The sequence below is a fragment of the Lactiplantibacillus xiangfangensis genome, from assembly GCF_001438845.1.
GTDB classification, from domain to species: domain Bacteria; phylum Bacillota; class Bacilli; order Lactobacillales; family Lactobacillaceae; genus Lactiplantibacillus; species Lactiplantibacillus xiangfangensis.
Genome location: NZ_JQCL01000054.1, coordinates 1 through 57671 on the forward strand (window position 1 = coordinate 1; position 57671 = coordinate 57671).

Sequence of the window (57671 nt, forward strand, 5' to 3'; positions counted from 1 at the left end):
GATTTAGTCACGGAAACCTTTAATGCGGCCATTTTGGCGAATGGCGGTGTTAAGCCAAAAATCATCCACAGTGATCAAGGCTCAAGCTATACATCAGGAACATATAATAAGACTTTAGCTGGCGCCGGCGTGACACATAGCATGTCTCGGCCCGGCACACCGGGAGATAATAGTCCGATGGAAAGCTTGTGGAGCCACATGAAGACCGAATATTTCGATTTTAAGAACCCGTTATCGTTAGAAGAAATCATAACGATGATCGGTGATTTTATGGACTGGTATAACAATTCACGCCGCCAGCCAACCTTAAAGGGCATGACCCCGGTCGAATACCGGAATCATGCCCTCGAGAAAATTGCCTAAACAATTTTAATTATTTGATTGTCTACTTGACACGGAGCCGCGCCATTTTCTGATTGGCTTTTTGAATTTTGTCTCACAATCCCTGTTACAATCTAAATTAACTAGCCTTCTACAACTTTTTGCAACGCGTTCAGATCCGCTTGCTGATTCAACACCGTGACCAGCTCACGGGTCTTTGGATCATAAGTCATCGAATCAAAAACGCTGACCGTCTTTGCTTGATCGCCCGTCACTGCCATTTGTAAGTCGGCTAACTTTGCAAAGACGTTAACTTTAGGCGCCGCGTCAAACATGGCCGCCATATCTGGTAACATCTCCGCGAGTGGTAACCGGTTCGTATAATTGCCACTGTTAAAGTACGCCCGTAAACAGAACATCAAAATGGCCCGCTCGTACATCGACAATTTGCTCAATCGTTGCTTTAAATCTGATTTCATTATTAAACTACCATCCTAATTTTTGACTTCTAAATTATCATAGCACATTCTGGATTAATTTCTAAAAGGTCAAGTCATTAAAAAGGAACCGCAAGCACATTCAATGCTTGCGGTTCCTTTTGTGTTCACATTACTGAATTAGCTTATTTCCAATCGTAATCGGTGGGGTCTTGTAACCCGCGACCAGTTGCTTTGTCCAACATGATCCGTTGTTCAAAGTGCGCCACGTTACGCTTCGTTTCTTTAACCATATCGGGGTTAACTGAAACGTAGTCAATGCCGCTTTGAATCAAGAAATTCGTGAAGTCAGGGAATTCCGATGGTGCTTGGCCACAAATTGAAACGGTCTTGCCATCTTTATGCGCCGTCTTAATCAAGTGGCGGATGGCCCGCTTAACGGCCAAGTTACGTTCGTCAAATAGACTAGCAACCGTGTCGTTATTCCGATCACAACCGAGTAGTAACATCGTCAAATCATTTGAGCCAATCGAGTAACCATCAATGAACTGATTAAACTTATCGGCCAAAATGATATTGGATGGAATCTCGGCCATCATGTAAACCTTGAAGTCCGCATTACGAACTAAACCTTGGTCCCGCATGATATCGGTAACCTTTTGTGCTTCATCAACGGTCCGGACAAACGGAATCATCACGTTTAGATTCTTCAGCCCAAATTCGTTACGAACTTTCTTAACTGCTTCTAATTCAAGCTTGAAGGCATTGATGTACTTCGGATCGTAGTAACGAGAAGCACCCCGCCAACCTAATAAGTCCGCTGGTTCGTGCGGTTCAAACTTTTCGCCGCCCTTGAGCTTCCGGTATTCACTCGACTTAAAGTCGGATAACCGTAAGACAACGGGCCGTGGCGCCATAGCACGGGCAACTTTGGAAATCCCATCAGCTAACATATCAACCACTTTTTCAGGGTGGCCCTCTTCAATTAAGTAGAGTGGGTGTTCATGAATGTAGGTCGTCCAGAGGAATTCTTCACGCATCAAGCCAATCCCGTCAGCCGGCAAGGTCGCATACTTTTCAGCTAATTCCGGGTCGCCTAAGTTCATCATGACACCGGTAGCAGTTGGCGCAAACGTCTCAGCCGCAACCACTTGAGCACCAGCCTGAGCAGTTGGAGTAGTCTTCTTGAGGAGACTTTCAACTTTGCCTGAATAAACGACCCCGTTTTTAGCATCTACGGTGACCACATCACCGGTCTTTAAGACGTCAGTCGCCGCAACGTGCCGACTTTCCGTCCCAACGATACATGGAATCTGCATTTCCCGGGAAACAATGGCCGCGTGACAGGTCATCCCACCGTTATTAGTAACAATGGCCGCCGCCTTCTTCATTGCGGGAACCCAGTCAGGTGAAGTCATCAAGGTAACTAACACTTCGCCCTTCTTGAATTTATCGATATCCTTCGGGTTGTCAATGACGTGCACAACCCCACTCGCTAAGCCGGGACTAGCAGGTAATCCCCGGACAACAACTTTTGCATCAGATTCCGCAACCACGTTATCATCTCCATCAGTACTTGCCTGGTTCTTATTCCGTTGTGACCAAACTGTTTCCGGACGCGCTTGCACGATCCATAGCCGGTTCGTGTTGGTGTCCAAAGCATATTCCATATCCATGTAGCAGCCGTAATGCTTTTCGATTTCTTTGGCATAACCGGCCAATTCCAAGACCTGACTGTCCGTCAGAACTTGCTTATCTTGTAAGTCGGCGGGAACAGGTTGTTCCTTTGTCCCACCATTCGTGACCCGCATGAGTTCAACGGGTTGTTTTACAATACTTCTTTCAACGATTTTCATGGACGCTTTATCCACAACAAAGTGGTTTGGTGTCACTTTACCTAAAACGATGTATTCGCCAAGACCCCGAATACCATCAATCACAATTTTAGTATCGTCGCCATTCGCAACGTTGACTGAGAACATAATCCCCGAAGCCTTTGAGAAGACCATCATTTGAACGGCCGCTGACAACGCAACCTTTTCATAAGGGAAGTTCTGCTTGTGACGATAGTAAGTGGCCCGGTCAGTGAACAAGGATGAATAACATTCTTGTACCCGATTGACGACGTCGGCCGCCCCTTTAATATTCAAGTACGATTCCTGTTGACCCGCAAACGAAGCGTTCGGTAAATCTTCCGCCGTAGCTGACGAACGAATCGCAACGAACGGATCAGCTTGACCAACCTTGTCAGCCAGATCAACGTACGCTTTTTGAATATCGTTCGCTAAATCCGTTGGCATCGTGGCCCCCACGATTAAGTTCCGAATCTGCTCACAAGTGGCGTGCAGTTCATCTGAATCTTCATAGTCGTTAATTCCTTTTAACAAGGTATTAACTTTGTCATTTAATCCCGTTGCCTCCATAAAGTAACGATATGCACGGGCGGTGGTTGCAAAGCCATAAGGTACTGGCACATCCATCGAAGAAGTCATTTCCCCTAGCGAAGACGACTTCCCACCTACTAAATTAACATCTTGACGATGTAATTCATTAAACCATAAGACGTTTGCTGTTTCGCGTTTACTCATGATATTGCCCCCTTGTAACTGTTAACATCAAATTCAGTCAAATAAAGTCAAATACAACCAAATCAAGCCAAACTATGAAAGCGTTTCCATTTACAACTACATTGTAGTTCACTTTCTCACAAAGTTCAAAGCAGTTTTCGACATTTTAAGCTTAATTTTTTATTAAAATAGCTAAGCCTAATCATGTCAACATTTATCAATAAAATTTAGTTTTACGCCGGACTAATCCTTCACAGACTTAAGTTAACGGTTGGCCTGGATTGCCTAGTTCACGCCCACCTTTTAATAATTTATATGCCGAAAATAATGAGGCTTGATCGTTTAAATTATGAAAGCCAAGCCACTGTCCACACCTGGTTTTCACCACCTCAAACCAGTTGATTATCTTCAGCTGGCAGGTTAGAGTTAAATGTAACTCAAAATTGGTTTTCTATCGTAACTACATCATTAATCTGAAAAGGAAGTTAATTCATGCAATATTCTATTGGTCAAGTCGCCGAAAAGTTAGCTATTAGCACCTACACCCTCCGCTATTACGACCGGGAAGGCTTGTTACCTTTTGTTGACCGTAATCAATCTGGGCGGCGCGTTTTCAAAGACGCCGACTTCAATTACCTAGAAACCATCAGCTGTCTAAAAGAAGCGGGGCTCCCCGTCAAACAGATTGCGAGTTTCATTAAACTTTGCCTTGATGGCGACCGTACCTTGGCCGACCGCTACGACTTTTTAACCGAACAGGAAAGCGACTTAGAAGCTAAAATGGCAACTCTTCAACACAGCCTCGACTTTTTGCGCTGGAAAAAATGGTACTACAAACGTGCACTTCAAGCCGGGACCGAAACCGTCAACTACACCCCTGGGACTACCGAAACGGACCCCGAACTCAAAGCTAAGTTCGACCAATTGGTTGCTGATGGCGCCGATCCTCAGGAATTAGGAAAAATTGATCAGTAAGCCATATTCTGATTGATGAAATAATAATTTAGATTTTAACTACGGGTTGAAAAGTCTAAAATTGCTATTAACACCGTAACAATGGCGATGGTTATTCCTAAATTATCCACTTCGGCGGACAGAACCGATGTGCTATTGTTATTATTATCGGATAATCGGAGGCTGCCACTGATGGCATCGGTCGTGAAGGTGGTCTTAGGCCGGTGATTTTTCCGGACTTAGACCACGGACGGTCTGGAACAATTGCGTATTTTGCAACTGTCCCAGCGAGGGGTGAGACCGCTCTTTGGCTTACCCCGGTCCCACGGCCGCATGTCGTCAGTGGCAACCGGACTAACTCACAAGTAGTTAATTTGTATTAGTTTAAATACTGATACAACAGTAATCAATCCCTAAATTCAACTTTCAACCTTTAGATTTCAAAAAAGCTGACCAGAAATTCTCAACAACGAGAACTTCCGGTCAGCTTTTATATTATATTCAGAACCACAATGTGTTTAGACGGATTGAACCAACATATCCGTTAATTCTTCCTTAGTTGGGTAAGACTTTTGCGTCCCCTTCTTAGTGACAGTCATTGCAGCGTATTGATTAGCATGTTGTAAAGCAGTTGGGACATCTTCGCCCGCTGCGTAGTAGTGTGAGAAGCTTCCGATAAAGGAATCGCCGGCACCAGTTGTATCCACGGCCTTGACCTTCATCCCGGCGACAATTTCGGAATGGCCTTCCGTTACCCAGAGGGCACCCTTACTACCTAAGGTGATGATCAAGTTCCCAACACCCCGTTGGATAAGGTTATCAGCGGCTAACTTAATTTCATCTAAGTTGTTCGTTGGCATTCCCGTTAACGTAGCCAATTCAGTTTCATTAGGGGTGAAGAACGCCACCTTGGAAACATAGTCAATATTCAAGTCCTCGTTAGCCGGTGCGGGATTTAATAAGACGGGCACACCGTACTTCACGCCTAAATCAATGGCATGATAGTTCGTTTCTAAGGCAATTTCTTGTTGTAAAACGATTAACTTGGAGTTCTTAATCAAATCAACCTTTTCATCAAGCACGGCTGGAGTTAATTCTTTATTGGCCCCTTTGATGATCAAAATCCGGTTATCACTAGTTGGGTCAACAAAGATTGGCGCAACACCACTAGCTTGATGACCAATACCGATGCCATCCGTTCTGATACCACTTGATTCATAGTTTGCTAACTGTTGTTTTCCAAAGTCATCGTTACCGACCATGGTAATGAAGTTAACGTCAGAACCAAGCCGGGCTGCGGCGATGGCTTGGTTCGCCCCTTTACCACCAAAACCCATACTGAATTCTGGTGCTTCGATCGTTTCGCCTTCGATTGGCATCCGATCAACGTAGGCGGTTAAATCAATCATATTTGAACCGATTACTGTAATATCTGCCATAAGTGTTGCCTCCTTAATTTTCCAAACCAGTTGTGACGCTGAAATGACGTTGTTCCATTGGCTTCAGTTGAATTAATGTGCCAGCCTTTTCCGCTGCGTGCTTACCTTCAGGGGTACTCGTCCCTGGTAAGGCGAAAGCTGCGACTTGCTGGTCAGCGTTGTATAAGATCCAGCGCGTTGCGATTGGAAATTGGCTGGTCTTAAATTTAGTCAAGAAGTTATGTTGTTCATTCAAATGTAGTCTGAATTCAGCAACATCAGTGAACTTGGCCAGGTCCTTAGAGAAGAACACGATTTCTGGATCGTAGTGATCAGGATCATCAAGCTGATTGATCAATTCACCACTCGCCTTAAGTTTATCATTATACGCTAACCAATCTGGTGTTGGGTGCACATGACTTGGCACCGTTTGCCGTAATTGGAACGCTTCGTCTGGTAAGTTTTGTTCGATCCGACCATTTTCAGCGTAGGCATAATTCATATGGCACATGTATTGTAATGGCATTGGTTGATATTTAGACAAGTTCGTCACGCTCAAATTGATATCAAATAAGCCGGAATCTTTACGCATCATTACTGAAGGTTCGCTCAGGTAGTGGTCCCCAAAGCCCTTAACGTATTCAAAATCAGAATGAATGGTGAGCGTTCCGTCACCTAACGTTAAGTAGGCGTGGTCCATCTTGCTCGTTGGAAATTCGCCGTGTAATTGATAATCATCTTCTGGGGCCGGTGTCCCATTTCCTAACAAGCCGGAAGTAAATTGGAAACAGCCGTACGTATCAGCGATGCCCTCACCTGGAAGTGGTTGGGAGAACATGTCCTTCATCTTTAATGAAATACCATCAAAAATCGCGTCCCAAATAATCAGGCCCATGAATGGTAATACAACTAAGTGACCACGGCTATTATCGATCCGCAAGCCTTCAACACTTGAAGGGTACGTAAAGGTCGTCGCTTTAAAATCGTCATCTTGGTACAAAACTTTTTCTGCTTCCCCAAACATCGCATGGGTTAAATTGATTTTTTTCATTTTAATTACTCCTTAATTTGCAACGCGTTGATGTTTTCGATAGTAGTCATACGCATAGATGCCTACAACCGCAAAACTAATAACATTAACAATGAATGACAGTGAAATTGAGCCGGTCATATCAGCAACCGCACCTTGAATCAAAGGTGATACGGCCCCACCAATAATTGACATTACGACAATGGCACCGGCAGTTTCGGTATACCGTTTGTCTTTAACGGTATCCAAAGTTTGTGAATAAATGGTTGGCCAACCTGGGCCGAATAAACCGCTTGCAAGAATGGCGAAATAAATTGCCGTGATGTTTGGCACTAACATGACATAAACTAACGCCAGAACACCAACTACGGAGAAGCCCATTAAGACTTGCGATGACTTGAACCGTTTCATGAGACTAGTGGCAATGATTTTACCTAAGAAGAAGGCAATGTAGCTGTAAACCATGAAGGTGGACGCATCACGCTCAGTAATGGTTTTAGAGAAACTCATTGCTAAAGTGATCGTGAAAGACCAAACGGCAGTCTGCATGCCCATGTAGACAAACTCAGTCCCAATCCCTTTCATGAACTCCTTGTTATGAATCAGGTAGTTCAAGGTTTCGCCAATTTTAGCGTCGGCGACCTTCTTAGCGCCCTTGGCAGCGTGTGGTCGGCCACTTGGAAATTGCGTTAAAGCAAACAGTAACATCCCAATAATCAGTACGACAATGATGTACTTATATGGTAGTAACGTTTGTTGGAGCATCTTTTGTCCGTAAGCTAGCCGTTCTGCTCCGTGCATCTTGGCCATCGTAGATTCCAGGCTAGCGCCGTCATTAAAGACTAAGTACTTTCCTAATAGGATCCCGGCTACGGCACCAATTGGATAAAAGATTTGTGAAATGTTCAAGCGAACCGTTGATGCTGACTTAGGTCCCATCAACGTGGAAAACGTATTGGCGCTAGTCTCTAGGAAGCTCAATCCACACGCAATGGCGAATAAAGCGACCAAGAACACGCCGTAAGTGGCTAAGTGTGATGCTGGGAAGAATAGCCAACATCCGACCGTATAGAGCGTTAATCCCATTAAAATCGCAAACTTATAGGAAGTCTTTTTAATGATTCGACTAGCCGGAATGGCTAAAACGAAGTATCCCAGGTAGAACGCACTGTTAACGAAGGCACTCGCAGCATTACTCAGGGTAAAGATCGTTTTAAACTGAGTAATTAAGATGTTATTTAAACTAGCGGCGGCGGCCCATAGCGGAATTAAAAGTGACAGGAGCATAAATTGAAAGATCGGTGTGCGGTCTAAGTAACCATCCTCTAATTCCTTAGCACGTAACTTGATAAGCCCAAATCCGTGCTTGGGTTCAACCGACCCGTTGATTGGTTTTTCCATTTGTATCGATCCCCTCCACGTTTAAGTTGAATTCCAAGCACATGGCGCTTGTCATTCTTAAGCTTCAATCGACTGATCTTGTCGACCAGCGCATTTACAGCGCTTACATCTATGTGTTTAAATCAAGCCGTTTAATAACGGCCATAATAACTTTAAGCTTTACCGATAATCTTCATGCTGGCACTAACCCCTAATCGCGAGGCACCGGCGTCTAACATGGCTTGCGCTTCTTCAGCAGAGTGAATACCACCAGAAGCCTTCACTTTAATACGATCACCAACGGCTGCCTTCATTAATTCAACGTCGTGTACCGCTGCGCCCCGTTTTGAGAATCCGGTGGAAGTCTTAACGAAGTCTGCGCCGCCCTTAGCAACAATATCGCTAGCTTGACTAATTTCGTCATCCGTTAAAAGTGCCGTTTCGATAATGACCTTCACGAGCTTGCCTGCTTGATGGCCCGTTTCAACGACTGCTTCAATATCTTTTTGAACGATATCCATGTGGCCCGACTTGAATTCACCGATATTCATCACCATGTCAAGTTCATCGACACCGTCTTGAATAGCTTGCTTGCTTTCCGCAACTTTAATCGCAGTTGTATTGGCACCCAGTGGGAATCCAATCACGCACGCCGTTTTAACATCAGAACCTGCTAATTGCGTATGTACGTGGTTCACCCAGTATGGATTGACCATTACTGAGAAGAAATGATTGTCTAAAGCTTCCTTGGTCACCCGGTCAATCTGTGCTTCGGTTGCCTCCGGATTTAATAATGTATGGTCGAGATAATGATTTAATGTCATGCTTTTGAAACCCCTTTCTTTTTCAACAAAATCATCATACCAAGCTTTTGAACATTTGTAAAGAGTCTATTTGAAAATATGTTCATGTTTGCCAATGTGCTATAATAACGCTATTAATAACGATGGAGTATGATGATGGATAATCAGGATAAAATTAAAACAGCTTTAAAAGTCTGCCACTTATATTACGAAGACGGACTCAGCCAAGGCGAAATCGCTAGTAAATTGGCGATTTCCCGGCCAACCATTTCACGGCTATTGCAATTTGCACGTGACCAAGGATTACTTAGAATTGAGATTATGGATCCGTTAAAGGACCTGGACGTCTTAGCGCAACAATTGGAAGCTAAATATCAGCTTAAAAAAGTCATTTTAATTTTTGATGCTACCAATGACTTAGACGCTATCAACCCAAAAATTGGGGCGGCGGCGGCCGATTACTTAGAAACAATTGTTAAAGATAACGACAGCATTGGGATCAGTTGGGGGGAAACGCTCGAAAACGTCGCAAACCACTTACACCCGAGCAACGCTAATAACGTTTCGGTCGTTCAGCTCAAAGGGAGTGTCTCCGGGAGCGAAATGAACAACTTTGCAAACGACATTATCAACAAGTTTAGCAACGCGTTTCACACCGACGCGGTCAACTTGCCGCTACCCGTTATCTTTGAAAATGCCACGACTAAGCAAGTTGTCATGCAAGACCATTTCATCAAGGCGATTATTCAGGCCGGTATCGACGCCAACATCGCCCTATTTACCAGTGGAACCGTTCGCGACGACGCGATGCTCTTCAACCTTGGCTACTTGACCGATCCCGAAATCAAGCAACTACAAGCACAAGCGGTTGGTGACGTGGTGTCGCGGTTCATTACCGCCACCGGCGAACTCGCCGATTCGGATATCGATGAACGGACGGTGGGGATTCCCCTAGCCGCTTTACGCGATAAAGAATATTCAATTCTAGTTTCGGGTTCTAGTTGGAAAGTTGCTTCCATTCGCGCGGCGTTACTCGGCGGGTACGCCAACGTATTAATTACCGATTCACAGACGGCAGCGGCACTCTTAGATTAGTCATTGAAAGGCCTAAATTAGCCGCTCTGTCAGGCAGAACCGGTGTGCTGTGAGGGATGGCCTCAGCCAAAGTACGTTCTGACTGCGCTAATACGTCTGTTACGATTTAATATTATTTGGATACTAAAAAACTGTTCTCGGTGATTGCGAAAATCAATCACTGAGAACAGTTTTTTTATGACAATTTTATAGTTATAGCTGACCTCAATTGTCACTTTTCTTGGCTAAAAGAGTGGATGCAGCTCAGGATCTTCTTTTAAGTCTTTCTGATAGTCGTAATTCAACCAATCAAGGTTATCAAAAATATTCTGCTTATCACTTGGTTGGTAAATGACTGAACCGTCTGATTGCCTACTAACCATATACTGGCAACCAGCCTCTACCTTAAATTCATCAGGAACAGTAAAAACCAAGTCGTTTCCTGATCTTCTTAATGTCACAAGTCTGCACATTGATACTCACCCCATCTCTCACCTTAATTATTTTTATAACTACTTCGAGCCCTGCCTGAACTCCGTTGGGGTTTTGCCGGTCTCTTTTTTAAATAACCGAATAAAATGTTCAGACGATGAATAGCCGACTGCTGTCGCAATATCTTTCACTTTCATATCAGTCTGTGTTAAAAACTGTTTCGCATTTTGGACACGGTATCGCTGGATGAACTTCGTAAAAGAAAGCCCACTTTGATTCTTAACGTACTGCGATAATACCTGTTTAGAATAATGAAAGTGGTCGGCCAATAAATCTAGGCTGACATTACTAATGTGATTTTCAATGTAGCTCACAATTTTTAATTCTAAAGTTTCATTTTGCCGCTGTGGTGCCGGATTGAAGACCTGATCACTATAATCACGCAACAATTTAACCAGTATTACCACCAACTTTGACTTAACCACCTTAGTGTAATATTTTTGCTGGTTTAAGACCTCTAAATACATTTCCAAAAATATCTTCATCAAGCCCAAATCGCCATTTGTATGAAAAACAACAAAATTACTTAACGCTTTTGAACTGACCGTTTGCAAGTAAAAATTGGATAAGACGTTATCTCCATGCAAATCATTAAAGAAAATATTTTGAAACGTCTCTTTTTGGATAAGCACATTAATAACAATACTGTAATTATCCACATCCAATGAATGATAGATTCCCGGTGGAATAATGCAGACATCCCCCGTACGCATGACTAAATCCTGATGATTAATTTGCTGATGAAACTCTCCTTCATAGACAAAAAACAGTTCGTAAAAATCATGATTATGCATCACTGGCGGTGAATAACGCGTATGTTGATTAATCGTTATTTCATCGTAATTATTTGAATCAAAAAAATAGCTCACCGGAAAAGTTGTTTCCTGCGGATTGATATATGAATCGACCAATGGAAAAAGATACTTTTCCGCAACCGCTGCCGGCAACTTTGAAACGTATTTATGAAACGCCTTCGCGTTGGACCGTAGTTCTGGATGGTCCCGAAAGAAAATTTCGACCTCAGTATATTGGTGCAATTTGCGCTGTAACTCGTTTATATCCATGGGACACCTCTACATAAAATCAGTTCTTTTAATCATACATGTATATTATATCAATATTCTCGCTTTTTTCAGCTTATTACAGATAAAAAGTCTATTAACATAGTTCGATTAAACGATTGAGTGTCGTACAAAATCAGATATCATTGTCCTTGTAAGCGATAACAACAGCTGAAAGGATGAACTTTATGGACAATGAACAACATTGGATCTGGACCAGCGACTGGACAGATTCTGATAAACATCTTCCTAGATTAGTTAATTTTAGACGAGTTTTAGAGTTAGAAAACATCGTTAATAGTGTCATCAAGATTACCGCCGATTCACGTTACAAATTATTCGTTAACGGCAGCTTGGTCGAAGTGGGCCCGTGCAAAGGTGACCAGCAAGTGTGGTACTTCGATAAAATCGATATCACTAAATTTTTAAAGCCAGGCAAAAACGTTTTGGCCGTTTCCGTCTTACGTTACCCACAGGAACAATCTTTAGGTAACTACAGTGTCTTTCGTACGGAATATCCTGGGCTGTACGCCGAATGCCAAATAACAACTAAAGATTCACCGCAAACGGTTCACACACAAACGCTTGTCACTGATGAACAATGGAAGTGTGCCGTCAATCGGGAATTTAATATTGTTTCTGAATCAGATGACTTTGCACCACTTAAAATTTATGAACAGGACTCCGGTGACCCAGCATTAAAGGGTTGGAAGACCACTAACTTTGACGATCAGGCATGGCCCTCTGCATTACCCTACGCCCGTCACGCAATTAGTCGCCAAGTCAGTCCTGGTAACTTGCTGCCCCGCCCGATTCCGTTTCTTTACCGGACTGCTCATAATTTTGAAAAGGTCGTTCAAGTCAAATCTGGTCATAACACCAGTACCAGTTGGCAACAACTATTAACAGCCGAAAAGCCAGTCACGGTTGCCCCGCATTCTAAAGCGGTCGTGGAAATCTCTGCGGGTGAAGAAACTACGGGTTACTTATACTTGAACCTTTTACAAGGAAAATCAAGCCACGTTCGCCTGTTACAATCTGAAGCCTACGTGCAAGATGAAATGACTAGCACGAACGGAATGCCAATTCCGGTCAAAAAAGACCGCTGCGATAACGTTAAAGGACATCTTGACGGCTTCACTGATAACTACACCGTTGCGGGCTATGGTGACGCGGAAAGGCCAGAACAATTTTCACCATTTTGGTTCCGCACATTTCGGTTTATTCGGCTAGAAATCACAACTAAAGATGACCCCCTAACCATTACAAAATTCAATTACGAAAAAACGGGCTACCCAATCAACGTCACAACGGCTGTCCAAACCTCTGATAAGAGTTTAGCCGCAATCTGGGATATCAGTGAACGCACCTTAAAACGTTGTATGCACGAAACCTACGAAGACTGTCCCTTTTATGAACAGATCCAGTATGCGATGGACTCCCGCGCACAAATTTTGTACACTTACGCCACTTCAGGTGATGACCGTTTAGCTCGCAAATGCATGGACGACTTAAAACGCTCTCAACGTTACGACGGCTTATTGAATTGTTCAGCACCAAACTACACGTCCAACGTGATTCCAACATTTTCCATTTACTACATTCTCATGGTCCAAGATCACATGATGTATTTTGGCGACCAAGAACTTGTAAAGAAGCATTTGCCAACAATCGTGCGCATTCTGAACTTCTTTGACCAGCACTTAACGGCTGAAGGTTACGTTGATAAAATTGGCGGTCTAAACATCGTCGACCGCTTCTGGTCGTTCACGGATTGGACACCAGAATGGAACGCAACTTCAGGAGTTCCCGCAGCAACGTTGCACGGCCCAATTACGAGTGAAAGCTTGGTCTACTTAATGGGGTTGCAAGCGGCCTACAAGCTGGCCCAATATCTCGATTCAGCCGACCTTGCCAATGCACTTTTAAACCGTATCACCGCGTTGAAGCACGCAATTACCAGTCACTGCATCGGTAAAAACGGCATGGTTCAAGACGGTCCTGGCGTTGAAAATTACAGCCAGCAAAATCAAGTCTTCGGCATATTGACCGGCGTCTTAAACACATCTGCCGGCCACCGAATTCTCCGGCAGACAATTGAAGAAAAAGCTGACTATGCTCAATGTTCCGTAGCAATGTCATTTTATCTTTACCGTGCACTCCAAAAAGTTCACTTGTACGAATATACGAACTACTTTTGGAATATTTGGCGACGGATGGTCAAAACCAATTGTTCAACTTGTATTGAAGCCGAAGCTGGTGATCGTAGTGAATGCCACGGCTGGGGTGCCGTCATTCTATATGAATTACCCGCCGTCACACTAGGCGTCACGCCTACTAAGCCAGGCTATCAAGAATTTACCATTGATCCTGAAGTTGGCTACTTAGATTGGGCACGCGGGCACGTCACTACGCCATTAGGTCGAGTTGATGTTGCTTGGAAAAAGGAACAGAAACACATTGCAATTCAAGCTAAGGTGCCTAAAGCTATGACTTTAAAATTACCTAAAAATCAACATTTCACCTACAGTATTGCATACGTTTAAATTTAACTCTGGCTAGGTGGTAAACATTCTATGAATAAATTACGAGCGTCATTTACAAACACGTCAGCATTGCAACTGGTTCTGATTGCCGCGGTTGCTTCTTACTTAGACGCTGCTTTAATCGTTAGTATCGGGGTTGCCCTTCCCATCTGGACTAATGAGTTTTCACTTAGTTCATTAATGGCCGGTGGACTTTCAACCGTCTTGACCTTAATGATCGCAGTGGGATCGTTTACGGGCGGCTGGTTGTCAGATAAATTTGGTCGCATTCGCGTTTTTAATATTGATATCTTCTTTGTCTTTGTCGGTGTCATGATTATTGCTTTTGCTCAGAATCTACCAATGCTGTTCGTTGGCATCGTGCTTGCTGGGTTAAGCTCAGGTGCGGACTTACCGACATCGTTAGCGGTCATCTCTGAACGCATGTCGCGTGAAGACTACGGTAAGGCTATCGCCATTACCCAAGAGTTTTGGATCTTTGGCATTATTTTTTCACAATTAATTGGATTCATTACTGCGGGCTTAGGGAAACACGCAGCCACCATTATCTTTATCCTGTTGGGAATTATTGCCTTAAGTAATTGGAGTATCCGGGTCTTCTCAAAAAAGATGAAACGGATCGAAGCTAGCCTAGTGACATCTCCAAAATCGGTTGCACCCGCGCACCAACAGCAATCGGTTTTAAAACAACTCATTCAAAATCCTAAAACGGGCTACGCGGTACTGATTTTGACATTGTATTATCTATTCTGGAATTTACCAGCCAACACTTGGGGATCATTCATTAATTACTTTTTAGTGGTCGCGTCAAAGCAATCCCAGTCTACGGCAACCGCAGTGGCCTTCATTGCTAACTTAGTCGGTTTCTTTATCAATATGTGGTACATCAAAAAAGCGGATACGATTTATCGCTACCGCTTCATGAGTATTGGTATTTTCGCCGCTTTATCAGCATTCATTGTCGCGGGAATCTTCAGCGAAGTCTGGTACGTCTTCTCAGCAATGTACCTAGTTTACTCAGTCAGCACCGTCTTTTGTGGCGAGTCGCTTTATAAAATATGGAGCCAAATGCTATATCCAGAAAAAATGCGGGCCTCCTTTACGGGATTTTCGTACGGGATCGTCAGACTGCTCACCGCTGGTTTTGCTTTAATCACCCCCACTATCATGGCCATTTCACCTAAAGCATTAATGTGGACTTTATCGACTTGTGTCGTTGGATACGGGATTTGCGCATTCATCATTTTAAAAATCATCAAGAAATATCACGTTATTGATCCAACCATCAAATAAAAATAGAATAAGAGGATTCAGCATGGATAATAAGGACAGTATACAGACCAAGAAATATTTACCACTGGCTTTTGCAGCCGGTATGGGGTCAATGTTAGGCTCCGGGATTATTGTTAGTCTCTCAGCGACAATTCCAGTTTGGCAGAGCGGTTTAGGGCTCACGAACGGGCAAGTTGGGATGCTTTCCGGTGCATTGACCTTCGCCATTGCTTTCGGATCAATTATCGGCGGTCGGGTCGCAGAAATGATTGGCCTCGTTCGCTTCTTTAATTGGATCAACCTATTTTACGCTATCGGTGCAGCCGTATGTATTTTTAGTAACAGCTTTCTTACACTCCTAATAGGCGTTATTATTGCCGGTGCCGCTTCTGGAGCGGATTTGCCAACGTCACTAACCGTTGTTTCGCATGACAGTCCTGACGATGTCGTATCAGCAAGGCTAGTTTCTTCCACTCAGATTTTTTGGCAAGTTGGGATTTTCGTTTCATACATTTGTTCATTCGTTGTTTCTAGAATGTCGGGCGCTAACGGTGCCAGAATCGTGTTTGCTATTTTAACTGTGATTGCCTTAATGACGTGGCTATGGCGGACCTTCTCAAAAAAGTTCAAAGCATTCCACGAAGCCGGTGATCAAAAGTACACGGCTAAACAAGACAACGCATCAACTGACGACAAAGTCTCACTATCTAGCGTTCTCTTTGGTAAGGAAAAGGGCAAATACCTTGGCATCTTCATCGGAATTTTAATGTTTTATATTCTATGGAATCTATTAGCTAACACTTGGGGCCAATTCCAAACGTTCATGATGGTCAAAGCCGATGCTTCCCAAAGTCTAGCGACCGGTGCTGGACTGATTTTAAACCTCGTTTCATTTGGGGTTAGTATCTTGTTTGCCTCAATTGCTGGCGGTAAAAACCGCAACCGTTCATTTTATATCGGGTCCGTCATTATGTTACTGGCACTAGTCGGATTAGCCCTCGGCGGCACGAGTCTATGGGTCATTATCTTCTCAATTGGCTTTTATAACTTAGGTACACCACTCGCTGGCGAAGCCTTATACAAGGTCTGGACGCAAGAATCATTTCCAATTGAAGTTCGTTCTTCGGTTCAGGGCTTAATCAACGGCCTTTCTCGAATTTGCTGTGCATTATTTGCATTTATCACACCAGCATTAGTTATGCCTTCACGAATTAAGACAACGATGTGGGGATTCGTATTGGTCATAATTGTCAGCTTTATTGCTGGGTTAGTGGTCATTAATTTACAACGGAAATATCATATCCAAAGTAAAAACGTTTAAGTATTGTTAGTCACAAAAGAAGCAGAAAGTTCTCAAAATCCGAGGATTTTCTGCTTCTTTTTCTATTTTTTTAATAGCCAACTATTAATCCTTACTCAAGAAACGGGCAGCGTCTTCACCCGCAATTCGACCCGAATTCCAAGCAAAAGCACAGGTAATGCCCTCCACATCAGAATAAGAGTTATCGTACATCCCCGTTGCATCAGCGCCAGTAACGTAAACACCCGGAATGACCTTGTCTTGCGTGTTGATTGCGTGCATATTTTCATCCACAACAATGCCACCAATCGTTCCTAAAACGGCAGAATGGACTTTAATCGCATAGAATGGTCCCTCTGCGACATCGTACTTAAGGAGACGGGCATCCTTATTGAATTCTGGATCATAATGACCCTTAACGGCTCCGTTATATGCACTAATCGTCTGCGTTAACGTCGCTTGATCAACATCAATTTGTTCTGCCAAATCAGCAATACTGTCGCCTTTAACGACCTTACCATCGGAGATTGCTTGCTGAAAATCTTGATCCATCGTCGTTAATGGCCCCGTTGCCGCATCGACATGCAACTGTTGTAAGACCGTCATTTCTGATGAAACGTCCTCCGGTTTGAGACTATCAATAAATTTCTTTACCTGGAAGTAACGGGTATACGCGCCCAACATTGGCACCCGTTTTGTCTTAAAATCATCCAACGTTTTTTGATCAACCAAAGCAAAATATTGCCCATTTTGTTTGGCCGTCACGTTTCCCCACAAGACACTGTCATAAACGACGCTCTCATCCGCAAATCGTTCCCCACGCCGGTTGACCCAGAGTAATGGTAATGAATAGATTTGGTTAATCGAGTGGTTACCACCCTGGCTCCCCGTTGCTTCAAACGTCGGGTAAACACACGCGTTGTGATTCTGGAAATTCGTAAAGCCCCGCATCTGACCACCAATTTTGTGAACCATGTTAATACCATCACCGGTCGCCTTGAGTTCACCAGCCACGTATAAGTCAGTCGTATCTTGATCCATATACTGTTTGACCATCTTCGAATTACCTATAAAGCCACCGTCAGCGACAATGACTACCGTAGTTTTGACATCAGTCACTTGGTCACCGTGCTTCACCCGTAACCCCGTCACGCGACCATTTTCGGTTAAAATTTTCTGGCCTTCCGTTTCCGTAACCACTTGACCGCCCTTGGAAATGAAGTAGTCAACAAGTTTGTCAAACGAGTGAAACTTGTCGATAAACATGTGGTACGTTCCGGTCTTACCAAAGTGGTAATCCTGCAAATTACCGACTAACAAGGTTTTCATCCCGTGGGCCGCTAACCAGTCTAACGTCTCCGCTGACTTGTTGATCAGCTTCCGGACGATACGGCCGTTATTGCGCCAGTGTGAGTAATTCATCAAATGGTGGAACATTTGATCACGCGTCGTGTAGTCACCAGCATTGATCTGTTGTTGTGATTCCACTGCAAAAATTCCTTCGGCAGCCCACTTAGAAGCACCGCCCCAATCTTTACCCTTTTCAACAACTAAAACACGCTTTCCTTTTTCAACTAGCTCGACCCCTGCGGATAGACCAGCACCACCTAAACCAACAATAATCGCATCATAACTCGCATCCATGATTACAACTCCTTTTCTATGTTTTCGCCTTAATAGTAAAGCGTTTACATTCTTTGTGGAACTGAGTAGAATTGTCCTCAGTAGAAGAAAAACTTCGGGTGGTTATGATGATGTTTAAAAAAATCAATCTTTTCATCGATGTTATCGAACTAGGTAGTTTTCAAAAAGCGGCCCAGCGGAACTTTATTTCCCAACGGGCCGTCTCTCAGAGTATTAATCAGTTGGAAAACGAATTGGACTTTAAACTCTTTACACGGGGGAAAAACAAGATTTCCGTCACCCATGCTGGGCGTGAGTTTTATTTAAAAAGTCGCGATTTAGTTAATAATTTCAACACTTCGATTGATAACATTCAAAAACAACAGCAAAATCAGTACCAAGATTTAAAGATTGGCTACTTTTCCCCGTTTGAAAGTACCCTACTAGCTAATCAAATTCTGAAAATCAAACGAGATCATATCATGAAGGTCAACCTAATCGTTAGCGAAGAAAGCGTGGAACACTTAATTTCTGACACCATCGCCGGACTATTAGATATGGCGTATATCATTGACTATGGTCACATTGACGATTTATTGGGTGACACTTTAACCAAGCAAACGGTTTATCAAAATCAGATTAAAATTGGGATTAGCCAAATGAATCCGTACGCCAACTGTGATGCTTTACCCATTGACGTCTTGACGGAATACCCGATTCTCTATTACAGTCCTGAAGAATCCGACTATATTCGTAACGGTTTTGCTTCAACCTTACCCTTGTCCAATAATTCCTTTACAACCAAACGGATTGCTAGTATTGAACAAATGCAATTACTAGTTGCCACCGATACCGCTATTGCTCACTACCCAGGTGGGCTTACTGCGGTTCCACTAGCAGATAAAATCAATTTCAAATCCCTCAAAAATCAAACTAGTGACTATCGGATTCAAGCTATTTTTCAAAAGGATAGCCCGAAGATTGGGTTAATTCATCAATATTTATCCAGCTTCAAATAGGGCACATAAAAAACGGCCTAGTAAGATAACAAATAATCTTACTAGGCCGTTTTTTCGCATAATCCGCTTCAACCGTTTGCCGTTAATTTTTATGGTTCTTCATGCCGGTGCTTACCAAAGAAGCCAGCCAATCCCAGCATTCCCATCATAATGGTGCCGGTAATTGCTGCATAACTGGTCGTGTTTTCACTAGTCTTTGGTAGCTCAGCCGTTGTATTAACAGGGGCTTGTTTCGTCAGTGGCACGGGCTGTGGCTTACTCTGCATTCCATCCGCTACAACAACGGTCGTGATTGGATTCATCTGCTTCTGACGACTGTCATTTGACTGATCACCACTCGTTGAAGGATGGTCAGTACTGTCACCATCAGTGCCGGAATTACCCGGCTCAGTTGTTGACCCACCATTATCACTATCGCCGTCATGACTATTATCTGGTTCTGTTGGCGTCTCACCATTATTGCCATCGCCGTCATGATTGTCATCCGGTTCTGTTGGTGTCTCACCATTACCGCCATCACCGTTATGGTTGTCATCCGGTTCTGTTGGCGTCCCGCCATTATCGCCATCACCAGTACTGTTATCCGCCACTACGGTAATCGTGACCGTCTTCGCCACTTGATTGCCAAACGCATCGGTATACCGATAGCTCACAGCATAACTTCCCGGCTTCGACGTATCAACCAAGTCAGCACCCGTTACCGTGATGTAATCTAGCCCCACTGCTTGACCAGTCGCGTCCGCCGCACTGATAAAGCTGTCCGCTGGTGTCCAAGTTTCACCCTGTTTTACCACCGCATCCTTAACTGACAAGCTAGACTGACTAGTCTTGACAGTAATATTAATCGTTTGCGTGGCTACGTTACCATAAATATCGGTGTACCGGTAAGTGACCTGATAGGTTCCAAGAGTTTTAGTATCCACCTTGTCAGCGTCAATTACCGTCACTTGATTAAAATCAGTTACGTGCTGGCCGTCAAACGTTACCGCCCGGTCAAAACTATCCTCCGCGGCCCACTTTTGGCCTTGGACAATCGTCGTATCGTGGGCCACAACGCCAACTTGACTTTTAACCACCGTGACCGTAATTGTCTTAGTTGCTACGTTGCCATAAATATCCGCATAACGGTAAGTCACCTGATAAGCACCCGGCTTTTTAGTATCCACTTTGTCAGCGTCAACCACTGTCACCTGATTAAAATCGGTCATGGGTTGGCCATCAAACGTCTCGGATTGCACAAAACTGTCTTGCGCGGTCCAACTTTGTCCCTGCACTAAAGTTGTATCTTTCACCGAAATTCCGACCTGACTCTTGATAACCGTGACCGTAATCTTCTTAGTCGCCACATTGCCGTAAATATCCGTATAACGATAGGTCACCTGATAAGTTCCAGGAATTTTTGTATCCACTTTATCGGCACCAACCACCGTTACTTGGCTAAAATCAGTCATGGGTTGGCCATCAAACGTCTGGGCCTGTACAAAACTATCTTGCGCGGTCCAACTTTGTCCTTGCACGATAGTTGCGTCCTTAGCATCAATCCCAACTTGGCTCTTCATAACGGTTACCGTAATTGTCTTAGTTGCCACGTTACCGTAGATATCCGTATAGCTGTAAGTCACCTGATAAATTCCAGGAGTTTTTGTATCCACTTTATCGGCACCAACCACCGTTACTTGGCTAAAATCAGTCATGAGTTGGCCATCAAACGTCTGGGCTTGTACAAAACTGTCTTGTGCCGTCCAACTTTGACCTTGCACGATAGTGGCATCCTTAGCATCAATCCCAACTTTACTCTTCACAACGGTTACCGTGATCTGTTTTTGGGCCTGATTGCCGTTAACATCAGTGTATTGATACGTCACCGTATACGTCCCGGGAGTTGTCAGATCGACTTTGTCAGCGTCAATCACGACGACTCGTTCCGGATCCGCTGGTTGCCCGTCAAACTCTAAAGCACCATCGAGGCTATCGCGCGCGGTCCATTTTTGATTTTGCGTAAGGGTCGTGTCGTGCGCCGTCACGGCCACCTTACTGGCAATGACTTGAATCGTCGCAGTCGCCGTGACCGGCTGCCCCACCGCATCACTATACTGGTACGTCACTGTATAAGTCTTAGGCGTTGTCGTATCCACAGTCCCGATAGAAGTGACCTTACTAAGTAATAAGGTTTGCCCATTCAAATCAGTCCCAGCTACCAAGTTATCCGCTGGCTGCCATTGATTTGGCACGGTTTGATCAAGAACCGAATCTTTAACGGTTAACGATTTAAGGTTCTTCTGCCACACAAACGTATCCGCTAAAACGGCAGGGTCAGTCAAATTTAGTAAGTCCTTAGACGTAAACTGGTCATACTTAGAGTTGATCCAATAACCCGTATTGCCCTTGTATACATCGGGATCCGCAACAATGGCTGGTAAATTAACGCTAGTGCCATTCACCGTCAACCGGGTTTTAGCACCAAGCACTAATTTGCTCAATTGGTCCGTCCCAGCAAGCATGTCCGCTAACGTGGTGACCGATGACGTATCAAAACTAGATAGGTCAAGCGTCGATAGTGATCCATCGTTAGCGAACATGTTGCTCATATCCGTGACTTGACTAGTCTGCCAGTCTGACACGTTCACATCCGTTAAGTTAGGCAAGTTACTGAACATATCCTTATAGCTGGTGACGTGGTCAATTTGCCAACCACTGGCGTCCACGTTGGCTAACTTCTGATACCCCGAGAAAAGTCCCATCAAATCTGTTAGCTGTGGTAAATTCCAGTTTTGAGCTGAAACGGTGGTCAGATTATCCAAGCCACTAAATAACGGCTTGATTTCTTTAAAGTTACTTAAATCCCAATTATCGGCAATGATCGTTTCGAGAGCCGTATCGTTGGCAAGGAGGTCCGTAAGATCAGTAATATTGCTTAGATCCCAGCCGCTGATATTGATGGTTTTTAAACTTGTTAAGTGTGTAAATAGAGACGCTAAACTAGTTATATTTTTATTGAATTTCAGATTACTAGCGTTTAAATTGACAACACCACTATATGTTTCCGTATACGGATTATCGCCAAACAATTTAGGTAGGTCAGTTACAGCATCTAAGTTCCAGCCGCTGATATTTAATGTATCCATACTAGTATATCCAAACATTTTAATCACTTTTTGAACATTACGCACATCCCACTTATGCAAATCTAAATTTTTCACACCAGAACCAGAAAACATCATCTCCATAGTGGTTACATTGCTGGTATTCCAATTTGAGACATCAAGGTTAGTCAAATTTTCAGTTCCGTTGAACATGCTCATTACATTTGTGAAGCTACTAGTATCCCAACTCGAGACATCAAGATCAGTTATACTTGAACCACTAAACATTCCACCAAGATCTTGCAGTTTGCTAGTATCCCATTTTGAAACATCTAACGATTTCAATTTCCACAAATAGCGAAAAGTTCCCTGCGCACTGACCAAGCTACTAGTGTCCCAATTAGCTACATTTAGGCTAGTTAACTCCTGATTCCCATTGAACATATAGTCCATATTAGTAACATGTCTGACATCCCAACCACTAAGGTCAAGGGTTTTCAATGCAACATCTTGTTGAAATACATACGACATATCTGTAACTTTTTCAGTATCCAGGTAGTCAAGGTGTGTAAACGTCGTTGCGTTCGCTAGCCCATTAAATAACCCATACAGACTTTTTTCCGCAACAGATGGGCCATCAAAAATAACCGATTTTACCTGACTGGTGTAGCCCTCCCATGGTCGTAACGTTACATCTCCTGGACTGGTTCCGAATGTCCCCGCACCAATGTGCAACTCCCCATCGCTGTTTAACGTCCACTGACTAGTTCCGCCCCAGACATTCCCAGTTGCCACTTCGGTAACAACTGGTTCAGCCGCATCCATTAGCGATCGACTAGCCTTACTAGTTCTCAGCATACTTGCCATCATGCCACCCGCATCAGTCAAGTTATCAACTGGTACTAACAGTTCGTTAGTTGCTCCTGACACCGTCGAGCTCAGTTCTTCCGTAGTCATTGATTCCGCTGGCTGTTCTTGCATCGGCGCTTCTGATTGGCCGGTCGCCGCACCCTTTGTTTCTTCTTCGACCACTTCATTGGGCCGCTGTCCATCAGCTGTTGGCGTTGCGGGTTCTTCTGAATTTGATCGTGCCGGATTAGTTGGGCCCGCTGACTGTTCTTGAGCCGGTACTTCTGGTTGACCATTTTCCGCATCTTGTTGTTTCGGTTCAACCACCTTATCCGGGGATTGTTCACCTATCTCAGCTACCGGAGATTCGACCTTTAACTCCGATTTCACAGGTGTTGCTGAACTGGGATCCTGTGGCTTTGGCGCTTGTGACGTATCCTGGTCAGCCTGATGCTCTGACTGACTAACCGTTTTGTGAAGCTGATCTTGATCGCTGATGGCAGCGGTTACATTTTCATTCGATGCTTGACTGCCTGGCTCCTCTTTTAGTGTCACTGTTGGTTTTTCAGTTGAAACGGCTCCCGGTGTAACTTGGCTAACAGTGCCATTCTCAGCCGGATTCACTTCATCCGCTTGAACCAGCAAGCTTCCTTGCCACATTGTCGCCAGTACGATCCCCGCGAACAGCCAATAACGCCCTTTTTTATACATTTTATAATGTGTTACCTGGTCAGATTGAAACAACCCTTGATTATTTTTTCCCATTCCAAATACACGCCCCTCTTTATTGCACAACCGTCTCGGACACCGCTTCATTAGAAAAATAATATGCTAACATCATTAACTTCGTCCATCATCAACAGTATACCACCAAAACTAAATCATTTTGACTTTAGGCTACCCCATTTCAAAATTGCGACCAAGCCCGCATACTCCAAGTATTTACACGCTAAATCATTCAAAGCGATTAACGTCCAGCTTAATCAGTTGACTTGCCCCACCAAAAACCATACGCTCTTGGTATATCTTCCTACTTATTCAAAGGAGTGATCTATTTGAAGTACGTTATTATCGGTGGCGTTGCTGGTGGCATGTCCGCCGCGACCCGCTTACGACGCTTAGATGAAACGGCTGAAATTGTCGTTTACGACCAGGGGCCCTTCGTTTCATTTGCCAACTGCGGTCTTCCCTTCCACTTATCGGGAGAAATTGCGGAACGTAGCGAATTAATTGTAAAAACGCCCGCGCAACTTCACGAGCGTTTCAATATCGACGTTTATCCTAATCACAAGGTGACCGCAATTTCACCTGAACAACGACAAGTTCAAGTCGAACACGCCCATCAGACTGAAACCGTTGCTTACGACAAACTCGTGCTTGCGACCGGTGCGCAGCCCATCGTGCCGACCCTTCCCGGAATTGACGCTGCCCACAACGTCTTCACGCTTCGCAACATTCCCGACCTTGATCAGATCATGGCGGCTGTTCAGAATACTGATCATCACCGGGTCCTCATTGTCGGTGGTGGCTTTATTGGACTGGAAGTCGCTGAAAATTTGCGCTTGCGCGGCCTAGCCGTCACGCTCGTTGAACAGGCACCCCACGTCTTACCACCGCTAGATGAAGAAATGGCCGCGCCCCTCAAAACTGAGCTCCAAACAAACGGCGTCACAGTCATTACTGGAACCGCCATCGCTAGTTTTGAAAACGCCGGTCACACCGCCATTCTGAGTGATGAAACGACCATCGATACTGATCTGACCATCATGTCCATCGGTGTGCGTCCCGCCAGTCAGCTCGCAAAATCAGCCGGCTTAAAACTTGGCTGGCGTGACGGAATCGTTGTCAACGACCACTATCAAACTAGTGATCCTAACATTTACGCGATTGGGGACGCCATCCTAGTCAAACAACAGATCGACGGTCAGCCAGCCTTGATTGCCCTCGCTTCGCCAGCTAATCGCCAAGGACGGCAAGTCGCCGACAACCTTGCCGGTATCAACCGCTTAAACCGCGGTAGTATCGGGACGGCAATCGTCCGCGTCTTTAATTTGACCGCCGCTTCCACGGGCCTAAACGAACGGGCCGTCCAACAACTTGGCTTACCTTACCAAGTCGTTCACACCCGTACGATGGACCACGCCAGCTATTACCCGGGAAGTGAACCCATCACGCTCAAATTGATTTTCAGTCCGGATACCGGCAAAATTTACGGTGCACAGGGGATCGGCAAAGCCGGCGTCGACAAACGGATCGACATTATTGCGACCGCCATCAAGGGACATTTAACGGTTGCCGACCTACCGGAACTGGAATTAACGTACGCACCCCCGTACGGCGCTGCTAAGGACCCAGTCAATATGCTCGGCTACGCGGCGCTTAACTTGGTAGAGGGCCTCAGCAAGAATATCCAGTGGTACGATTTGCCCGCCGCACTAGCCGCTGGCAAACAACTTCTAGATGTTCGTGGCGCGGATGAGCTAGCAGCGGGACACTTTAAAAACGCCATCAACATTCCACTAGAACAGCTCCGCGCCCGCTTAGGTGAACTCGATCCTAAACAAACCTACATTGTGAGCTGTTTCAGTGGTCAACGGAGCTACATGGCGGAACGTATTTTGCGTCAACACGGCTTCACCGTCGAGAATCTGGACGGGGCGTTTTCGTTATACGCCGCCGTTCGTCCCGAAGAGCTCGTGGGCCTACCATCGTCCAACTAATCCGATGACCTAATAAAAACCGTGTTTGTGGACCATTCGTCTACAAACACGGTTTTTGCTTCCGTTTGGACAAATGCCCTAATTTAAACTGCCATTTATGATAAAGTTGATTTAGCGTCTTTTTAGACAACAACTCAAGGTTGAAAGCATTAAATCAGACACAAATCGTTGTCATATCAAAGGTTAACGATAAAAAAATAGGATGCTTCATCGCTTCGTCAGGCAGAATAATCTTACTATTGTTATTTCCATCAGATAATCGGAGGACACAACTGATGACATCGGTCGTGAAGGTGGCGTTGGCGCGGCGCTTTTTTTGCCGGGCTTATACCACGGACAGTCCGGGACAGCTGTCATTCAAAGATCGTTCCGGGCGAGGGACTAGACCGATCCCCAGGCTAGATCCGGTCCCACGACCGATGTCATCAGTTGCGACCGGAATAGCTTATAAACAGCTAATTTTGTTGGTCCAGACATTGATGCAACGGTAACTAATCCTTAAATTTAAGTTTCAACCTTTAGACAACAACCTATAAAAGATTGGGAGTTTTTTTCATGACAAAGTATCGGTGGCAGGCAAGTGCCTTAGTTTTAGTAACGTTTATGTTGGGCTGTAACGAGTTTATGGTCGTCGGGGTCCTTTCAGATATCGCACGCTCACTGCGCGTCACCGTAGCGACCGCGGGATACCTCGTCACGATTTTTGCCATCGTTTATGCCGTTAGCACGCCGCTGATTACGATTCTATCCAACCGCTTTAGCCGCTATAAAACGCTGATGACCTTACTGGTCATCTTTTTGCTCGGAAATACTTGGAGTGGCTTCACCACCAGCTATGGGTGGTTTTTAGTGTCCCGAATGCTGACCGCAGCGGTTGCTGGCGCCATCGAATCCCTCGTTATCCTGTTTGCAAACGACATTGCGCCCCGCCACAAACGGGCGATGCTAATCTCTTGGATTGCCGCCGGCTTCAGCATCGCCTCAGTCGTAGGCGTTCCAATCGGTACCGCCATCAGTACGGCCACTAGTTGGCACGTCGCCTTTCACTTGATTTCAGTACTCAGTTTGCTGACCGTCATCGTGATGGCTTGCCTGCTCCCACGACACTTGCCGCAAACCCCGGGTAGCATCAAGGATCAACTCGTCTTATTGACGGACAAACGAATCTACCTAGGTGCCTTACTGATCCTCTTTTCAGCCGCGGCCATGTACGCCTACTACACTTATATTCGCCCGCTACTAACGACGGGACTCGGCTTCAACACGACCGCACTCAACTGGTTGTTGTTCGTCATCGGTTTAGTTAGTATCATGGGGAACCGCTTGTCCGGCACGGTCGCTGAACACCGTGGCTTAAAAATTATGCCGCGCTTTTATTTAATTGATATCGTTTTGCTATTATTGTTTCCACTTGCAATGAACAACCAGCTAACGGGCTTTGGTATACTGGTCATTTTGACCTTACTGATTTCGGTCGTTAACTCACCGATTCAAATTCACTTTTTGGACGTTGCTGAGGCCGACTATCCCCAAGCACTCTTGCTGGCGTCGTCACTCAACGCCATCTTCTTTAACGTTGGGATCTCAGTGGGTTCCGCAGCCGCTTCCATGGTTTTAGCCCATTCAGGTCTCAAGCAACTTGGACTGGGTGGTGCCGTCTTCTCCGGACTGGCCCTGCTCACAACCATCACGCTAAACCGAGTCATTGCGCAACATCACGCACGTTAAAATTAAGACTAAAAACGCCCTTCAGAAAATTTTCTGAAAGGCGTTTTTAGTTTCCGTTAAACTTCAATAACATCCAATGCTAATTCACAGTAAGTCATGTTAGCCCATGAAAACCAATCGCGGGTGTATTGACTCGCATCATCAACACTAACGCTCTCGTGGCACTGCCCCGTCCCGTTATCGGTCGCTGCAATTTTTTCTAATTGCCCCACTTTGACGGCTTGGTCAGTTGCGGTAAGGCCCTCCATCGCCAAACTAATCGGCCACACGTAGGCTTCCGGCGTGTGGTTACTCCCAATGCCCGCCAAGACTTTTCCTTGATAATAGTACGGATTTTGCGCACTTAAAATGAACGCGCGGGTGTGTTGATATAATTCATCGTCGATATTGGTATACCCAATAAATGGCAATGACAATAAGCTCGGCACGTTGGCGTCATCCATCAACTTTTGGTGACCCAGGCCATCCACTTCGTAGGCGTAACCGCGTTTACCACCCGGTAGCGTCACCACGGCATACGTCGCAATTCCGGCTTTAACGGCCGCAACCAGTTGCTCAATTCGGGCCTTCAAAGACGAAAATTGTGTTGGCATCAACGGCAGAAGTGGTTCTAAAACGGCTACCACGAACATATTTGACGGGACGTGGTACCCGTACTCGCAAGCATTGTCGCTCGGTCGAAAACCGTTCCAAATCATTCCGGTGTACCCCACCGGCGTTCCCCGACCATCGTTGGTCAACGTATCATTGGCGGGGCAATCAACCCGTTTGAAGTAGTACGGTGATTGATCGTGATGCTGTTCCGTTTCAAAAACCGTCACGATGACATCAAGTGTTTGCCAGAATTCATCATCCAAATAATCCGTATGCGTTGTGTTCTCCCGTAATTTTAAGGCTAGGAATAGCGGGGCACACAACGAGTCGATTTCAAATTTACGCTCCCAAACTAAATCAGAAACGGCTACGTCAGAATCATCTTCACTCCAGTGCGCGCCCGACGCCGTTTGATTAAAGGCGTTGGCGTACGGATCGTGTTGCACGTACCGTAACTCCCGCCGCAGAACGCCCACTAAAAACGATTCTAACGCTGGAATCGTTTTGATCAATTTAACGTAAGGCAACACTTGAAAGGTCGCATCCCGTAACCACATCGCCGGAATGTCCCCGGTTTTGACGAAGAATGTGCCATCCGCCTCCGCCGTCGTTGCCTTGGCCAGCGCATCACTGAGTAAGGTCCGCAAGCGAGCCGTGGTTTGCTCAGTGGGCAAGGTCTGTTTGGCCGCGTACGCATCGACCCGCGCCACTAGTTCAGTCAAGTTAGTCTTCATGTTTTCTCCTTTTACGTCAACACGCCTGAGATTATTATCTAATGAGTTGCTCCGCCAGGTAACCTTGATGTCCTATGAAGGACGGTTTCATCCAAGGTACGGTCTGAAGCACACCAACACTTCCCGGATCCGTTATTACTATTGTTATAAGCTCAACATTCATTGAATAATCGGAGGTTGGCGCTGATAACATCGGTCGTGAAGGTGGTGTTAGGGTGGCGCTTTTTTGCCACCCTTACACCACGGACAGTCCGGGACAATTGCGTCCTTGGCAAGTGTTCCGGGCGAGGGGCTAGACCGCTCCTCAGGCTAGGCCCGGTCCCACGACCGCATGTCATCAGCGACAACCGGACATCGAAATTTCAACCTTTAATCATTATTTCGAAAATGACCCACGTTCACTCAGTTGTTTGAACCAGCCCGCTGACTTTTTCAGCGTCTTGGTCTGAGTATGAATGTCATCGCGAATCAAGCCATAGCGGTTGTGGTACGCGTGGTTCCAAGACCAGCAATCGATTGCGGTCCAGACAAAGTAACCTTGGCAATTCGAACCAGCGTCAATGCCCTTAGCTAACGCGCTGAGATGTTCCTTCATGAAATCAATCCGGTAATCATCTTGGATCACCCCGTCCGTCATAAAGCGTTCTTCACCGGCGACGCCCATCCCGTTTTCGGAGATGAACCAGGGAATATTATGGTAATTATCGCGGATGTTAATCGCAATGTCCGTCATCGCCTGTGGATAAATTTCCCAACCGCGGTCCACGTTCATGACCCGTCCAGGCATGGCGTATTCCTTAAAGTAAATGTCTGGTAACCATGGTTGCAAACTCTTCGGGCTGATATCTGGACGCGCCACCCGGAAAGGATGGTAATAATTCACGCCGAGGTAATCCACCGGGTTAGCCGCAATTATCGCCAGTTCTTCCGGTGTGGCATCCCACAAGATCCCGTCGTGTGCGAGCGTTTCAACTAGTTTTTCCGGGAAATGGCCCAGAACTGCTGGATCTAAGAAGAGGTTATTTGACCACTGTTCGGCAAATTCAGCGGCCGCAACGTCCGCCGGATCATCTGACGAAGCGTATGCCGGCGTTAAGTTTAAAATAATACCAATTTTTTTCGTTTCATCCGGACAGATTTTCCGAAAACTGGCGATGGCCTTGGCCGAGGCCAAGTTCATATTGTAAGCCACTTGCACCGCCTTGGGCCCATCCTTCAAACATGGGTAGTGCCAACCATACAAGTACTGGCCGTCCACCACGACTTTCGGTTCGTTAAACGTAAACCAGTCATCGACCCGGTCCCCGAATAATTTGAAACACTGTTCCGCGAACTTTACGAACAAGTCAACCACGTGCTTAGATTCCCAGCCACCGTACTGGTCGTAGAGGGCCACCGGCAAATCAAAGTGATGCAAGTTGATATACGGTTTAATATGGTGCGCCAACATGGCATCGATCACGTGGTTGTAAAACGCCACACCATCCGGGTTTAAGCTGCCCGTTTCAAAGTCATCGATCAGTCGCGTCCATTGGATCGATGTCCGCACCCCCTTGATTCCCGCCTGTGCCATTAAAGCTAGGTCATTTTCATAGTCATTGTAAAAGTTCGACGCCAAATCCGGGCCAACCCCACTGTCAAACGCATCCGGGTCAGTCGCAAACCAATAATCAAAGACATTTTGATGTTGCTTATGAAAGTTACCTTCCGTTTGGGGTCCAGAAGTTGCGGCACCCCAAACGAAGTCCTTTGGAAAAGTGATCATCTGAAAAATCCTCCTAGTTTACTGACTGTTCAAAATCGACCGCAGCGCCCCGTAAGTTGGCTTCACTCGTATACTGACACAGGACCAGTTGGGGTTTCAACGTCGCAATTGGCACTTGTCGATAAATTTCCTCTAAGGCTTGCTCAATCCCGGGAATCAGTTGCGGATTATTTGAAATTCCCCCGCCCAAGACGATCTTTTCGGGGTCAAAACTATACTGAATGTTGAAAATACCTTGCGCTAACGCCGCGTACATCGTCTTAAGTTCCCGCTGCGCATCCAAGTCCGCCTTAGCCGCTAGCGCGTATAACCCCTCACCCGTTAACGGCGTTGCCAACTGCTTATCAGTAGTGGCCAAGTAGCGTTTGATTGCATTGGGAATCGTCCCAAGTTCACTGAGCGTCCCCCGGTCATCCACTTTGGTATAGCCGAACTCACCGCCAAACAAGTGAGCACCGTGCCAAACCTGGTGATTAAAGATCAACGCACCACCGACACCGGTCCCAATGATGAGTAACGCTAGACTATCGGCACCTCGACCCGCGCCACTCTCTAATTCCGCTAAAGCGGCACAGTTAGCGTCATTTTCAATGGTCACCGGCAACTTAAACCGGGCTTCAAATTCCGCCTGAATCGGAAAGTTGTGAATATACGGAATGGCGCTCGCGCCTTCAATCTCACCGGTTCGCTTGTTCACCGACCCCGGCGAACTGATTCCGACACCGGTAATGGGCGCTTGCGTCTTCATTTGACTAACTTCCGTCGTTAGCAAAGTCATAAAGTCGTCCTTAGTCGCTGGCGTAGGGACCGCGTGATGCGCAACCAGGGCCTGATCTTGCCAAATCGCAAACTTAATACTCGTCCCACCAATATCAATTAATCCCAGTGTTGACACGTTATTTCACCTCAGCATCCTTAAATAACAACGTCTTGATTTCGGCGGGGGCTAAAATAGTCGCTGCCTTGTCTGGCAATGGTTCTTCGAAGAAGTTGACCACTTGGGCTGGCTCATTCTTAAAGTTAACGGCTAACGGTGCCGTATCCGTGCCTAAGTTATACCCGCGTAACGTGATGCCATTGGACTGGTTCGCGCGTTTCAAACTCGTCACCGCAAACGCTGGACTTTGAATCTGCAGATAACTCGCCGCAGCGTCAAGATCACCATCATGGTGGCCCGTCGTTTGCACGCTAAATGGCACTTGGAAGTTATGGGCATTGTGGTAGCTTTCTAATCGTTGGACGTCACTCCCATCGTGCAGTTCCAAGCTGTATTCAAAGGTGAACTCACCCTGAGTTTGGGCTTCGGGCGTTGCAAAGTAGCCCCAGTCACCCATTTCACCCACGGAACGAATCATGGTGAGCGCGACCGTGTTCGTTGCTGGTAAGATTTCATATTCGTTCAAGCCAAAGTTACCAACCGTCACCCCGTTGCCCGCTTCGTTTAGGTTCACAAAGGCCTGTTGATGTTGCGGATTCGTTGGGTTTTCCCACGTCTTAGCTGGTTGGTTAGGCCGCGTGACCGTTTCATAAATCGAGTCGGCTTCGTTCGTCGTCGTGTCTAAATCAGTCTGGAATAACACGCGCACCCGGTGATCCTTCATTTGATTATTCAAGTGGGTCGCAAAGGTCAACTGCTTGCTATGCCGACCCAACGTAATCGTCGTCGTAATGTCTAACGGTCGTAATTCAGTCGCACGCTTAGCCGTCCGTTGCGTAATATCAATCACGGCCTTTTCTTCCTCAATCAAATGGTCGTCCGCCGAAACTGGAATTTGCATGTGGTTAACGACTTCGATGGTCGTTCCCAATGCGTCGTCGTGAATTAACCGTGTCGAAACCGGAAAGTCCGTTGAAAGAATGGCTTGGTTATCTGCCGTTTGTCGGTAAATGTATTCATTCCCCATGTCCCCAGTATCTTCAAAGACCATCATTTGATGGTACGTCTTACCGGTTTCACGATTCATGACCGTCAAACTCCCGTCAGCAGCTAACGTGGCTTGTACCCATTCGTTGCTTAATTCGTGGTCGCTATTAGCCGGCGTCGCATCTGCCGCGACGGGACTAGCCGCCACCGTTGCTGGTTGGAGGGCCAACGCCTGCCAGGCAAAGGCTGGTAAGCCCGTCATATTGAGTTCAATCGTTAATTCAATCGCTTGGTACGGCACCCGGAAACGGTCCTTTGGTAAGTCATAGTGGAACGCAACTTCCTGTTTAATAAGGCGGAATGGCACGGATTGCCCCTGCGCATCAACCACGTTTAGTGCTGGCAAGTCGGCCAGTTCAGCGACAAGTTTTGCACGTTGTTCCTGAATCGTGCCCGCTTCGCTAAAGTTACGCCGGTCCCATTCAACCGTCGCCGTCACTAAGCCCGACTTCGAATAACCGGTCGTATTTACCACGACAAACGGCTTAGCCGCCGTATCAAAACTAGTCGTATTGACCCGACTAGCCAATAAATTCAGGGCATCCTGAGCGACAAAACGACTAACTTCGGCGGATTTCGCAAACCGGGTCATCATTTCACGGTGGACTTCATCAACTGAACAACCACAAATACTGTCGTGCGGATGGTTTTGCAGCAATAATTTCCAAGCGTAGCGCAACCGGTCGTGCGGATAATCCGCAGCCGGGTAAGCCATCGTTGCCAACGGTTCCGCCTGATTTTCAATCAAACGTTCCGTGGCGGTATTAGTTTGTTTTAAATAAACCCGGCTAGATGCCGTATTCGCTAAAGTGTACCAGCCATCCGTTTCTTGGCTGGTCAATTCCCCATCGATCGTGCTCAAGTCTGCGGGAAGGTCCGCCCGCAACGTTTCTAAATAGTCCGTAAAGTTCGTGTGAATAAATTCATAGTCCGGATAAAGCTGGTTAGCCACCTTGATAGCCTTCGTCACGTTTGTTTGGACTGGCTGGTGGTCGACCCCGTTCATCATCAGAAGGTCTCCGGTAGACGCAAACTTCTCGGCGTCGGCTAACTTTTGATCCCAGAAAACTTTTGCTTGGGCGGGATCAACTGGAATTTCATTGCCATTGCTGTACCAGTTGGCAAAGAGTAGCCCTAAAATCTTGCTACCATCAGGACCCTGCCACCACATTTCCGAGTATTGTGATTCAAAATCAGCTTCGCCAGTTTGGTTATTGAAGCCAGTTGGTGTCACCCCGCGCCCAAAAGCGGCGGTCTTTAAGTTGGCTAACGCCATCATCTGTGGCGTCTGTCCCATGTTGCCAAACGTATCCGGGAAATATCCCAGGGGCACGCCATCCCCATATTTTTTCACGTCATCGCGCCCGATGATCATGTTGCGAACGTTCGATTCCGGGCTAATCAAGAAGTCATCCTGCAAAATATAGAAGGGGCCGATGCGGAGCTTTCCCGCTTGAATAGCCGCAGTTAATTCGGCTTTCCGCTCTGGCCGTACTTCCAAGTAGTCATCAAGGGCAATCGTCTGACCATCTAGGTGAAAACTATCAAAGGTCGGGTCCTTTTTGAAAATATCCAGCAAGTTATCGATCAGGGTAACCAGTCGCATGTGGTGTTGCTCGTATGGCATGTACCATTCACGATCCCAATGGCTGTGTGAAATAATGAAAACTTTTTTCTTGGTCATAGTGGTTTAACTACCTTTCTATTTTGAAACCCAGTGTCGTCAATAATAGTTCGCAATACATCATGTTTGCCCATGAAAACCAGGCCCGGGTAAAGTGCTGGTCATCATTAACGTCAAACGATTCGTGCATCAAGTTGGTGCCACCCGTTGTTTTGATCAACGTTTGCAAGGCGGCTAATTGTTGTTCTCGGCGACTGGTCGTGAGCCCCTCCATCGCAATGGCAATCGGCCAAATATAATTTTTCGGCGTGTGGGGGCTTCCCTGACCAGCACCCAGTGGCCCGCTATAATAATACGGATTCTCGGGACTCAGCAAGGTCTGCCGCGTCCGCTGGTAATTCACGTCTAACAAGTCGCAGTAACCGAGGTACGGCGCACTGAGTAAGCTAGGCACGTTGCCGTCGTCCATCAACGTGGCGTGCCCGAGACCGTCAACTTCATAGGCGTAAACTTTTTCGCCGTTCGCGTTCAGCGTGTAACCGTAAGTTTCAATCCCTGCTTTAACGGTGGCCTGCAAGCGTTGCGCTCGTGCCACAATATTTGCATCATCGAGCACGCTACTGAAGATCGTTTGTAAATAACCAAGGATGACCACCGCAAACATATTAGCCGGGACTAAATAGCCGTATTCACAAGCGTCGTCACTCGGCCGAAACCCCGACCAAATCATCCCCGTGTCCCCAACCGGACGCCCGTGACCATCCTCCGGCAAGGAATCTTCCGGGTGGTCCTGTGTCCGGATAAACCGGTACGGTGAGGTGGCGTGATGTTGTTCGACTTCGAACGTCGTCAATAGCTTCTTAACACCGGTTACAAAGTTAGCGTCAAATTGTGCAGTCGCGCCCGTATTTTTATACAGTAGGTAGGCAAGTTGGACTGGGTAGCACAGAGAATCAATTTCAAACTTACGCTCCCAGATCCAAGGACCCATCTCGGTTTGGTCGGATTGGTGGCCGCGACTGTTAGCGGTTTCATTAAAAGCGTTAGCATAGGGATCAATCGCCATATTGAAGAATTGGCGCTGGACGACCCGGGTGATCAACTGCGCAATTCGCGGTTGCTCGTGTGCTAGCACCAAGTACGGCCGGACTTGTGCAGTCGAATCTCGTTGCCACATTGCCGGAATATCGCCGGTCAAAATGAACGCATACCCCTGAGCATCGTCTGAGATCGTCGTGGTTAATGTGTTTAAAAAAGTCTTTTGAAAAACCGCCCCAAGTTGTGGGTTGATTGGTTGGCTTAACTGATCAATTTTAGTAACAAAAGCTTGAACATCCTTGTCGACATAGTTCGTTGTCATCGTTTCACCTCGTATTTGGTATATCATTTATCTTGATTATAACATGCTATTTTCAGTTGTATATATCAAATCACGACTTTTTCTTCCCTTTTATCCTCAAAAATGATATATTGTCATTAAAATCAATCACTAAAGGAGGCATGCCGTCAATGGCACGTAAAGAACCCCGTTATTTAACGATTTATCACGATTTAGAGCATCAAATCTTAACGGGTGAGCTACACCCAGACGAACAGCTCCCCACCGAATTTCAACTAGCCAAAACCTACGACGTTAGCCGGATTACCTCCAAACGGGCCCTAACTGAATTAGAAAGCCGTGATTTGATCTATCGCCGGCAAGGCAGTGGCAGCTTCGTTCAACCGCATAAAGCCAACTTGACCAGCAAGCAACTATTAGTCGTCTTACCGTTTCCGACTAACGCCGGTCTCGGGGACTACGCTTCCGGCATCAGCGCGGCCGCCAATGCAAAGCACTACCAGGCCGTCACCATGGACCCCAAAGGATTTGCCCAGCTAACGGCTACTGAAATGAAGCATAAGTACGCCGGACTCATTTATTTGCCACAGGATCTGTACCAAGAAGCTGAACAACTCTACCTATTGAAGCTTGAAAAGGTTCCGGTCGTCTTGCTAGACAAGTCGCTGCCTGAACTTGAACTTCCCGTCGTCGCTGCGGATAACTTTAACGGTGGCCAACTCGCGACCAACCACTTGATCCAGCAACAACATCACCAAATCTTGTTTTACGCTCAAATGGAACAAGCCGTTTTACCAAGCTCCGTTTATGAACGCTACTTTGGTTATTTACAAGCGCTTCACCAAGCCGGACTCAAGCCCGTTGTCTCCATTCATGAGCTGACGACCTTAAATCAACTGACCCCCGATGATTGGCTGACCTATTTAGATCAACATCACATCACCGCCATCGTCGTCGAAAATGACCTGATTGCCATTAAGTTGATGAACCGTTTGCGAGCCGTTGACCCAACCATCTGGCAGCGCCTGTCGATCGTCGGCTTCGATAATATTCAAGCCGCCAGCTTAACCTATCCCGCTTTAACGACCATCGCCCAAGATTTCAAGGGGATGGGCAAAAAAGCAGTCGAACTATTGCTCAATCAGCCTAACCAGCCTAGTATCGTTCGCCTACCCGTTAAATTAATTAAACGTGCTTCAACCAAAGCGTTACCCAAAATTCCCAAGGAGGATTAACTCTTGAAGATTGATGAACTCGATATTCGCCAAGGAACGGCGAACACGTCCCACCGCTCACATGGCAACTGTCTCCCCTACGTCGGGGTCCCATTTGGCATGAACTACTTTAGTGTACAGACGAATGGCGAAGACGGCGCCTGGTTCTTTCAACCAGATGCCCCACGCTATGAAGGAATCCGGCTTACCCATCAGCCTAGTCCTTGGATTGGCGACTACTGCCACCTGCTTTTAACGGCCGTGCAGTGGCAAGATCCAACCGAGCATCCCGATTTAGTCGGCAATTATCGCCCCAACGAAGCTACGTTCAACGCCCACCACTTGGCCCTATTTGACGACCACTTCAACGTGCAAACTGACTTGGTGCCCACCGCTTACGGCGCAGCCATCACGTATGACTTCCAAACGCCAGAATTGGCTCACCGTGGGATTGCCATTCAATTGCCAGATGACGGTCAATTTGAATTAACAGATACTGGCGTCCGACTCACAGTTTCCGACTATCATGACGGCGAAGATCCCAATCTCACCCTTTTTGTGGAACTGACGGTTCCGGGACTTGATTCAGCTCACTCCGGTTACTACGACGCTAACCAACAATGGCACGCGGCTACGGCTGGTCGGGGCAAATGGTTAACCTTGTTACTAGCCACGACCCAGACACAATTGGACTGTCGTTTGGCGACGTCTTATCTGAACGCGACCCAAGCGACCCAAAACTTGGCGGTCGTTCAAAAAAACACCGTTCAGCAGCTCCAAGATGAAAGCGCTAACCTGTGGAACACTTACTTAGCCCGTGTCAGTGTCAAAGATCACCACCCCGCAACGGTCCAAACTTTCTACACCTGCCTGTACCGGCTATTCTTATTTCCACAACGCTTTTACGAGTTGGACGCAAACGGGCAGCCGCAACATTACGACACGATGGCTAAGCAGATCAAACCCGGCGTCTTGTATACTAATAACGGCTTCTGGGACACGTCCAAGACGATCTACTCACTCTTTTCAATCCTGGCGCCCGAACTAATCCCACAATTTTTACGTGGCTTTTTAACGAGTTACCAAGAAACGGGCTTCCTCCCCCGCTGGCTCGCACCGGACGAACGCGGTATGATGCCTGGCAACCTGGTCGATTCCGTCATTGCGGAAAGCGCCAAAAAAGGGTTGGCACCCGACCTGATGCCCGCACTCTTAGCCGCTATGCAGGACAGTGACTCTAAAGCGGCGCGCGGTCAGCGCTACGGGCGTCAAGGTAGTGCGGATTACGACCGCTTGGGCTACGTTCCCGCTGACAAATACCCCGAGAGTGTCAACTGGACACAAGACTACTCGTACAGTGATTACTGTATCGGCCAAGTCGCCGATACCCTCAATCAGACAGCTGTCGCGACCAAGTATTGGCAACTATCTAAGCGTTACCTCAACTTGCTTGATCCACAGACTGGTTTCTTACGACCTAAAAATACCGATGGCCAGTTCAAACCGAACTTCATACCGGACCGTTGGGGCACCGACTACACCGAGGGTAGCGCTTGGCAAAATAGTTTCAGTGCGTTCCACGACATTCAGGGTCTGATGACCGCAATGGGCGGCAAAGCAAAGCTAGACGCCCAATTAACAACGCTCTGTAACACTAAACCGACTTACCACATCGGTGGATATGAAATGGTGATTCACGAAATGGCAGAGTTGGCCGCCATCGATTACGGGCAACTGGCCATCTCAAATCAACCGAGTTTCCACCTGCCCTACCTTTTCAATTACACGGGGCATCCTGAAAAGACACAGGTCCTCGTCAAACAGTTACGGAAACTCTTTAACGCTTCAACGACCGGTTTTCCAGGCGATGAAGACAACGGCTCAATGTCCGGCTGGTTCATCTTTGCCTGCCTCGGCTTCTACCCAGTGTGTCCGGCCGACGCTGAATACGCGCTTGGTATTCCGGCATTCGACCAAATCACACTGCACCTAGCCGACCACGACCTGACCTTAACGACGGCCAACAACCATGACCATAACAACTTCGTGCAAAGTACACTGATCGACAATCAACCACTGACCACTTCAACGATTAGTCACGCCCAACTGATGGCCAGCACCAGGATTGCCACCCGCTTAGGCTTGGTTCCTAACAACTAATCACTTATCACTTAGAGGTTAATGACAAACAGATACGATACTTCATCGCTCCACCGGACAGAACCAGTGGGCTGTGGGGTCGGCTACAGCCAAAGTGCGGGCTTCCGCCTCGCTTGTAAGCCTCAAAGAACGAGTCTTTCAAGTCGCCCCGCACTGTAACCTGGTTCTGCCGGCTGCGCTAGGATTGGTTAAAAACAAGCTAGATCAATTTTCATAGAAAGATTACCTTAGCTGGAGGTCACCCATGATGAATCTGCCGCGAAAGTGGCGTTGACCGGTGGACTTCCCGGTTTACACCACCGACGTCTTGCGATACGTGGGGTGGTGGCTCGCAAGCGACAAGTTTACCAACTTTGTTAGTGTTAACGTTGGTATCTTGTTAGTATCAGGTTTTTGTGACTTTCAACCTTTAGCCATCACACTAAAAATGGTCCTCCATATGGAAAATTCCATATAGAGGACCATTTTTTGATTATTTAACGATGCCGCTTCGTCGGGCAGAACCAGTGTGCCATGGGGGGCGGTCCCAGCCACACTGCGGTCTGGAACCTCACTTCAAAGCCGATAGCCCCTGTCTTTGTTAAATACAAGCTTACTAACAGAATTAGCTAATTCTATTGACTCATCGGAGGTTGTCACTGATAGCATCGGTCGTGCTGGTGGTCTTAGCCCGGTGATTTTCCGGGTTTAAACCACGGACGGTCCGGGACAATTGTGTCTTTTGCAATTGTCCCGGGCGAGGATTGAGACCGCTTTTCAGGCTCAATCCGGTCCCACGGCCGCATGCTATCAGTGACAACCGGATTAATTTTAACTGAACATTAAGTGGGTTGCCCCGCTGCTTGCTGGCGGTACTCTTTTGGCGAAACGTCACAAATCAGCCGGAAATTCTTATAAAAATAGCCACTATTCGTGTAGCCGATTTCTAACGCAATATTGCTAATACTTTCATCCGTACTGAGCAACATTTGTTTGGCCTGGTCAATCCGATACTGATTCAAATACTTGGAAAAACTTGTCTGGATTTCTTTTTTAAACAACTGGCCTAAATAAACGGGATTTAGATGTAACCGGTTCGCCACTTGCGTTAATGACAAATCCTGTGCGTAATCGGCTTTAACAATGGCAATAACCTGCCGGACGTTCTTTGAATAAGTCAGTTGCGGCTTGGGTTCATAGCGTTGCACCAGTGCGACCACCGTCTGTTCCAACGCCGCAATCGTCGGGGCATTATCAATCAGCGTTAACTGCGCTTCGTAGTCCTGATTGCTAAACGTCTGGTGGTTACTCAAAATGTTCAAGACTAAAAAGGCAACCTGCCGCGCATAGGACGGTGCAACGTGTTCGTTACTTAATTTTACGAACAATGCTTGCGTCAACGTCACCATTAACGCTTGATTATTACTACTTAGCGCTCGCTTAAATTTATCCAGGGACACCTTAGGAATCTCCGCCTGCCGTAACCATTCCGTGCGGGCCGCTCCTGACAGAAACGGCGACCGGCCTTCGTAAAACTGATAAAGTTCCGCTAACGTTTGGGCCTGCTCCAAACTATCGGCGAGGCCCGATAGCTGACTGACCCGTTCCCCCACCGTCACAAACGACGCCCCAGTAATGAGTTGCTGGGCCTCTAACTGTTGAATGAACTTCGTTAAGGCCAGGTGCGAGCCAACAAAGCAAATCATAAATTGATTCTGACTCACGTAATATAAATTCTGCCCTTGTTGCTGACAAGCCTGACTTAACGCATCATAATTCGTGACGTTATTACAACAGATCATCGTTAACTTATGTGGATTATTTGCGACACCCGCACTATTTAACAATTGTTCCGTAGCTGCTTCATCAAGTTCCTGCGCCACTAACCGCTCCGTCTGCATTTCCAAATAGTAGTGTCGCGTTGCGGCTTCCTTCGTTTGCGACTCTAATTGCTCGTGTGCCTTAATTAAAACTTTTTCAAGCTCCTGCGCATCAACCGGCTTCACCAAATAATCAACGGCACCAAAATGAAGGGCCTGTTTCACGTAATCAAACTCCTGATAGCCTGATAGTACGATGACTAACGGTGCTTGCGGTAATAATTGCAACTGCTTCATTAGGGCTAATCCCGTCATCTCAGGCATCCGGACGTCGGTAATAATTAAGTCGACCGGTTGCTGTTTAAAAGCTGCTAACGCCTGCTTGCCGTTACGAACCGTTTGAACAATTTTAAACCCGTTTTTTTCCCAATCAACGATCTTGGCCATACCCTTTAAGATCATGTATTCATCATCAACTAACATGACACTATACATTTTAAAGCCCCCTCTACAAAACCAACTCTAAAAATGGTACCGCTTACGTTTGGTGCCACCTGCCGCCCTGCATTTCTAGAAATGTGCTCACTATCAAAAACTAGAAAGTACTAGGAGCAGCGGGCTCACTGCGCGTCCTCAAAAGTCACAGTTAAGGTAGTATACTAACATATATCAACTATTTGACTAAATTACACCAGTAAAGGCGCTCACAGATAATCTGTGGGCGCCTCTATATTTACCACTTATTCCCTTGGAGGTAGAATAATGATTCGCTATTATTCGCGGTCATCAAGTCATAGTACAGGCCACGAATCAGCGGCAACTAAATTTATTTTAAAATTGGTCGTTTAAGCTTCAGTCGGTTGCTGTTCTTCTTCTTCATCCAGCATGATTGAACTTTGGGTCTCCTTGTCGAAGAAGTGCGCCTTATTGATATCAAAGCCCATTTCAATGACGGTACCTGGTTGGTGGAAATCACGCGCATCAACGTTCGCCACGAATTCAGTGTCGCCCACTTGACTGTATAGCTGACTCGTTGCTCCTAACAATTCGGACACGTTGATCGTTGCTTTAACCGTTTGCTTTGGCCAAGTGTCGATGAACACACTTTCAGTATGAATGTCTTCCGGACGAATCCCGAAAACGATATCCTTGCCATCATAGCCACGCCTATTTAGCGTGCTGGCCATCCCTTCAGGAACGTGTAATTTAACGCCCTGGTGATTATCGATCACGTTATCTTTAAAGCTGACGTTGAAGAAGTTCATGGCTGGTGAGCCAATGAACCCGGCCACGAACATGTTCCGTGGCCGATCGTAGATTTCAGACGGGCTACCGATTTGTTGGACTTCACCCGTAGACATAACAACCACGCGGTCAGCCATCGTCATCGCTTCCGTTTGGTCATGGGTCACATAAATCGTAGTCGTGTCCAAGCGACGGTGTAACTTTGCAATTTCCGCCCGCATGGAGACCCGCAACTTCGCGTCCAAGTTGGACAGCGGTTCATCCATTAAGAAAATGGGCGCATCCCGAACGATTGCCCGGCCTAACGCAACCCGTTGCCGTTGCCCACCGGACAAATCAGCTGGTTTACGGTCTAAGAAATCGGTTAACCCTAAAATTTCGGCGGCGTTTTCCACCCGTTTATCAATCTCTTCTTTTGTATACTTGCGCAGCTTCAACCCGAAAGCCATGTTACCGGCCACCGTCATATGTGGATACAGCGCGTAATTTTGGAAGACCATCGCAATATCACGGTCACGCGGGGGAATATCGTTCATGACTTTATCCCCAATTTTCAAAGTTCCCTGGGTAATATCTTCCAGACCAGCAACCATCCGGAGCGTGGTCGATTTACCACAGCCTGATGGTCCAACGAAAACGATAAATTCCTTGTCTTTGATGTGCAAATCAAAATCATTAACTGAGTTTTTAGTCGCATTGGGATAGCGTTTGTAAATATGATCTAGATCGATTTCAACCATAATCTATACCAGCCTTTCTCAAAATACACTTGTTTTTATACCAGATTAGTTGGTATCAAGAACAGTTTTATACCAACTTTTAACAGTTCTTATTCTAAATGAAAGCGTTATTATTAACCATAGGCACATTGTACAAAAAGTCGGCTAACAACTGGCAAACATACCAAAAAATGATTATTTGTGATTTTAATTTACTTCAATAACAACGCAGCCAAAGCAAAGTCGCCCACCGTTGCCGACGCATTATCGGCAAAGTGGCTGTGTACGATTAGGTCATCAGGAATTTGCACGTAGTTGTGGTTGAGTTGGTCAAAAATCTCTCGGACTTTAATGATGTTGTCATCGTCAACAACGGAGCCACCAAAAATAATCTTTTCGGGGGCGTAATTCACAAAGGCGCTGAAAGCCATCTGGGCAGCGTAGTAGTTGATAAAATCAAACACCGGATGATCCCGGTTTAACTTTTCTCCAGGAATCCCCGTCCGCCCTTCAATTGTTGGACCAGCCGCGACCCCTTCAAAACAGCGATTACCGTGAAACGGGCAAAATCCCTTGTAATGATCATCTGGATGCAACATGACCGGTGCGTGGCCCATTTCAAGGTGGGAGTAGCCCCCGATGAAGTGACCATCTTGGATGACACCCCCGCCAATGCCCGTTCCAATCGTGAAGTACACGGCCGAGTCAACGTCTTTGGCACTGCCCGCAATGTATTCGCCATAAACCGACGCATTGACGTCAGTCGTAAAGTAAACCGGCACGTGTAACGCTGCTTTTAACGTACCAACCATGTCGGTGCCCGCCCATCCAGGCTTCGGGGTAGCTAGGATGTGGCCATAATCGGCCGCTCCGGGTTTGATACCAATGGGACCAAACGAACCGAGACCAATCGCATCAACCGGATTTTCCTTAAAAAAGGCAATGCAACCGGCCAAAGTCGTCGTCGGATCTTCAGTTGGAATCCGTTTTTTGGCACTAACCCGATACGCTTCATCCGCTGCGGCTAAAATAAATTTAGTACCGCCCGCTTCAATACTACCTAGTTTTTGACGCATGATAATCACCTTACCCATTTAATTTATTTGATTACACTCAAATGCAACACACATTAATCAGCTAATCTTCCTTAATCGCAAATGCCATGGTCATCGTGACACCCTGCTGGCCATCGCTAGCAATCGCCATCGTAAGCGAATCGCCAAACGTATCAAGCATCCGGGAATAGACGTTTTGTAATCCAATTGATTGCTGTTGTTCGGCGTTCAGCGGTTCCCGCATCTTGTGATTGATAGCTGTGACTTCCGCCGCGGTCAAGGCCCGCCCATTATTCACAATTTTGACTTTGACCAGTGGCCCTTCCCGCCATGCTTTGACGCTCAGCGCGTTATCCTGACGCGCAAAATCCACACCGTGAACAAAATAGTTTTCGACCAATGGTTGCAAACTGAACTTAGGCACTTCCACGGTCGCTATCGCCGGATCAACTTGGAACTGGTAGGCGAGCCGGTCAGGAAACCGAACTTGGTATAAAAAGACGTACTTTTCAATAAACTTCAACTCATCCTTGATCGTCGTACGGGGTGACAAATCAGTGTTATTTCGTAGCAACGCGGCAAAACTATAAACCACGTTGGCTAATTCCGGCTGATCCGCATCTAGCGCCGCCATCCGAATATATTCCAAGGTATTGGACATAAAATGCGGATTAATTTGGGCTTGCAGCGCCTTCCGGTTGGCCTCTTGCTGGGCAATCTGTAATTGATAAATGGTATTAATATGTTGATGAATCTCTTCCAACATCGCGTTGATACCATCCGCCAACGTCCGTAAATCCGTGGGTTTCAAATCAACGGGCACCCGCGCATCCAAATTACCAGCGGAAACGGTACTGACCGTATCCACAATGGAATCTAACTGGTGCTGATAACGTCGGAAAGTTAGCCACAGCCCGATGCTGAGCCCGAGTAACAGGATTAACCCGAGCAAGACCAGCGGCAAGACGTGGTCAATCAGTAAAGTGCGCAAGGTCGCTCGGTTGATGACCGTTGTCAGACGGTACCCGGATGGCAAGACCTTGGTGCTCACATGGTAACCGGTTAAGTTATTAGTATTATTGGCATCCAACGCCCGTTTAAACGCCTTTTTAGAGGTCGCCTTGACGTCCTTACCAGCAAAGTAGAAAACCGCGTCATTCGAATCCGATTCGACCGCAACTTGAAGCGCCCGCGTCCCCGGAATCTGCCGTAACTGCCGGTTTAAATCACTTTGATCAAAGCTTAAGCTGATAACGCCATCGGTCTCTAGGGTGTATTGATTGACTAACGGCGCACTGATTGCAAACTTCTGCTTAACGTCCTTCGCCGCGTACAGGCCACCCCCGGGATTGGCTGCCGTCGCCACGAAGACCTTTTTCTGATTTAACAGACGCAACGTCAACTGGCTAGCCTGATCGTGTTGGACAAAGAACTGGCGGGATTCAGTCGGCCAGAAGAAGTACGGTCCCCCGTGAATACTTTTATTAATGGCGTAATCACTGTATGCGGTTATTGATGAATCAAAGTACTTCTCGATACTAGGCAAATTACCAGTCGCATTCGTGAGTTGGGTCGCAAATTGTGAAATCACTTGCTGATTTTGCATTACCGCTTGGCTAACTTGCGCGGTTGCCGTCGTTTCCGCTTGCCGGATCTCCGAATCATAGGTCCGCACGCTCACTGTCACAAAAACGCTAGTCGCCAAAACAACCATCACCGAAATGATGGCTGTATAGACCTTAATTAAGCGGGCAAAGCTTGACCGCAAAATGTGATCATGAACTTGCATTTAAACCGCCTCGAGCATTTTGTCAATTTTGGCATACCATTGATGTGACAATACGTCGGTCGCAAACATATAAATTCCGGGGCTCAAGAAGATAATTAATCCCGGCCACTTCAGAGAAATAACAATCATCGTGATCGTCACGACAATGAACACTAACAGTTGCATGAAACTACTGAAGAATTGCACAACGGCTAATTTGACCGCGTCTTTAAAGGTCACGTCGTAGCGCGAACGAATCATGGTCGTAAACATCGCCAAGCTGAAATCGAAAATCAACGCCGCAACGATGATAAATTGTACAAATAGCATCCACGCCTGATTGACCGTCGTGCTCAAATATAAGTTATAAGCAAGCACGATACCGGTGCCCAAAAAGATCCAAGTATGCCAGTTTGCTTGCCAGAAATCAGTCTTAAACCGGCTCCAAGCCGTTTTAAAAGAATATTTTTTATAATCCCACTCGTTATCCATATACATCTCACTCATCGTCCGAAAAGCGGGCCCAATTCCTAACACGATCAGACCAGCGACCGTCAAAATCCAGAAATATACGGTCATGATTAAGAAAACAAATATGCGGGTAAAAATTCGATCAGCTGCACGCCCCATGCTAATTCCTCCTCGTTGATTCTGCTATATTCTCATTTTGTAGAAACTGGCTTTTTAGTTTAACAATCACCGTTCCCACTATCACTGTAAGGCCACCATGAACGCCTCATAGGGTCGCAATTGGACGTCACCTAACTGATCGGGATAGTCATCATAATTTCCTACTAACCGTTTGGCTACTCGCTGAGGTAACGTTACGTCTACCGGCTCAGCCCCAAAGTTACTGCAAACTAACCACGTCACTTCGCCTAACGTCCGGGTGTAAGCAATCACGTCGTCGGGGACAGCCAGAGCTTGAAAGGCCCCGGTCTGTAACACCGGCTGCGTTTTTCTAAGTTGGATCAACTGCTGATACGTCTCAAAAACACTGTCAGGTTCAGTTAAGGTCGCTTGCACGTTGATGGTTTGATAATTGGGATTGACCGCTAACCACGGCTGACCAGTACTGAAACCAGCGTTCAGACTAGCATCCCACTGCATTGGTGTGCGGGCATTATCGCGGCTAAACCGGTTGACCTTTTCCATCGCCGTCGTCGCCGAATCACCCTGAACACGCAGCTGACGATAAATGGTCCGCGCTTCGACATCGTCAACTTGTTCAATCATCGTGACCGGACAATCGGTCATGCCCATCTCCTCACCCTGATAGATGTAAGGGGTGCCCTTCAGGCCGTGCAGGGTAATAGCTAACATCTTGGCACTCAATTCGCGGTTGGGTCCGGTTGGCGTCCCAAAACGTGAAACGGCCCGGGGAAGGTCGTGGTTATTCCAAAACAAACTGTTCCAACCATCTGTCGCTAATTCACGCTGGCAAGCATATAGGGCCGCCTTCAGTTGTGGCACGGATATGGGATGGGTTTCCCACTTCTCACCGCCCACCTTTCGATCCGCCCACAAATGGCCAAATTGAAAAATCATGCTGAGCTCTTGGCGGGCAGGACAACTGTATTGCAAGGCTTCCTTAGGTCCGGCACTCCAGGCTTCGCCGACCGTTAAAAAGTCCCGGTCAGCCCAAGTTGCGCGGTTCATTTCATGTAAATAGTCATGCAGATGGGGACCGTTAACCAGTTGCTTTTCAAACGGCTCTTTACCAATCATGTCGATCACATCCATCCGAAAACCACCGATGCCCTTAGCGATCCAAAAGTTCATCATGTCATAGATAGCTTGGCGCAGCTTAGGGCTCTGCCAGTTTAAATCAACCTGTTTGGCTGAAAACAAATGCAGAAAGTACTGGTCACTCGTTGAATCGTGCTCCCACGCGGAACCGCCGATAAAACCCGAGGTGAGGTCATTGGGTTCGTGTCCATCGACCGGGTCCGACCACACGTAATAATCCCGCGTTGAGCTGTCCATTCCCGTCCGTGCATTGACGAACCAAGCGTGTTCATCACTCGTATGGTTCACGACTAGATCCATCACGATGCGGATGTCACGTTGCCGCGCTTCTTGAATCAAGCGTTCCATGTCGGCCATCGTCCCGTATTCTGGATTTATGGCTTGATAGTCAGAAATATCATACCCATTGTCCGCATTGGGGCTTTGATAAACCGGACTCAGCCAGAGCGCGCCCACCCCTAATTGTTTCAGGTAGTCTAACCGACTAATAATGCCGGGGAGGTCGCCGATACCATCACCGTTACTATCTTGAAAGCTCCGGGGATAGATTTGATACACAACTGCACGTTGCCACCAATGCTCGCTCATCTCGATCGTCCTTTCTGGGGTTATTAAAAGTGCTATGTAGACAAAGAAGTCGTAGCGCAATTGCCCGACCTCTTTGTGTGACTCATGGTTGACTATTTTTTAGCCAAGAAGGCGTCATACTGTTTCTGTAATTCTTTTTGAACCTTGTCATAACCAGCCGTCTTCAGTTCCTTGTCCATCTTCTTGATGGTTGGTTCTGGATCAGCGGTACCGGTGTTAAGAATATCGAGGTACTTACTCATAACGTTGGAAAGGTTCGTGATTTCAGTCTTCAGTGCCCGCGTATCTGGGTTGAACCCTAACGCTGCAGAAGTCTTGGAATCAGCAATCGAATCATCACGTTTCTTGATCATGGCATTCGTTGTGGTATCAAGGGTGTACAAGTTCTTGTTGTTCCCCATCATCCACGCACCAATGAAGTAACCTGGTTTGTACTTCTTAGTTAATTTGATCTTGCCCTTGTCTTCGTTCGTGAAGTTCCATTGGTCGCCTTCAAGTCCCCAAGTAATGTTGTTAAGCAACTTCTTGTTCGTGTTCATTAAGTTCAACACTTTCATTGCTTCAGTCTTATGCTTAGAAGTCTTGGAGATGTTCCAAACGGCAACTTGGGTTTGTGCAGAAGATTTGTATGGGTCAGTGATGGCTTTAGATTGCATCTTTTTGCCACCGGCGCTGTTTTCCAAAGTCGTATCGCCGTAATCGTAAGGACCTTGGGTTTCTTGACGAACGAACCACGTGTTGTCTTGCAAGTTGTATTGCGTACTTGAAGTTGCGGCGTCCTTTGGAATGTAACCTTTTTCATAGTAGCTATGCAACGTCTTTAAAATACCCTTCATTTCAGCGGTATCGTAGACATTCACGATCTTCTTGTCCTTACCACTAGAATCGATGGCAAATGGTAAGCCGTTACCCAATGGGAAGTCCATATGTGCTGGTGACGCTTTGAATCCTTGACCAATGGCAAAGGCAGCGACCCCAGGGTTTTGCTTGTGGAACTTAGCTAAAGCGGGTTCCATGCTGGCGTATGAATTAACACCCTTGATGTTAATGTTGTTTTTGTCTAAGAATGATTGGTTGAAAGTTAACATATTTTGCGCGTAAACGTTGGCGTTTACTGGGAAACCATAGATTTTACCGTTAACTTTTAAGCCTTTCCAGTATGACGGGTTAACTTCTTTGTAGGCTTTTTTAGCCACCCCATTTTTCAGCTCATCCGTCATATCAGCGTAGGCACCCTTGAGGGCGTTGTTGGTATAGCTTTGTGAGAACGCTAAGTCATAGCTGTTACCAGACGTTACCATAACGTTATACTTTTGTTCGTAATCACCCCAGCCGATAAAGTTCATCTTAACGTTGATATCTTTATACGTTTTATGAATTTCTTTGTTGGCCTTTTTGAGCATTGCGTCGTAATTCTTTGGCTTGTCCCCAGGCATATACATGTTAACCGTTGTCATTTTGCCTGATGAAGCACTATCCGACTTTCCACAACCTGCAAGTGCGATGGTACCTAGCGCAGCAACACTAATAACCGCTGCCCCTTTTACAAACTTGTTCATACGTTTCATCCTCCTTGGAATGAGCCCATGAGCGTCAGCTAACCAGTTCTTCTAAAATGATCAACATAATTTCAGAATTTAAATTTTTGAATGGCACTAATCATCATCATTAGCGTCACCAACCAGCCAACTCACCAGCAATAAATTTATACCCAACCTAAAGTGTTTGAACTAACCTTTGACCCCACCAATCGTCATCCCTTTGACGAAGTACTTTTGGAAGAATGGGTAGGTCAACGCAATTGGTAACGTTGCAACAACCACGATTGCGAAACGCATCCCTTCGGATGGTACGCTGGTCGCACCAGCAACCGCGCCGTTGTTAGCCATATTTTGCGTCATGTACTGAATGTTATTTTGAATCTTAACTAACAAGTACTGCAGTGGCGTAACGCTGTCCTTGTTGATGTACAGCAAGGCGTTCATCCAATCGTTCCAGTAACCTAGCGACGTAAACAAACTGATGGTTGCAATCCCAGGAATGGCAAGCGGTACCACAATTGTCCAGAAAATCCGGAACTCACTGGCACCATCCATCCGGGCAGACTCAATGATTGCTTCTGGAATCGACGTTTTGAAGAAGGTCCGCATAATTAACACGTTGTAGACCCCAAAACTCATCGGCAAGATCAACGCCCAAATATTATCTTGTAAGCCCAGCATTTGGGTCACAATCAAGTAAGTTGGCACCATCCCAGGAACAAAGAGCATCGAGATTAAAGCGAAGATGGTAAAGAATTTTGCGTAGGCGAAGTCACGACGCGAAATCGCATAAGCATAAGTTGAACTAAACAAGCTGTTCATAATCGTCCCCACGATCGTGACGAAGACCGTCACACCTAGTGAAACGAGGACTTGGTGGCCCATTTTTGACAAGTATTGGTAACTCGCGAACGTCCAATGCTTAGGCCAGAATTGATACCCATAAGTGGTAATATCCGCTTCCTTCGTCAAGGACAAAATGATTATGAAGAAGAACGGCAGAATACAGGACAAGGCGAAAATCCCGATAAAGATGTTGAAAAACAGGTTGGCGCCAGGTCCGAACTTGCGAATTTCAACTGCTGAAATGTGCTTTTTTTTACGCAATGGCGTCACCTCCTAAAAGAGTGCTGATTCTGGCCGCTTCCGACGAATAATCCAGTTACTAGTGAAAATGAGTAAGGCCCCAACAACCGATTGTAATAACCCGGCGGCGGTGGACATCCCAATATCGTTAGTCGTCGTTAACGCCCGGTAAATGAACGTATCGAATGTCTGTGTGACGTTGATTAAGGCACCCGATGAGCGTGGAATTAAGTAGAATAGTCCAAAGTCACTCCGGAAGATCCCACCAATATTCAAAATCAACATCAGCGTTGCAACGGGTAAGATATGTGGTAACGTGACGTTCTTGATCTGTTGCCACTTGTTCGCACCATCCATCATGGCCGCGTCATAGTACGACGGGTCAATCCCCATGGCGGTAGCGAAGTACAGAATACTGTTGTACCCGATCCCTTTCCAGACTCCGAGGAAGATGATGATAAACGGCCAAACCCACGGCGTGTTATAGAAGTCGATTGGCGTTCCACCCATCGCTTGGATAATGTGGTTGAAGATCCCTTTATCAGTGCTTAAGAACGCGTAAACGAAGTAAGCCAGAATTGCCCACGATAGGAAATATGGGAACAACATCGACGTTTGATAAACTTTCAGCAAACGTTGATGCCGCATCTGACTCATGACAACCCCGAAGAAGATGGCGAAGAAGAAGTTCAGTAACAGGAAAGTCATGTTATACCCGATCGTGTTACGAATTACTAGCCAGAAATCCGCGGACTTGAAGAAGAAGGTAAAGTTCTGGAACCCGACCCAAGGACTATGGAGCACACTGTAGATAAATCCTTGCTCTGAATATTGAAAATCTTGGAAGGCTACAACGTTAGCCAACACTGGAATGTAGAAGAAAACGATTAAAAACAGTGAACCAGGTGCGACCATTAATAAGTACACCCGGTTTTCCCAAAAGCGCTGAAAGAACTTCTTTTTCTTAATCGGCGTCAATGGCACTGCTTCTGTAACGGCTGGGTCTTGCGTCATCGTTTCTCCCTCCTTTCATTTATTACACTTGCTATAGTAACCGCTTTCTTTATGACCAACAATCAACTAATTTAAGGGAAATGTTAACAAATTTAAGATTTGAACAAAATTAGATATATTTTTTGTACAAAAAGCAACAACGGCCATCAGTTGGGTTCACCGATGACCGTTGTTGGATTCTAAATTGCCAATTTTAATTCTTATGACTGCTTCAAGCCCTGTCTAAACTAGCTATTCCGATTGGTGCTGATGACATGCAGTTACAGAACCGGAATACTTGTCGCTTCCGGCCGCCCATGATTTCATCTGCCGTGACGACCGGACTAAGCCTGAGAAACGGTCTTAGTCCTCGCTTGCAAGCCGCAACCCCACGTCTCGCAAGACGTCGGTGGCGTAAACCGGAAGTCCACCGGTCAACGCCACTTTCGCGGCAGATTCATCATGATCGACCTCCAGCTAAGATGATCTTTCTATGAAAATCGATTTAGCTTGTTTTTAACCAATCCTAGCGCAGCCGGCAGAATCAGTGGGCAGTGTCGGTCATGTCACCTGGCGTTGTATGCCAGGTAACATGGCGGGTCGTCTTGGAAGACTTGGGCTTTAGGCTTTCAAGCGAGGCGGAAGCCCGCACCTTGGCTGTAGCCGACCCCACAGCCCACTGATTCTGTCCGGTGGAGCGATGAAGCATCCTATTTTTGCCATTAACCTTTGATTGTGCTTATTTTAATGCTTTCAAACTTTAGTTACTGTTGATATAGTGTTGCTGAATTTAGACCTTTCACCTTAATTTAAAACGAAATATCACAGGCACTCACGATTTCTTTGTAGAGGCCGTGACCGACTAAGCCGTTACTGCGTTTGTCCATTGGTAACAATGGTTCGTATAATTCCGCTAAGTCGTCTTGTCCGGCTTGCCAGGTTTTAATTCGCCAGCAAACCGTTTCACAACGGGCAATCTGACCGCCCAGACGGACATCGATGATTTCAAAACCGTTGCCCCGGCGCTGCTGATGCCAAACTTGCCGGAATAGGCCGAGTAATTGACGTAGCGCCGATTGACACGTCTCAATGGCAGCCAATGCTGCCGTGGCTTGCTGGTCATTAGCCGTCGCCGTACCTAACTTAGCAACAGCTTGTAACGCCCGCTGTTTGAGTAATACCGTTTGGGCGAGTTGCCGGTAAAACGTCACCGTTAACCGATTATCCGCTCGAACTTGGCACTGACTGAGGGCCTTAATCAGGTGCTCATACTGCGCTTCAAGCCCAATCCCTTGCAAGTTTTCCCGGTACCGTTGTAGTAATAAGTCTTCGTAAAGAACAATTTTACTGACGTTGTCGGCATCCACGTTGACCGCCTGAGTAAAGTTATCAAATTGATCCAGAAGCTTATAAAACGCTGGTGATTCCCCCTGCGTTAAGTCATATTCCGTATCGATGGTTTGCGGTTGCACATCCGTATGATATTGGTACGCCGCGAAAGCTTGCAGGCCGTACCAAGCTGAGCTGATGGGCACTTCGGCACCGTCATCAAACCACATCGTTGCCACCACCTGCGTGACCCCACTGGCCTTGGCCGCATTTAAACCGGCGCGAACCGTTGCCAACATCTTACTTTGATTGGGTGCGAGGGCACTCCAAGTCCAGATGCCGCCCGCAAAGACCACGTCGTCGCTCAGTTCAAAATGCTGGGCAAACCGATCCCTGTAGGTGGCTTCATCTTCATGATAATAGTCCCAGTACACTTGACCCACTGGCGGTAAGCTGGCCTTGAAGTCAGCGTCAAAGTGCACGTTCGGGTCATACATTTCATGTTTTGGTGACGCAAAGGTGAACCAGAGATCACTCCACATGTACGCCTTGAGTCCAAGCTCCTGAGTCAGTTCAACGACCAGCTTCAGTTGATCTAAAATCAGCGTTTGCTGATCGGTAAACCCGTTATCATCCAAGTACTTCCCTCGCCCAAGTTGATAGGCTTCATCCATCCCAACGTGAATCTTATTCGTCGTGAACGGGGCACTCGCAGCCCGTAAGAGGTTGGCTAAAAATGCCTTTGTTGCGGGTGCCCCGACCAGCAGCGTGTCATCCGTATCCCTGACCGCGTGGTGGGCATCCCATTTAAGCGCGTTGTGCATGTGCGCCAACGTCTGAACGGCGGGCACCACGGTGACGCCAAATCGGTCCCCGTACAACGCAATATCGTGTAGGTCGGCTTGACTATAGCGCCCCCGTTGACGACCGAAATAGGGTTCTTCAGGAATTTCAAATAAATCCTCTAAATACAACCAGAGTTCGTTATAACCCATGCTAGCAAGTCGGCGAATCATCGTTTTTACCATGTCCACCGTGGGGACACCGTTACGAGCGACGTCCAGCATCGCTGCCATGACTTTAAACTGGGGCCGCTGCTCAATGGTAAAATCACCAGCCTGCTTAATTTTGCCAGCAAGCAACGCGGCACCCCGCATCAAATCCACCTGACTACCGTAAGTTAAGGTCACCTGCTGGCCGGTTCGCGTGATGGCAATTCCTGCCTCACCCGTTTGGCACCTCACCTTTAAAGCATGCGCCGTTAAGTCATCACCCCATCCGATTGCTTGGACGGCTTGTACTTGTTCGTCGGTCAATCCACGCCACTCTATCATGATTACTTCCTCCTCATTTCGACTAATTAAGGTCTAACCTGATATATTTATCCGACTGAAATATATCATACCCACCAATTTTGGACGAGGGTCGGACGCTTGATTGCCGTTAAAGTTGTTCCCCCGCTTATACCAGGTCCGCTACCAATCAGCTTTTCAGACTAAAAGTGCTTTCATTTCATAATTTAAGTATCCCCTTTATCGATCAAGCTGGGTGCTATCCCAAAATAACGTTTAAATAACTTGCTGAAATAATACGGGTCTTGATACCCGACCGCCCGGGCCACTTCGCCCACCGCTAATTGGTCTTTGAGCAACAAGTCCTTCGCCCGACGCATCCGCAGCTTCGTCAAATAGTTAATGGGGCTTTCGCCCTGAACCCCTTTAAACGTCCGTGATAAGTAGGCCGGACTCACGTGTAGACTGGTCGCCAAATCGCTCAAGGTCAAGTCTTCACCGTAGTGCGCCTCTAAATAATAGGTGGCGGCACTAACTAACGCCACGTGTTCTTTGTCCGGCGTCTCACTTTGTAACGCTAAGTAGTCGCTACTAACCGGATTTTCCGGTAATGCCCGCAATAATAAGCAGAGCAATTCCACCACTAAGGCTTGTAATAAAACGGCGTGTCCTAACTCGGCGGGCCGCTGACTTTCGGTGACGACCCGCTGTGCGCAGGCCATGAACTCTGGTCGTAGTGAGCCTAAGTTGACCAAACTGTCAGCAAACGGTAAGTGGTCTGGCGTCTGCCCCGGCAACGCCACGTGCCGAAAACCAACGTGTAGTTGCAAACTTTGGGAGGCTGGTGGCTGCGTTTCCTGATGGTGGACCCCCGGATTAAATAGCAAGGCTTGCCCGGTATCAACTCGCCGCCACCGCCCTTCCACGTTGTAATCAGAATAACCTTCTAACATAATCGACAGTTCCAAAAAAGTGTGGTCATGATAAACGTAAGTCCCAGGTTCCACGTTCCGGTACGAAAAAGCGTAAAGCACGTCCGGCATTAACTCGCTCAGATTTAACATCCGGCCACCTCCCTGCAAAAAAAGCCATGTATTCAGACAAAATCGTCCATTCAGATTACACCGATTTATCGGCATACTAGAACCCTAAAGAACCGTTACTCACCAAATTTCACCTTAGGAGGCTCCCCGTTATGAACCCTTACCAGTGGGTCTGGCAATACGCCAAGCGTAGCCGCTGGCAACTCGTGTTAGCGCTGATTTTAGTTGTGATTAACGCGATTGGCGTCGTCGTTGTTCCCTTACTCGGCGGGGTCATCGTTGACCGCGTCATCACGCAACACCAACTCAATCTGTTAATCCCGCTCCTAGCCACTATGATTGGCGTCACCCTTTTCCGGACCCTCATTCGTTACTGCTACATTATTTTATTTGAACGCATCGGGCAAAATTCACTCTTTGATATTCGCCACGACCTGTTCACCAAACTGCAATCGTTGGATTATACCTTTTTTAATTCCGTAACGAACGGCGATATCATGGCCCGTTTAACGGGGGACACCGATGCCATCCGTCACTTTCTATGTTGGGTCTCCTACAACACACTAGAATGTGTCCTCTGGTTTTTGACCGCCGTCATCGTCATGGCCCGCATTAATTGGCAACTGATGCTGGCACTCGTTATTGTGACGCCCTTAATTGCCTGGCTCACTACCCGGATGAGCAATGAAGCCCACACCGTCTTCTTCAATATACGGCAAAGTTTTGCCCGCTTAAACGCGATGGTCGAAGAAAACATTTCCGGTAACCGGGTCATTCGGGCGTTCGCTAGGGAAGACTTCGAAGTTCAAAAATTTGAAACGCTTAACCAGGACTACCGTGCAAAGAACATGGACTCAGCCAGAGTCTCGCGACGCTACTTGCCCGCTTTGGATTTTCTCGCGTCCCTACTCTCCGTGATTGTTTTACTCTTCGGAAGTAGCCTCGTCATTAATCACCACATGACTTTGGGTGCGCTCGTTTCGTTCAACGGCTTTCTCTGGATGCTGAACCAGCCCATGCGGATGAGCGGGTGGCTTATCAATGACATCCAACGGTTCTCAGCCGCGACAATTAAGATTCAAGCCATGCTCGAAACGCAACCGGTCATCGCACCAACGACCGACGTTGGCGCGCCTAAAATTAAGGGCGCCGTCACCTTTCAACACGTTGACTTTGCTTTCCCGGACGCGCCCGAAGTTAACGTCCTCACCGACATCAACTTTACCGTCAAACCGGGACAAACGTTGGGAATTTTAGGTGAAACGGGGTCGGGTAAATCAACCCTGATGAACCTGATTGCCCGCTTCTACGACCCAACGCACGGCCACGTTTTAATTGATGGCCGCGACGTTCGGGACTGGTCGCCCCAAGAACTCCGCCACCAAACGACCATTGTGACCCAAGACCTGTTCCTATTTTCCGATTCCATCGTCGACAATATCAACTACGGTAACCGCCAAGCACCCGAACAGTTTATTCGCGAGATGGCCGACGTTGCCGACGCCAATAACTTTATCACCACGATGCCGGATGGGTATCACACCGTCGTTGGTGAGCGCGGCGTCGGGCTTTCCGGCGGTCAGAAACAGCGGATTTCTTTGACCCGCGCCCTCGTCAAAGATCCCCGCATTCTGATTCTAGACGATACGACCAGCGCTCTCGATATGGAAACCGAGACAACGATTCAACGGCGCCTGCGTAAGATCACGCAGGATAAGACGGTCTTCATTATTGCTTCGCGGACCTCCTCGTTGCGCCGCGCAGATCAGATTATCGTGCTTCGTCAGGGACGGATCGTTGAACGCGGCACCCACGACGACCTACTTGCTGCCGACGGTTACTACGCCGAAACGTATCGCCGCCAATTAGGCCTACTCATAGAAACGAAAGGAACTGATTCTCGTGGCAAAACGGAACACGTCTAACGAAGACGAACAATTAAAAACCCACTTCAATTGGCACGATTACGCACGGCTCGGGCAATACCTCAAGCCGTACACGTGGCGTATGCTGCTCGTCCTCGGTTCCATTTTAATCGGCAACGTTGCCATCATTTTAGGCCCCTACTTGATGAAAGTCGCCATTGACCAAGCCATCCCGCAGCGTAATTTTCAACTCCTATGGGGACTGAGCGGCACGTTCTTGGTGAGCTTGCTCGTAGCCTTCGGGTGCTTTCGTTATCGTATCTGGGCGATTACCGAAATCGGACAAAATTTGCTCATCGACATGCGCACCGATTTATTCAAGAACTTGCAGAAGCTGCCCTTCGCTTACTTTGACTCGCGCCCCCACGGTAAAATTCTGATCCGGGTCGTTAACTACATCAACACTTTGAGCGACTTACTGGCAAACGGGTTAGTGAACTTGATTTCCGACGTAATCTCACTCGTTATCACCCTGATTTTTATGTTCGCCATCAACTGGAAGCTGACA

At 46.8% G+C, this 57671-nt stretch carries 39 protein-coding genes (1 of these 39 running past the window's edge); 13 read left to right on the forward strand and 26 right to left on the reverse strand.

Annotated elements, in window-relative coordinates:
- Positions 1 to 363, forward strand: a 363-nt coding sequence (locus tag IV64_RS04530) for an integrase core domain-containing protein (RefSeq protein ID WP_157061038.1), incomplete at its 5' end; no start/stop codon positions are given.
- Between the two features lie 101 nt (positions 364 to 464).
- On the opposite strand, the gene IV64_RS04535 is transcribed toward IV64_RS04530, so the two are convergent.
- Both IV64_RS04535 and ppsA read right to left on the reverse strand, forming a co-directional pair.
- A complete protein-coding gene (locus IV64_RS04535; protein WP_057705959.1) occupies positions 465 to 800 on the reverse strand; it encodes a hypothetical protein in 336 nt (111 codons plus the stop codon).
- A 143-nt stretch (positions 801 to 943) separates the two neighbouring features.
- Positions 944 to 3346, reverse strand: a complete 2403-nt coding sequence (ppsA, locus tag IV64_RS04540) for a phosphoenolpyruvate synthase (RefSeq protein WP_057705960.1) — start codon at positions 3344 to 3346, stop codon at positions 944 to 946.
- Positions 3347 to 3817: 471 nt separating this feature from the next.
- Between ppsA and IV64_RS04545 the strand changes: the two genes are divergently transcribed.
- On the forward strand, positions 3818 to 4300 hold the full coding sequence (locus IV64_RS04545) for a MerR family transcriptional regulator (protein ID WP_057705961.1): 483 nt from the start codon (positions 3818 to 3820) through the stop codon (positions 4298 to 4300).
- A 497-nt stretch (positions 4301 to 4797) separates the two neighbouring features.
- On the opposite strand, the gene rbsK is transcribed toward IV64_RS04545, so the two are convergent.
- The 4 genes from rbsK to deoC all read right to left on the reverse strand — a co-directional run bounded on the left by rbsK (position 4798) and on the right by deoC (position 8931).
- On the reverse strand, positions 4798 to 5718 hold the full coding sequence (rbsK, locus tag IV64_RS04550) for a ribokinase (protein WP_057705962.1): 921 nt from the start codon (positions 5716 to 5718) through the stop codon (positions 4798 to 4800).
- 13 nt (positions 5719 to 5731) lie between these two features.
- Positions 5732 to 6748: an aldose 1-epimerase family protein gene (locus tag IV64_RS04555; RefSeq protein WP_057705963.1), complete on the reverse strand. Its 1017-nt coding sequence runs from the start codon at positions 6746 to 6748 to the stop codon at positions 5732 to 5734.
- Positions 6749 to 6760: 12 nt separating this feature from the next.
- A complete protein-coding gene (gene fucP / locus IV64_RS04560) occupies positions 6761 to 8128 on the reverse strand; it encodes an L-fucose:H+ symporter permease (RefSeq protein ID WP_083491570.1) in 1368 nt (455 codons plus the stop codon).
- Positions 8129 to 8280: 152 nt separating this feature from the next.
- Positions 8281 to 8931, reverse strand: a complete 651-nt coding sequence (gene deoC / locus IV64_RS04565; protein ID WP_057705964.1) for a deoxyribose-phosphate aldolase — start codon at positions 8929 to 8931, stop codon at positions 8281 to 8283.
- 135 nt (positions 8932 to 9066) lie between these two features.
- On the opposite strand from deoC, the gene IV64_RS04570 reads away from it, so the two are divergent.
- Complete coding sequence (locus IV64_RS04570) at positions 9067 to 10005, forward strand: sugar-binding transcriptional regulator (RefSeq protein ID WP_057705965.1); 939 nt, start codon at positions 9067 to 9069, stop codon at positions 10003 to 10005.
- 224 nt (positions 10006 to 10229) lie between these two features.
- Here IV64_RS04570 and IV64_RS04575 read toward each other — a convergent pair whose 3' ends face one another.
- Positions 10230 to 10457 carry a hypothetical protein gene (locus tag IV64_RS04575; protein WP_057705966.1) on the reverse strand — a complete coding sequence of 76 codons (228 nt, stop codon included), beginning with the start codon at positions 10455 to 10457 and terminating at the stop codon, positions 10230 to 10232.
- A 39-nt stretch (positions 10458 to 10496) separates the two neighbouring features.
- On the reverse strand, positions 10497 to 11423 hold the full coding sequence (locus IV64_RS04580; RefSeq protein ID WP_162261255.1) for a helix-turn-helix domain-containing protein: 927 nt from the start codon (positions 11421 to 11423) through the stop codon (positions 10497 to 10499).
- A 302-nt stretch (positions 11424 to 11725) separates the two neighbouring features.
- On the opposite strand from IV64_RS04580, the gene IV64_RS04585 reads away from it, so the two are divergent.
- Genes IV64_RS04585 through IV64_RS04595 form a run of 3 tightly spaced genes read left to right on the forward strand, consistent with a single transcriptional unit; the run spans position 11726 to position 16676 of the window.
- Complete coding sequence (locus IV64_RS04585; protein WP_237757313.1) at positions 11726 to 14083, forward strand: alpha-L-rhamnosidase-related protein; 2358 nt, start codon at positions 11726 to 11728, stop codon at positions 14081 to 14083.
- A gap of 30 nt (positions 14084 to 14113) precedes the next feature.
- Positions 14114 to 15376, forward strand: coding sequence for an MFS transporter (locus IV64_RS04590; protein ID WP_057705968.1), 1263 nt, complete (start codon positions 14114 to 14116; stop codon positions 15374 to 15376).
- 22 nt (positions 15377 to 15398) lie between these two features.
- Positions 15399 to 16676: an MFS transporter gene (locus IV64_RS04595; RefSeq protein ID WP_057705969.1), complete on the forward strand. Its 1278-nt coding sequence runs from the start codon at positions 15399 to 15401 to the stop codon at positions 16674 to 16676.
- 84 nt (positions 16677 to 16760) lie between these two features.
- Here IV64_RS04595 and IV64_RS04600 read toward each other — a convergent pair whose 3' ends face one another.
- Positions 16761 to 18299 carry an FAD-dependent oxidoreductase gene (locus IV64_RS04600; RefSeq protein WP_057705970.1) on the reverse strand — a complete coding sequence of 513 codons (1539 nt, stop codon included), beginning with the start codon at positions 18297 to 18299 and terminating at the stop codon, positions 16761 to 16763.
- Positions 18300 to 18409: 110 nt separating this feature from the next.
- On the opposite strand from IV64_RS04600, the gene IV64_RS04605 reads away from it, so the two are divergent.
- Positions 18410 to 19297, forward strand: coding sequence for a LysR family transcriptional regulator (locus IV64_RS04605; RefSeq protein WP_057705971.1), 888 nt, complete (start codon positions 18410 to 18412; stop codon positions 19295 to 19297).
- Positions 19298 to 19386: 89 nt separating this feature from the next.
- Here IV64_RS04605 and IV64_RS04610 read toward each other — a convergent pair whose 3' ends face one another.
- Complete coding sequence (locus IV64_RS04610; RefSeq protein ID WP_057705972.1) at positions 19387 to 23994, reverse strand: BspA family leucine-rich repeat surface protein; 4608 nt, start codon at positions 23992 to 23994, stop codon at positions 19387 to 19389.
- A 290-nt stretch (positions 23995 to 24284) separates the two neighbouring features.
- Here IV64_RS04610 and IV64_RS04615 point away from each other — a divergent pair, with 290 nt between their 5' ends.
- Together IV64_RS04615 and IV64_RS04620 are read left to right on the forward strand one after the other, a co-directional pair.
- Positions 24285 to 25949, forward strand: coding sequence for an FAD-dependent oxidoreductase (locus IV64_RS04615; RefSeq protein ID WP_057705973.1), 1665 nt, complete (start codon positions 24285 to 24287; stop codon positions 25947 to 25949).
- Between the two features lie 555 nt (positions 25950 to 26504).
- Positions 26505 to 27677 carry an MFS transporter gene (locus IV64_RS04620; protein WP_057705974.1) on the forward strand — a complete coding sequence of 391 codons (1173 nt, stop codon included), beginning with the start codon at positions 26505 to 26507 and terminating at the stop codon, positions 27675 to 27677.
- Between the two features lie 56 nt (positions 27678 to 27733).
- On the opposite strand, the gene IV64_RS04625 is transcribed toward IV64_RS04620, so the two are convergent.
- The 5 genes from IV64_RS04625 to IV64_RS04645 all read right to left on the reverse strand — a co-directional run bounded on the left by IV64_RS04625 (position 27734) and on the right by IV64_RS04645 (position 35678).
- Positions 27734 to 29005, reverse strand: a complete 1272-nt coding sequence (locus IV64_RS04625; protein WP_057705975.1) for a glycoside hydrolase family 125 protein — start codon at positions 29003 to 29005, stop codon at positions 27734 to 27736.
- Positions 29006 to 29381: 376 nt separating this feature from the next.
- The gene (locus IV64_RS04630; RefSeq protein ID WP_057705976.1) at positions 29382 to 30770 is read right to left on the reverse strand and encodes a glycoside hydrolase family 1 protein; all 1389 of its coding nucleotides are present in this window, start codon (positions 30768 to 30770) and stop codon (positions 29382 to 29384) included.
- 13 nt (positions 30771 to 30783) lie between these two features.
- Entirely contained in the window at positions 30784 to 31665 is an 882-nt protein-coding gene (locus IV64_RS04635; RefSeq protein ID WP_057705977.1) for an ROK family protein, read from the reverse strand.
- Between the two features lies 1 nt (position 31666).
- Complete coding sequence (locus tag IV64_RS04640) at positions 31667 to 34378, reverse strand: alpha-mannosidase (protein ID WP_057705978.1); 2712 nt, start codon at positions 34376 to 34378, stop codon at positions 31667 to 31669.
- 10 nt (positions 34379 to 34388) lie between these two features.
- The gene (locus IV64_RS04645; RefSeq protein WP_057705979.1) at positions 34389 to 35678 is read right to left on the reverse strand and encodes a glycoside hydrolase family 125 protein; all 1290 of its coding nucleotides are present in this window, start codon (positions 35676 to 35678) and stop codon (positions 34389 to 34391) included.
- 149 nt (positions 35679 to 35827) lie between these two features.
- On the opposite strand from IV64_RS04645, the gene IV64_RS04650 reads away from it, so the two are divergent.
- Both IV64_RS04650 and IV64_RS04655 read left to right on the forward strand, forming a co-directional pair.
- Positions 35828 to 36892, forward strand: a complete 1065-nt coding sequence (locus IV64_RS04650) for a GntR family transcriptional regulator (protein ID WP_057705980.1) — start codon at positions 35828 to 35830, stop codon at positions 36890 to 36892.
- Positions 36893 to 36895: 3 nt separating this feature from the next.
- Complete coding sequence (locus IV64_RS04655; protein WP_057705981.1) at positions 36896 to 39031, forward strand: GH92 family glycosyl hydrolase; 2136 nt, start codon at positions 36896 to 36898, stop codon at positions 39029 to 39031.
- Positions 39032 to 39852: 821 nt separating this feature from the next.
- Here IV64_RS04655 and IV64_RS04660 read toward each other — a convergent pair.
- The 11 genes from IV64_RS04660 to IV64_RS04710 all read right to left on the reverse strand — a co-directional run bounded on the left by IV64_RS04660 (position 39853) and on the right by IV64_RS04710 (position 55259).
- A complete protein-coding gene (locus tag IV64_RS04660; RefSeq protein WP_057705982.1) occupies positions 39853 to 41325 on the reverse strand; it encodes a response regulator transcription factor in 1473 nt (490 codons plus the stop codon).
- Positions 41326 to 41675: 350 nt separating this feature from the next.
- Complete coding sequence (locus IV64_RS04665; protein ID WP_057705983.1) at positions 41676 to 42815, reverse strand: ABC transporter ATP-binding protein; 1140 nt, start codon at positions 42813 to 42815, stop codon at positions 41676 to 41678.
- A 191-nt stretch (positions 42816 to 43006) separates the two neighbouring features.
- Positions 43007 to 43870, reverse strand: coding sequence for an ROK family protein (locus tag IV64_RS04670; protein ID WP_057705984.1), 864 nt, complete (start codon positions 43868 to 43870; stop codon positions 43007 to 43009).
- A gap of 61 nt (positions 43871 to 43931) precedes the next feature.
- The gene (locus IV64_RS04675; RefSeq protein WP_057705985.1) at positions 43932 to 45638 is read right to left on the reverse strand and encodes a sensor histidine kinase; all 1707 of its coding nucleotides are present in this window, start codon (positions 45636 to 45638) and stop codon (positions 43932 to 43934) included.
- Complete coding sequence (locus IV64_RS04680; RefSeq protein WP_057705986.1) at positions 45639 to 46247, reverse strand: YesL family protein; 609 nt, start codon at positions 46245 to 46247, stop codon at positions 45639 to 45641.
- A gap of 81 nt (positions 46248 to 46328) precedes the next feature.
- Positions 46329 to 47954 (reverse strand): glycoside hydrolase family 13 protein, encoded by a 1626-nt coding sequence (locus tag IV64_RS04685; RefSeq protein WP_057705987.1) that lies wholly within the window; start codon positions 47952 to 47954, stop codon positions 46329 to 46331.
- Positions 47955 to 48046: 92 nt separating this feature from the next.
- Entirely contained in the window at positions 48047 to 49513 is a 1467-nt protein-coding gene (locus tag IV64_RS04690) for an ABC transporter substrate-binding protein (protein WP_083491573.1), read from the reverse strand.
- A gap of 171 nt (positions 49514 to 49684) precedes the next feature.
- On the reverse strand, positions 49685 to 50602 hold the full coding sequence (locus IV64_RS04695) for a carbohydrate ABC transporter permease (protein WP_057705989.1): 918 nt from the start codon (positions 50600 to 50602) through the stop codon (positions 49685 to 49687).
- Positions 50603 to 50614: 12 nt separating this feature from the next.
- A complete protein-coding gene (locus IV64_RS04700; protein ID WP_083491574.1) occupies positions 50615 to 51595 on the reverse strand; it encodes an ABC transporter permease in 981 nt (326 codons plus the stop codon).
- Positions 51596 to 52383: 788 nt separating this feature from the next.
- The gene (locus IV64_RS04705; RefSeq protein WP_057705990.1) at positions 52384 to 54237 is read right to left on the reverse strand and encodes a beta-N-acetylhexosaminidase; all 1854 of its coding nucleotides are present in this window, start codon (positions 54235 to 54237) and stop codon (positions 52384 to 52386) included.
- 185 nt (positions 54238 to 54422) lie between these two features.
- A complete protein-coding gene (locus IV64_RS04710) occupies positions 54423 to 55259 on the reverse strand; it encodes an AraC family transcriptional regulator (RefSeq protein WP_057705991.1) in 837 nt (278 codons plus the stop codon).
- Between the two features lie 131 nt (positions 55260 to 55390).
- On the opposite strand from IV64_RS04710, the gene IV64_RS04715 reads away from it, so the two are divergent.
- On the forward strand, positions 55391 to 57163 hold the full coding sequence (locus IV64_RS04715; protein ID WP_057705992.1) for an ABC transporter ATP-binding protein: 1773 nt from the start codon (positions 55391 to 55393) through the stop codon (positions 57161 to 57163).
- Positions 57141 to 57671, forward strand: partial view of an ABC transporter ATP-binding protein gene (locus IV64_RS04720; protein WP_057705993.1) — the beginning only. Its footprint extends 1257 nt past the window's final position; only the first 531 of its 1788 coding nucleotides appear in the window; it begins with the start codon at positions 57141 to 57143; its stop codon lies off the right edge, out of view. The genes IV64_RS04715 and IV64_RS04720 overlap by 23 nt, the downstream gene beginning before the upstream one ends.

Excerpts from the sequence above, each read along its gene's own strand:
- IV64_RS04715 (WP_057705992.1), top strand. The coding sequence starts at position 55,391 with ATGAACCCTTACCAGTGGGTCTGGCAATACGCCAAGCGTAGCCGCTGG.
- IV64_RS04650 (WP_057705980.1), top strand. The coding sequence starts at position 35,828 with ATGGCACGTAAAGAACCCCGTTATTTAACGATTTATCACGATTTAGAG.
- IV64_RS04685 (WP_057705987.1), bottom strand. The coding sequence starts at position 47,954 with ATGAGCGAGCATTGGTGGCAACGTGCAGTTGTGTATCAAATCTATCCC.
- IV64_RS04535 (WP_057705959.1), bottom strand. The coding sequence starts at position 800 with ATGAAATCAGATTTAAAGCAACGATTGAGCAAATTGTCGATGTACGAG.
- IV64_RS04660 (WP_057705982.1), bottom strand. The coding sequence starts at position 41,325 with ATGTATAGTGTCATGTTAGTTGATGATGAATACATGATCTTAAAGGGT.
- IV64_RS04590 (WP_057705968.1), top strand. The coding sequence starts at position 14,114 with ATGAATAAATTACGAGCGTCATTTACAAACACGTCAGCATTGCAACTG.
- fucP (WP_083491570.1), bottom strand. The coding sequence starts at position 8,128 with ATGGAAAAACCAATCAACGGGTCGGTTGAACCCAAGCACGGATTTGGG.
- IV64_RS04555 (WP_057705963.1), bottom strand. The coding sequence starts at position 6,748 with ATGAAAAAAATCAATTTAACCCATGCGATGTTTGGGGAAGCAGAAAAA.
- IV64_RS04640 (WP_057705978.1), bottom strand. The coding sequence starts at position 34,378 with ATGACCAAGAAAAAAGTTTTCATTATTTCACACAGCCATTGGGATCGT.
- IV64_RS04690 (WP_083491573.1), bottom strand. The coding sequence starts at position 49,513 with ATGAACAAGTTTGTAAAAGGGGCAGCGGTTATTAGTGTTGCTGCGCTA.
- IV64_RS04610 (WP_057705972.1), bottom strand. The coding sequence starts at position 23,994 with ATGGGAAAAAATAATCAAGGGTTGTTTCAATCTGACCAGGTAACACAT.
- IV64_RS04670 (WP_057705984.1), bottom strand. The coding sequence starts at position 43,870 with ATGCGTCAAAAACTAGGTAGTATTGAAGCGGGCGGTACTAAATTTATT.
- IV64_RS04675 (WP_057705985.1), bottom strand. The coding sequence starts at position 45,638 with ATGCAAGTTCATGATCACATTTTGCGGTCAAGCTTTGCCCGCTTAATT.
- IV64_RS04705 (WP_057705990.1), bottom strand. The coding sequence starts at position 54,237 with ATGATAGAGTGGCGTGGATTGACCGACGAACAAGTACAAGCCGTCCAA.
- IV64_RS04710 (WP_057705991.1), bottom strand. The coding sequence starts at position 55,259 with ATGTTAAATCTGAGCGAGTTAATGCCGGACGTGCTTTACGCTTTTTCG.
- IV64_RS04575 (WP_057705966.1), bottom strand. The coding sequence starts at position 10,457 with ATGTGCAGACTTGTGACATTAAGAAGATCAGGAAACGACTTGGTTTTT.
- IV64_RS04645 (WP_057705979.1), bottom strand. The coding sequence starts at position 35,678 with ATGACAACGAACTATGTCGACAAGGATGTTCAAGCTTTTGTTACTAAA.
- IV64_RS04570 (WP_057705965.1), top strand. The coding sequence starts at position 9,067 with ATGGATAATCAGGATAAAATTAAAACAGCTTTAAAAGTCTGCCACTTA.
- rbsK (WP_057705962.1), bottom strand. The coding sequence starts at position 5,718 with ATGGCAGATATTACAGTAATCGGTTCAAATATGATTGATTTAACCGCC.
- IV64_RS04585 (WP_237757313.1), top strand. The coding sequence starts at position 11,726 with ATGGACAATGAACAACATTGGATCTGGACCAGCGACTGGACAGATTCT.
- IV64_RS04625 (WP_057705975.1), bottom strand. The coding sequence starts at position 29,005 with ATGAAGACTAACTTGACTGAACTAGTGGCGCGGGTCGATGCGTACGCG.
- IV64_RS04620 (WP_057705974.1), top strand. The coding sequence starts at position 26,505 with ATGACAAAGTATCGGTGGCAGGCAAGTGCCTTAGTTTTAGTAACGTTT.
- IV64_RS04545 (WP_057705961.1), top strand. The coding sequence starts at position 3,818 with ATGCAATATTCTATTGGTCAAGTCGCCGAAAAGTTAGCTATTAGCACC.
- deoC (WP_057705964.1), bottom strand. The coding sequence starts at position 8,931 with ATGACATTAAATCATTATCTCGACCATACATTATTAAATCCGGAGGCA.
- IV64_RS04605 (WP_057705971.1), top strand. The coding sequence starts at position 18,410 with ATGTTTAAAAAAATCAATCTTTTCATCGATGTTATCGAACTAGGTAGT.
- IV64_RS04680 (WP_057705986.1), bottom strand. The coding sequence starts at position 46,247 with ATGGGGCGTGCAGCTGATCGAATTTTTACCCGCATATTTGTTTTCTTA.
- IV64_RS04700 (WP_083491574.1), bottom strand. The coding sequence starts at position 51,595 with ATGACGCAAGACCCAGCCGTTACAGAAGCAGTGCCATTGACGCCGATT.
- IV64_RS04665 (WP_057705983.1), bottom strand. The coding sequence starts at position 42,815 with ATGGTTGAAATCGATCTAGATCATATTTACAAACGCTATCCCAATGCG.
- ppsA (WP_057705960.1), bottom strand. The coding sequence starts at position 3,346 with ATGAGTAAACGCGAAACAGCAAACGTCTTATGGTTTAATGAATTACAT.
- IV64_RS04600 (WP_057705970.1), bottom strand. The coding sequence starts at position 18,299 with ATGGATGCGAGTTATGATGCGATTATTGTTGGTTTAGGTGGTGCTGGT.
- IV64_RS04630 (WP_057705976.1), bottom strand. The coding sequence starts at position 30,770 with ATGATCACTTTTCCAAAGGACTTCGTTTGGGGTGCCGCAACTTCTGGA.
- IV64_RS04595 (WP_057705969.1), top strand. The coding sequence starts at position 15,399 with ATGGATAATAAGGACAGTATACAGACCAAGAAATATTTACCACTGGCT.